We start from the raw sequence: 56,984 nt of genomic DNA, 5'->3' as shown, positions 1-56,984 counted from the left end.
CCGCCAGGCGGGCGGTCTGCTCCGCCTCCCGCCGTGCGGCCCGCGCCGCGTCCCGGTGGTGGCGCACCAGGGCACCGGTGGCGGCCGGGCCGAACACGGCCAGGCCCACCCCCAGGCCGAGCATCAGCGAGTAGGCGTCCCGCCAGGTGAGGACGCCCCAGGCGATCGCCGCCAGGGTGAGGCCCCCGGTGACCACCGGCAGGCGGCGGGCCAGCCGGGCGCTGCCGTAGACGGCCGCCGCGTACAGCAGGTCGGTGAAGAGCAGCAGCGTCACCAGACTGCCGGTGGTGAACTGGTCGGCCACCAGGGCCACCGTGCCGGCCGCCAGGGCCGCGCGCGGACGGACCCGGCGCAGCGGTTCCAGCGCCGACATCACCGCCAGCGGGACCAGCACCCACCAGGACGGCGTCTGACGGGCCGGGTACGTCTCGAGGCCGACCGCCCACAGCAGCAGGCCCAGCGCCAGGCCGGCGAGGGCCGTCGCGACGTCGAACGGGCGCGGGCGCCGCGCGGAGCCGTCGGGGGTCATGGCCCCATCCAACACGCCTGCGCCGCCCGGCACATCGGACCGGCGCACACCCACCGCGAGGTGCGACTGCGACGAAGGATGCAGGCCGATCTCGTCGCCGCGGTCGATGCGGCCCCACGGGGGCGGGGGAGAGGGTGGAGGGGAGGACGGAACGGAGGGACCGACGTGATCCTGGCCCTGATCATCGCCTGCGAGGTCGGCTTCTGGGTGCTGCTCGCCGCAGGGCTGGCCGTGCGGTACCTGCTGCGCCGGCGAAGGCTGAGCACCGCCCTGCTGCTGTGCGAACCACTGCTGGAGGTGGTCCTGTTCGTGGTGACCGTCGTCGACCTGCGCGGCGGGGCCGAACCCGACTGGCAGCACGGCCTGGCCGCCCTCTACGTCGGCTTCACCGTCGCCTACGGGCACTACACGATCACCTGGCTCGACGGCCACGCCGCGCACCGCCTGGCCGGCGCCCCGCGCCCGCCGGGGCCCCCGCGGTACGGCATGGCGCGCGCCGCGCACGAGGGCCGGCTCTGGCTGCGCACGGTGCTCGCCGCCGCCGTGGCCGCCGCCCTGCTCCAGGGCGGCATCCGGTACGTCGGCGACAGCGGCGACGCGTCCTCGCTGCGGTCCTTCCAGGAAGTGGCGCTGCGGGCGGTCCTCATCCACGGACTGATCGCCCTCAGCTACACCCTCTTCCCCAAGCGCCCCAAGGGCGCGCCCGAGACGTCAGCGCTCCCCGCCGGGGACCCACAGCACGTCACCGGTGGACAGGTTCGCGACCCGCGCCAGGATGAACAGCAGGTCCGATAGCCGGTTCAGGTACGTGGCGGTCAGCGGGTTCATCGTCTCCCCGTGCGCCTCCATCGCCGCCCAGGTCTGCCGCTCGGCCCGGCGCACCACCGTGCACGCCTGGTGGAGCAGCGCCGCGCCGGGCGTGCCGCCGGGGAGGATGAACGAACGGAGCTTCTCCAGGCGGTCGTTGAAGCGGTCGCAGTCCTCCTCCAGCCGGTCGACGTAGAACTGCTCGACCCGCAGCGGCGGGTACTCGGGGTTCTCCACGACCGGAGTCGACAGGTCGGCGCCCACGTCGAAGAGGTCGTTCTGGACGCGGGTGAGGACCGCGACGACGTCCTCCTCCAGCCCGCCCAGGGCGATGGCCGTGCCGATGACGGCGTTGGCCTCGTTGGCGTCGGCGTAGGCGGAGATGCGGAGGTCCGTCTTGGGGACCCGGCTCATGTCGCCGAGGTTGGTGGTGCCCTTGTCCCCGGTACGGGTGTAGATGCGCGTCAGATTGACCATGCGCACAGCCTAGGCAACGCGGGGCCCGGCAACGCCACGGGTGTGATGTCCGTCAAAGGTGACGTGACGCGCATTACTTAGCGGTCACGAGTGTCCCGTCGGGCGCTAATGTCCGATCCGAAGACACGAGAACAGGGAGTGGCAGTGGCAGGAAAGCTCGCCGTCATCGGGGCCGGCCTCATGGGTTCCGGCATTGCCCAGGTCTCCGCGCAGGCGGGTTGGGACGTCGTCCTGCGCGACGTCACCGACCAGGCGCTGGAGCGGGGTCTGGACGGCATCAAGGCCTCGTACGACAAGTTCGTGAGCAAGGGCAAGCTCGACGCCGCCGACGCCGAGGCCGCGCTGGCCCGGATCACGCCCACCACCGACCTGGACGCCGTCGCCGACGCGGACATCGTGGTCGAGGCGGTCTTCGAGAAGATCGAAATCAAGCACGAGATCTTCCGGGCGCTGGACAAGATCGTCCGTGAGGACGCGGTGCTCGCCTCCAACACCTCCGCCATCCCGATCACCAAGATCGCCGCGGTGACGGAGCGCCCCGAGCGGGTGGTGGGCGCGCACTTCTTCTCGCCGGTGCCGATGATGCAGCTGTGCGAGCTGGTCCGCGGCTACAAGACCAGCGACGAGACCCTCGCCCGCACGCGGGAGTTCGCCGAGTCGGTGGGCAAGACCTGCATCGTGGTCAACCGCGACGTGGCGGGCTTCGTCACCACCCGGCTGATCTCGGCGCTGGTCGTCGAGGCCGCCAAGCTCTACGAGTCGGGCGTCGCCAGCGCCGAGGACATCGACATCGCCTGCAAGCTGGGCTTCGGTCACGCGATGGGCCCGCTGGCCACCGCCGACCTCACCGGCGTCGACATCCTGCTGCACGCCACCGGCAACATCTACACCGAGTCGCAGGACGAGAAGTTCGCCCCGCCGGAGCTGATGCGCCGAATGGTGGACGCCGGTGACATCGGCCGCAAGAGCGGGCAGGGCTTCTACAAGCACTGATCGCGTGACGATCACGGGCCCGGCCCGTACACCGGTGCCGAGATCACCCTCCGCTTCACTCGCGAGGGTGATTTCGGTATCGGTTCGCTTACAGACGGCAACTTCTGTCCCCAACAAGGCGTCAGAAGTGGCATCACCGTATGCACACGGTGGTACAAGACGCATTCCCGGGGAGCACTTATGTTCATCAGGGGCGACCACGCCGAGCTGGTCGTCGGGGGCCGCCTCGACGTCCGCAGCGCGGCGGACGCCCGTACGGTCCTGCACTCCGCCGTCGACGACGGCGTGGGCGACCTGGTCCTGGACCTCTCGGAGCTCCACTCCTGGGACGCGACGGGACTGGGCGTGATCATGGGCGTGCACCGGCGGGCCGGCCGGGCCGGACGCCGTCTGGTGCTGCGCGGCGTGCCGGCGCAGATGCAGCGGCTGCTGGTCGCCACCCGGCTGCACCGCATCCTCGCCATCGAGGGCGGCCTCGCCGCCGACAGCCTGCCGCGGGTCTGACGGCCCGGCAGCCCCTCGCACCGCCGGACCGCTCGCGGGCCCCACCCGTGGCGCGGCGGTCTGTCGCCCACCGCGAATCCACATCAGACTGTGACGTCGCGGACGGCGCCGCACCCCGGCTGTTCGGCAATACTGGCCGAGGTTTAAGGTTCGGTCGCCCACCGACCCGACATCAGACATTCCCTACGGCGGCCCGGACCAGAGGCGAGCGCGCGGTGTGCGGCACGGCCGGGAGGGGCTCGGCACACGACGCTTTGGGGGCTTAGGACCATGGACCCGAACAGCCGGCGGCCACAGGAGCGCGGCCACGGGGGGAGCGGCCGTCCGTCGCGCCCGCGTCCGCCCCGCGACGCGCTGACGCCCGACTTCGGCCAGCACGCGCCGTCGGTGCGCCGCACCACCGAGATCTTCGTCGACGACCTCCTGCTGACCGTCAACCCCGTCGACGGCAGCGAGATCGAGCTCTGCCCGCCCGAGCGGACCCCCGGGCGGCCGTCGAGGATCACCGCCGAGCAGCGCGCCGAGACCGACCGGGCCGCGGCCCGCGCCGCCGCGGCCCTCGCCGACGTGAGCGCCGCCGCGGGCGCCGGCCTGCCCGCGCTGCCGCTGCTCGAACGGCAGGAGGAGCGCGAGGAGATCGTGCGGCTGCTCGCCCGCGGCCGCTCCGCCCGCCTGGTCGGCCCGTCCGGCTCCGGCCGCAGCCGGTTCCTCGACGTCGTCGCCGACGACTGCGCCGACCTCGCCCCCGACGGCGTGATCCGCCTCAGCGGACTCGGCCGCGACGCCGGTGAACTCCTCGACGACCTCTTCCGCGCCGCCTACGACGCCCCGCGCCGCCGCCCCGCCGAGGACGAACTGCGCGCACTGCTCGCCGAGGTGGGCGCCGTGGTCGTCATCGACGACATCACCTTCGGCGGCGCCGACCTCGCCCGGCTGCTCGACGCCACCCCCGAGTGCGCCTTCCTGATATCGGCGACCCCCGAGGTCCCCGAACCCCCCGCCGAGGCGCTGATGGAGACGGTCACCCTGACCGGCCTCAGCCGCTCCGCCGGACTCCAGCTGCTCGGCCACGCCGCCGGGCGCACCCTCACCGACGAGGAGACCACCTGGGCGGGCGACCTCTGGTTCGAGTCGGAGGGCCTGCCGCTGCGGTTCGTCCAGGCCGGCGCGCTGCTGCGGCAGCGGGACCGGCTGCGCGCCGCCACCGACGCCGTCGACGAGGTGGGCGTCTTCGAGGACGCGGTACCCGTCCCCGACGCCGAACTCCCCTTCGACACCCGCGAGGAGGCCGCCCCGCTGCCCTCGCTGGCCGAGGGCGCCGCGCCCGCCCCGCTGCTCGCCTCCCGACTGTCCCCCTCCGCGCGCGACGCGCTGCGGTTCGCGGTGGCGCTCGGCGGCGAACTCCCGCACTCCGCGCACTGGCCCGCCCTGGTGGGCGACACCCACGCCGACGGAGCGCTCGCCGAACTCCTCGGCTGCGCCCTGGTCTCGGCGGCCGGCGACCGCCACCGGCTCGCCGCCGGAGTGCTGGCCCAGCTGGCGGCCGCCGGATACCAGGAGGGCGCCGAGGAGCGGATCCGCACCGCCGCCGAGCACTACGCCTGGTGGACCGGACACCAGTCGGTCACCGCCGACCGGGTGCGCTCCGAGGCCCACGCGGTGCTCGCGGCGCTGACCGCGCTCCCGCCGTCCGCCCACGAACTGGTACTGCGGCTGGCCCGCAACGCCGCCCCCGCCTTCGCCGCCGGGCTCGCCTGGACGGCCTGGGAGCAGACCCTGCGCAGTGGCTCCGAGGCGGCCCGACTGGCCGGCGAGCCCGCCGACCAGGGCTACTTCCACCACGAACTGGGCGTGCTGGCACTCTGTCAGGGCCGCTACGACCAGGCGCGCACCGAACTCGACGCGGCCGTCGCGCTGCGGACCACCGCCTCCGACAAGCGCGGTCAGCTCGCCGGGCGCCGCGCGCTGACCCTGGTCGCCGACCGCACCGGCGACCTGCCCGGCGTGGACGCCGTCGCCGGCGGCCCCGGCGCGGGCGCACCGGTCCCGGCCACGGCCCAGGGCAGCGCCGCACTCGCCGCCCTCACGGCGTTCGAGGCGTTCGGCCCCGGCCCGGGGGACGGCCCCCAGGAGACGGCCCTCCAGGACAAGGACGACGCCGCGCGCCGCGGCTCGACCGTGTTCGCCGGCGACGCCCCCGTCACCCGCCGCCTCGAGCCCGTGGCCAAGGGGCGCGGCCTGGTGGGCGGCGCGCGCAGGAACCTGGTCGCGGCCGGCGCCGGCGCGCTGCTGGTCGCCGTACTGGGCACCGTGGTGACGCTGGGCGCGACCGGCGGGGACCAGGACCCGCCGACCGAGGGCACCGGACCCAACCCGACCGCCAGCCAGGGCTACGGCGACGAGCTCGACGCCGACGAGGCCGCCGGCACCAGTGACAGCGGCGACACGGGCGACGCCACCAGCCGCCCCACCGACCCCGGTCCCGACGGCGTGCCCGGCACGCCCGACGACCCGGCGACCCCCACCGCGGGCCCCGGCGCAACGGCGGACGAGGACGAGCCGGACGAGGAGGAGCCGACCCGGGGCAGCACCGCCAAGCCGACGAAGAAGCCCACCAGCAAGCCGCCGGCCACGCCCGACGACCCGACGGAGGGGCCCACCGGGGACCCGACCGAGGATCCGACGGAGGAGCCGACGGAGGAGCCCACCGAGGAGCCGCCGCCGGTGGACCCGCCGGCCGACCCCGACGAGAGCGTCTCCGCCGGCGCCCCGCAGCCCGGTGAGCCCACCGTCACCATGTCCGCGCCCGGCGAGCCCGAGGTGACCCCGAGCGTGGCCTGACGGCTGACGGCTGACGCTGACGGCCCGGCGGCCCGCCCGGTCGCACGGCACCGGGCCCGCGACGCGAACCGCCCCCAGGGACAGGGTCCTTGGGGGCGGTTCGGCCGTACGGGCGGTGCGGCGCGGGTCCGGGCCGAGCGGCCTCGTGGCGTGTGCCGGGGCGGCGCTGCGGCGTGGCCGCGGCGGTGGACGAACGCGGCGCTCAGAACAGGCGGAGCTTGTCGTCCTCGATGCCGCGCAGACCGTCGTAGTCGAGGACCTGGCAGGCGATGCCCCGGTCCGTCGCCAGCACCCGGGCCTGCGGCTTGATCTCCTGCGCGGCGAACACGCCCCGCACCGGCGCGAGCAACGGGTCGCGGTTCAGCAGCTCCAGATAGCGCGTCAGCTGCTCGACGCCGTCGATCTCCCCGCGCCGCTTGATCTCCACGGCCACCGTCCGCCCCTCGGCGTCCCGGCAGAGGATGTCGACCGGGCCGATCGCCGTCATGTACTCGCGGCGGATCAGCGTGTACCCCTCGCCCAGGGTCTCGATGCGGTCGGCGAGCAGCTCCTGCAGGTGAGCCTCCACACCGTCCTTGATCAGGCCCGGGTCCACGCCCAGTTCGTGCGAGGAGTCGTGGAGGATCTCCTCCATCGTGATGATCAGCTTCTCGCCGCCCTTGTTGATCACCGTCCAGACGCCGGCCTCGTCCCCCGTGCCCTCCTTGAGGGTGCACGGCGGCGACATCCAGTTCAGCGGCTTGTAGGCGCGGTCGTCCGCGTGGATCGAGACGCTTCCGTCCGCCTTGACCAGGATCAGGCGGGGAGCGGACGGCAGATGAGCGGTGAGGCGCCCCGCGTAGTCGACGGAGCAGCGGGCGATGACAAGACGCATGGTCGGCAACGCTACTCGACCCACGGTGGTCCACGCGATTCGCCCTCACGGCGCCGTGTTCGGTTCTGGCTGATTGTGTGCGGAACGCGACGATGCGAATCCGGTCAAGTACGCCGTCTCCTGGTGCGCGGCGCGTCGGCGTGCCTACCGTAGTGAACGGGCGGTCGTGACGCGGGTACGGAGCGTGTCCGCGGTCCGCGACGTCCCTTCCCGTCCGGCAACCCCCTTCGCCGAGGGGGTGCGAGAGGAGTACTCATGTCGCTCGACGTCTCACCGGCCCTGCTCGAACAGGCCGAGCGAGGCGAGGTCGACGAAGCGGCTTTCGTCGACTGCGTCCGGACCTCCCTGCCCTACGCGTGGGAGATGATCAGCTCCCTGGTGGCCCAGCTCAAGGTGGACGGCGGACCGTTCGCCGACAACCAGACGCCGCCGCCGGACGAGCAGGCACGGGGTCAGCTCCTGCGCGCGCTCGCCAGCGACGCGATACGGGGGGCCCTGCAGCGCCACTTCGGTGTGCGCCTCGCGTTCCAGAACTGCCACCGCGTCGCCGTGTTCCCGCTGGACGGGAGCGACGAGCGGCTGGCCCGCTTCACGTCCGTGCGCGCCCAGTTGCTCAACCAGTCCCCCGACCTGCGGGACTGCTGACACCGTGCGGCACGGTCCGCCGTTCCGGCGAGGACAGGCACGCCCTCGCCGGGGCGCCGGACCGGCCCCTCACACCAGGTGCGGCAGCACCTCGCCGCCGAGCCGCCGCAGGTTCTCCTCGGTGGCCGCGAGGTCGCCCGACCCCTCCGTGAGCAGCGCGAAGCGCCGGATCCCGGTGACCTCCGCCGTGGCGGCGAGGCGGTCGGCGCACCACCGGGGCGTGCCCACCGGGTGCAGCCCGCAGAGCATCTCGGTGTACGCGTACGGATCGCGCATCGCCCGCACCCGGCCGTCCACCGTCACGTGGGCGGCAAGGCCCTGTTTCAGCCAACCCGGCATGGCCTTGAGCAGCGTCTCCCTGGCCTCCTGCGGACGGTCGGCGATCTGGCAGACGCCGGCCGAGACGTGGGCGGCGGAGCGGATCTCCTCCTCCGGCCGCCCCGCGGCCCGCGCGTGCTCCTGCCAGGCGCGCACCATCGCGGCCTTCTCCTCGTCCCCGACGTGCATCCCCAGCAGCATCGGCAGCCCGCGCCGGCCGGCCATGCGCACCGTCGACGGGGAGGTGCACGCGACCACGACCTCCGGGCCGGCGCCGCCCTCCAGCGCCTCGGACGCCCTGGGCACCACGGGCACCTCGCGGAAGCGGAAACGGCCGGAGTCACCCGCCACCGTGGGCTCCCGCAGCCAGCGCAGCAGCAGGTCGAGGGAGTCGGGGAGCCCCTCCTCGTACGCTTCCAGGCCCGCGCCGAAGACCTCCAGGTCCACCCAGGGGCCGCCCCGGCCCACGCCCAGCGAGAAGCGCCCGCCGGAGGTGATGTGCAGCATCGCGGCCTGCTCGCCGAGGGCGACCGGATGCGCGGTGGGCAGCACGCTCACCGCCGTCCCGACCCGCAGCCGCCGGGTGCGGCCGAGCAGGGTCGCGGCCAGGGTCACCGCCGAGGGACACACCCCGTACGGCACGAAATGGTGCTCGGCCAGCCACACCTGGGCGAGCCCCGCCTCCTCGGCGACCTCCGCGGAACGGACCGCGCGGTGCAGCGCCTCGGCGTGACCCTGGCCCGGGAACTGGGCGGCGACGACAAAACTTCCGACGTGCATGGACACTTCCTGCTTTCCTGGCTCCCGATCCGGAGCTCCCCCACGCGGCATAACCGCCTGACACGTGCCTAGGTCACGGCCGGGCCCAGGAATCTGCGGATTGTCTGCAGAATGCGTCGCCCATGGGCGACGAGTGGCGGGGAGACGCCGGTGTCCGGTCGGGCCGCGCACCTTCCGGCGGCCTGCCCGGAGCCCTCCGCCGGGCCGCGTAGGCTTGTGCCGATCCCCGCCCGCCCGTCCTCGTGAGGTGAACCGTGTCCCCGCGCCGCAACCGACCCAAGGGCCCCGCCGGAGGGAACGGACGCGGCGGCCCCTTCGCCGGTGACGACGACGAGGGCTCGGGGCGCTACGGCGGCTGGCAGTCCTCGGAGAGCTGGCGGGGCGAGGACTGGAGCGTGCGGCACGTCGCCGGCGCGAGCGCGGCCGGGAAGACCTACCGCTGCCCGGGCTGCGACCAGCTGATCCCCTCCGGCATGCCGCACGTGGTGGCCTGGCCCGCGCACACCGGCGTCGACGACCGCCGCCACTGGCACAAGGCCTGCTGGAACGCCAGGGACCGCCGGTCGACGAGCAACCGGCGGTCCCGTAACGCGCCGCGGTACTGAGGGGCGGCCCCCGCTACCGCGCCGTCCGTCCGAGGATCCTCCGGGCGCAAAGCCGGGCGAACGCCCGACGGGCGTTCGGCCTCCGGTGGCGGCCGGGCGGGCCTCGTCCCGTGGTGAACGGCGAGATCAGGCCAGGGGAGGGTCTATTCGGTACGCCGGCCGGATCCCCGGCGGTACGGTCTGGTCCGGCGGCGGCCAGGGGGTCGCCTGCTGGCATGTACGCAACATAAAGCTCGGCGAGTCCTCACGAGGGGAAACCTGGTGCGTTTCACGCGAACTGCACGACTTCTGGCGTCCGCGGCGGCCCTGGCCGCATCGGCCCTGTGCCTCACCACGCCGCAGGCCGTCGCCGCTCCGGCCGGATCCGCCGCCGTCTCCGCCACGGCGAACTGCATGGACACCTGCGTCCTGGGCGTCCGCGCCGCCACCCACTCCGACCACGACCGGCTGGTGATCGACCTCGGTGCGGGGCCGATCCCGCAGTGGTCGGCCGGTGTGCAGGTCGGGGGCAACCTGACCATGGGCGAGGGCGCGGTCATGCCCATCCAGGGCGACGAGTACCTGAAGCTCTACCTGCACCGGGCCACCACGTTCGACTTCACCACCAGCACGCCGGTGTACACCAGCCCGCTGTACCAGACCTACGCCTTCCCCAGCCTCAAGGGGCAGGGGCAGTTCCAGTACGTGGACTCGTCGGTCCGTGAGTTCCACATGGGGCTCGCGTTGGGCGACTACTCGTCCTACAAGGTGTTCGCGCTGACGGCGCCCAACCGCATCGTGGTCGACGTCTACCACTGAGCCGTCGGGCCGGGCGACCGGGGCGCCGTGCTCGTCGTCGCCGGGCTACACGTCCCGGTTGGCCTGCGCGGCGAAGGCGCCGGCGCAGGCGACCACCGTCAGCCCGGCGAGCAGCGCGGTCTGGGCGCCCCCGTGACCGGTCGACGGGCTGCCCTCGAAGATCAGCGACAGGGCGCTGATGGCGTTGTAGTCGCTCACGAACTGCGCGACGTCCACCAGACTCTCGTTGAAGAGCAGGAACGGCGGCAGGATGGCCGGCACCAGCACCACGCCCAGCATGGTGGTGATGGCGCCCGCCGAGTGCCGCATCATCGAGCCGACCGCGAGCGCCAGCACGCCCATCAGCGACACGTACAGCGCGCCCTTGAAGACGGTCGGCAGCCAGGCCGGATTGCTCGGCGCGTCCACCGTCAGCTGTGTGTAGAGGCCGACCACGGCGATGGCCACGGCCGCGGTCACGAACGCCACCAGGAAGAACACGATGATCTTCGCGGCCAGCACCCGGTGCCGCTGCGGGGAGGCGGTGAAGGTGGTGCGGATCATGCCCGTGCCGTACTCCGAGGACACCACCAGCACGCCCAGCGACACCAGGCACATCTGGCCCAGCAGCAGGCCGAAGAAGGCGGGCATGGTGTACGGGGCGTTGAGGTAGGTGTCGGCGCCGATCAGCCCGGCGACCATGCAGCCGAGCACGACCACCAGCGCCAGGAAGATGCCCAGCGTCCACATCGTGGAGCGCACCGAGCGGATCTTGGTCCACTCCGAGGCGAGCGCGTGGCCCAGGTTGGCCTGCCGGATCGGGATGGGGGAGACGTAGGAGGGGGTCCGGGGCGCCTGGCCCGGGATCTGCTGGGTGCGCTCGGTGGTCATCGCGGGTCCTTGCTGAACGTCGGGCCGTCGGCGGCGTGGACGGGCTGGAACGGGGCGCCGGGACCGGGATCGGGGTCCCAGCCGTCCGACCGGCCGGGCACCGGCGCGGGCCGCATCCCGATCTGCGGGTCGGCGCTGGAGCGGTAGTCGACCATGCCCTGGGTCAGCCGCATGTAGGCCTCCTCCAGCGAGGCGTGGTGCGGGGACAGCTCCCACAGCCGGACCTCCGCCTCGTGGGCGACGTCGCTGATCCGCGGCAGCGGCAGCCCGGTCACCCGCAGCGCCCCGTCCTGCTCGGGCAGCACCTGCGCGCCCGCCCGGGTCAGCGCCGCGGTGAGCGCCTCGCGCTGCTGCGGGCCGGTGTCCGGCACCCGGACGCGGGCGAAACCGGCCGAGTTGGCGGCGATGAACTCGCGCACGCTCATGTCGGCGAGCAGCCGGCCCCGGGCGATCACCACCAGGTGGTCGGCGGTCAGCGCCATCTCGCTCATCAGGTGCGAGGAGACGAAGACGGTGCGGCCCTCGGCGGCCAGCGACTTCATCAGGTTGCGCACCCAGAGGATGCCCTCCGGGTCGAGGCCGTTGACCGGCTCGTCGAAGAGCAGCACCTGCGGGTCGCCGAGTAGCGCGGCGGCGATGCCCAGGCGCTGCCCCATGCCCAGCGAGAAGCCCTTGGTGCGCCGGCCGGCCACCTCCGACAGGCCGACCAGCTCCAGGACGTCGTCCACCCGGTGGGCGGGGATGCCGGAGAGCTGGGCGATGCTCAGCAGGTGGCGGTAGGCGTCCCGGCCGCCGTGCACGGCCTTGGCGTCGAGCAGCGCGCCCACGTGACGGGGCGCGTTGGGCAGGCTGCGGTAGGGCGAGCCGTTGACCGTGACGTGGCCCGCGGTGGGCGTGTCCAGACCGAGGATCATCCGCATCGTCGTCGACTTGCCGGAGCCGTTGGGGCCGAGGAAGCCGGTGACCATGCCGGGCCGCACCTGGAAGGAAAGGTCGTCCACGGCTGTCTTGTCGCCGTAGCGCTTCGTCAGGCCCACTGCCTCGATCATGCTTCACCCATCGTTCGGCCACCGCGTCGGAACGGACGGGGACGCTGTGGCCCCCATTGGGTTTAGGAGAACATCAGCGGGGCCCGTGGTTCCAGAGTGACGGCGGAAAATACCGGCGCGTCCGGTTACGCGTCGCGCCGCTTCAGCAGCAGGTAGCCGCCGGCGAGGGCCGCGGCGCACCACAACGCCATGATCCCCAGACCGCCCCAGGGCCCGTACGGCACGTCGTCGCCGACCGTCACCACCTGCATGATGCGCGAACCGGCCTGGTCCGGGAGGTACCGGCCGACCTTCTTGGTCGCCGAGACCGCGCCGAGGATGGGGGAGAGCAGGAAGAAGAACGGCATCAGCACGCCGAGCGCGAGCATCGGCGAGCGCAGCATCGCGGCCACGCCCATCGAGAAGACGGCGATCAGCGTCATGTAGAGCGCGCCGCCCACCACCGCCCGCAGCACGCCCTCGTCGCCGAGCGCCGCCCGGTGCGGGCCCAGCACCGCCTGGCCGAGGAGGAACGACGCGAAGGCGGTGACCAGCGAGACCACGAACGCCGGAACCGTCGCCACGGCGATCTTGGAGGCGTAGAACACCCCGCGCTGGGGCACCGCGGCCAGGGAGGTGCGGATCATGCCGGTGCTGTACTCGGTGGACACCACCAGGACGCCGAAGACGATCATCGCGAGCTGGCCGAGGCTCATGCCCGCGAAACTGATGAAGGTCGGGTCGAAGGTGAGCCGGTCCCGGGCGGGCATCTCGCCCCACTCCCGGCGGGTCAGCCAGGAGATCAGCACCCCGAGGGCGACCGTCACCACGAGCGCGACGGAGAGCGTCCAGACGGTGGAGGACACCGACCGGATCTTGGTCCACTCGGAGCGGAGGACCTGCGCGACGGCCATGCTCAACCCTTCTTCCAGTCGGCGCCCCACGGCGCCCTCTCGCCGGCCGGGGGAGTGTCGCTGTGCGCGTGGTACTCGACCGACTCCGCGGTCAGCCGCATGAACGCCTCCTCCAGCGAGGCCTGCTGCGGGCTCAGCTCGTGCAGCACCAGGCCGTGCCGGGCGGCGAGTTCGCCGACCTGCTCGGCGGCCACGCCGTCGAGCTCCAGCGTGCCGCCGGTCTCCATCGCGGTGAGGCCGGCCGAGCGCAGCACGTCCAGGAACCGTTCCCGCTCCGGGGTGCGCACGCGGACGTAGGCACGGGAGTTGCGCTGGATGAAGTCCGCCATCGACAGGTCGGCGAGGAGGCGGCCCTGCCCGATCACCACCAGGTGCTCGGCGGTCAGCGCCATCTCGCTCATCAGGTGCGAGGAGACGAAGACGGTACGGCCCTCGGCGGCCAGACGCTGCATCAGGGTGCGGATCCAGTGGATGCCCTCGGGGTCCAGCCCGTTGACCGGCTCGTCGAACATCAGGATCCGCGGGTCGCCGAGCAGCGCGGCGGCGATGCCCAGGCGCTGCCCCATGCCCATCGAGAACCCCTTGGCCTTCTTCCTGGCCACGGCGCTCAGCCCGACCACGTCCAGCACCTCGCGCACCCGCCGCTCGGGCAGGCCGTTGCTCTGGGCGAGGCACAGGAGGTGGTGGTAGGCGCTGCGGCCGCCGTGGTTGGCGTTCGCGTCGAGCAGGGCGCCTATCGTCCGCAGGGGATCGCGCAGTTCGGCGTAGCGGCGGCCCTCGATGCGGACCGCGCCGGAGGTGGGGTGGTCCAGGCCGAGGATCATCCGCATGGTGGTGGACTTGCCCGCGCCGTTGGGTCCGAGGAAGCCGGTGACGATGCCCGGCCGCACCTCGAAGGTCAGGTTGTTCACGGCGACCTTCTCGCCGTACCGCTTGGTCAGCCCCTCCAGCGCAATCATGGCCACCACCGTAGGGGGGCGCGGGATGCGGTGCCAGCGGAACGCGCGGCCCCGCGCCGGGCACGCACGAGGCCCGCACCGCGGGGGACGGTACGGGCCTCGCGGGCAGCGCCGTGGGGGCGGGACCCGGGGGTCAGCGGCTCTGCTGCGCCGGGACCGTGCGGACCGGCTCCTCGTCGGCGGGGGAACCCGCCGCCGCGACCGCCGCACCCGTGAGGGTCGCCAGCATCTCGCGCACGTTGGTCAGCTGCGCGTTGATCGAGTCGCGGCGGTTGGTCAGCGCCGCCAGCTCGCGCTCGGATTCCGAACGGATCCGGTCGGCCTTGGCGTTCGCGTCCGCGACGATGTCCTCGGCCTGGCGCTGCGCGGTCTCCACCGTCTGGCGGGCGCGGCGCTCGGCGTCGGTGCGCAGCTTCTCGGCCTCCAGGCGCAGCTGCTCGGCGCGGTGCTCGATCTCGGCGAGGCGCTTCTCGGCCTTGGCCTGGCGCGAAGCCAGGTCACGCTCCGACTGCTCCCGGCGCTTGGCCAGGTTGGTCTCGAAGTCGGCGGCCGCCTGCGCGGCCTTGGCGCGGGTGTCCTCGAAGAGGGCGTCCGCCTCCTCACGCTTGGCCTGGGCGTCCTTCTGCGCGTCCGAGCGCAGCTGGGACGCGTCCGACTTGGCCTTCTCGACGATCCGCAGACCCTCGTCGTCCGCCTTCGCCCTGCGGTCCACGGCGTACGACTCGGCGTCGTTGCGGACCTGCTGGGCGGCGGCCTCGGCGAGCTCCCGGTGCTGCTCGGCGGCGCGGCGGGCCTCCTCGCGCAGGTCCTTCGCCTCCTCCTCGGCGAGACGGAGGATCTTCTCGACGCGGGCGCCCAGGCCGGCGTACGACGGCTCCGACGCGTCGGGCTGCGCCTGGACGTTCTGCGTCTCGAGGTGGAGCTCCTCGATGCGCTTCTCCAGCGCGGTGATGCGGGCGAGCGCGCTGTCACGGTCGGAGACGAGCTTCGAGATACGTTCGTCCACCTGAGCGCGGTCGTACCCACGCCGGACCAGCTCGAAGCCGTAGGGGGAAGTGTCGCTCATGGGGTTCCTGTCGAAAGAGACCGGTGAGGTGATAGAGGGAATCCTAGGCTGCTGAGCGGCGTGTCATCGAGCGGAAAGCCCGATTCATCGGGAGAATGCCGCCCCGTTCGAGTGGAAATCGCCGGTCATGACCTGGGTTACAACGGTCGGACCGTACCAAGGACACCGAAATTCACCCACCGGTCAGTTGTCGGACGACTTGCCACCCGATCGGGTGTTCCCCGCCGAGGCACCCGCCTTGACGCCCGTCTCCTTGCCGGCGCCGGGCACCTCGAAGGACTCCAACGCCTCCAGCACGTCCTGGACACGGGAGATCTCGGCGTTGATGTCCTCGCGGCGGCGCACCAGCACCTCGAGCTCGCGCTTGCCCTCCGCGACCGTCCGCTCGGCCTCGGCGACGGCGTCCGCCTTGATCTTCTCCGCCTCCGCGACCAGCGACGCCTTCTTCTGCTCGGCCCCCTTGAGCAGCTCCTCCGCCTTCTTCACGGCGGCGATGCGGACCTTGCCGGCCTCGGAGTTCGCCTCCGCCATCAGGTCCTTGGCCTTGGCCTCCGCCTTGGCCAGCTGCTCCTCGGCCGCCTTGATCAGCGCGTCGCAGCGCTCGCCGGTGGACTTCATCGTCTCGGCGGCCTCGTGGCGGGCCCGCTCGTGCAGCTCCTCCACCTCGGCCGTGATCCGGTCGCGCAGCTCCTCGGCGCGCTCGCGGATCGCCGTGGCGTCCCGGCGGGCGCCGACCAGCAGCTCGTCGGCGTCCTTGCGGGCCTTCTCCACCAGGGAGTTGCCCTCGACCGTCGCCTCGGAGACCAGCCGCTCCGCCTCCTGACGGGCCACGCCGACCATGGTGTCGGCCTGCGCCTCCGCGTCCGCGGTGGTCCGCAGGGCCTGCTCCTGCGCGTCGGCGAGCAGCTTGTCGGCCTCGGCGGCCGTCTCGGAGATGAGGGTGTCGACCTGCTCGGCCGCCTCGGAGCGCCGCTTGTTGGCGTCCTGACGGGCCTCGTCCAGGGTGCGCTCGGCCTCCTCGCGGGCCGCCGCGGTGAGCCGGTCGGCCTCGGCCTCCGCCTTCTCCCGCATCCGGCGGGTCTCCTCGCGGGTGCGCTCGGCGCGCTCCTGCGCCGTGGCCACCGTCTGCGCCGCCTCGGCGCGCAGCCGCTCGCTCTCCGCGGCGGCCTCGGAGGCGAGCCGTTCCGCCTCGCTGCGGGCTTCGCCGATCAGCCGCTCGCTCTCCGCGGTGGTCTCCGAGGTGAGTCGCTGCGCCTCGCTGCGGGCCTCGCCGATCAGGGTGTCCGCCTGGGTCGCGGCCTCGCTGCGGATCCGGTTGGCGTCGTCGCGGGCCTCGGCGCGCGTGCGGGACGCCGTCCGCTCGGCCTCGGCCGTCGTTTCGGCGGCCTCCTCGCGGGCCCGGCGGGCCTTCTCCTCGGCCTCGGTGCGCAGCCGCTCCGCCTCGGCCGCCGCCTGAGTGACGGTGCGCTCGGCGAGCGCCTTCGCGGCGTCCGACTCCTCGCGGGCGGCGCCCAGGATGCGGCTCGCGTCCTCCGCGGCCCGCTCGCGCTCGGCGTACGCGTCGGAGCGGACCCGGTCCGCCTCCTCCTCGGCCTCCTTGCGGGCCCGGTCGGCCGCCACCTCGGCGGCGGTGCGCAGACCCTGGATCTCCTCCTGGGCCTGCTCGTGCAGCCCGGCCACCGACTCACGCACCTGCTGGGCGTGCTGCTCGGCCGCCGACACCATCTCGCCGGACCGGCGCTCGGCCTCCTCGACCAGACGCAGCGCCTCGGCCTGCGCCTCCTCGACCCGCTTGCGGGCGGAGGCGAGCAGTTCCTCGCTCTGCTCGCGGGCCCGCTCGCGCTCCTGGCCGGCCTCCTCGCGGGCGGCGCCCAGGAGTTCCTCGGCCTCACGGCGACGGCGGGCGGCCTCCTCCTGCGCGGCGGCCAGGGTCTCGGCGGCCTCGGTCCCGATGCGCTCGGCGGCCGTCCTGGCCTCGGCGCGGAGCCGGTCGGCGGTCTCCTGGGCGTCCGTCTTCAGCCGCTCGGCCTCGGTGGCGGCCTCGGTGCGCAGCCGGACGGCGACCGACTCGCCCTCGGCCCGCGAGGCGGCCGCGTCACCGGCGGCCTCGGTGCGCAGCCGCTCCGCCTCCTCCTCGGCCTGGGCGCGCAGCGAGGCGATCCGCTCGGCGGCCTCGGTGCGCAGCCGCTCGGTCTCCTCGGCGGTCTCCCGGCGCAGGCGCTCGGCCTCGGCGCGGGCCTCGGTCAGCGCCTCCTCGGCGGCCGTGTGCCGCTCCTCGGTCTCGGTGCGCAGCCGGTCCAGCTCCTCGGCCGCCTCCGCCTTGCGGGCCGCGACCGCGGCCTCGGCCTCCTCGCGCAGCGCGCGGGCGGCCTCCTCGGCCTCGGTGCGCACCTCCTCGGCGCGCTCGGCGGCCTCCGCCTTCAGCCGGTCCGCCTCGGCGCGGGCGCGCTCCAGCGCCTCGTCGGCCTGGCGGCGCAGCGTGGTGGCGCGGGAGAGGGCCTCGGTGCGCACCTTCTCGCTGTCGGCGGTCGCGGTCTGCCGCATGTCGTCGGCGTCGGCCTTGGCCTTGGCCAGCAGCTCCTCGGCCGACCTGGCGGCCTCCTCGATCTGCTGGACGGCCTCCCTGCGGGCCTCCTGCCGGATCCGCTCGCCCTCGGCGACCGCGTCCGAACGCAGCTGCTCGGCCTCGCCGCGCAGGCGGCGCGCCTCCTCCTGCAGCTCGACCGTGCGGGCCCGGTACTCCTCGGTGTCGTCCTTGGCGCTGCCCTTGAGCTGCTCGGCGATCTCGTGCGCCTCGGCGCGCAGCCGGTCGGCCTCCGCCTCGGCCTCGGTGCGGATCCGCTCGGCCTCGTCGGCGGCCGCCCTGGTGGTCCTCTTCGCGTCCTCGGAGGCCTTGGTGAGGACCTCCTCGGCGGTGCGGGCGGCCTGGGCGAGCTGGGTGGCGCTCTCCTCGGCGGTGGCCGCGCGGGCCTTCTCGGCGGCCTCGGCGACGATCTTCTCCGCCTCGGCGCGGGCGGCCGCGACGATCTGCTCGGCCTCGGCCCTGGTGGTCTCGGCCTCCTCGTTGGCCTCGCCGACCAGCCGGGCGACCTGCTCCCTGGCCGTGCGGATGCGCTGCTCCTGCGCGGCCTCGGCGCCGGCGAGGGCCTTCGCGGCGGCCTCCTTGGCCTCCGCGACGACCTTGTCGGCCTCGGCCCGGGCGGTGCGCAGGGCCTCCTCGGCCTCGGCCATCCGCTGCTCGGCGGCGCGGCTGAGCTCGGTGGCCTGACGGCGGGCCGTGTCGGACTCGGCGACGGTGGTGGTGCGCAGCCGCTCCGCGTGCTCGGTGGCCTCCTGGGCCTGCGCGGAGGCGGCGTTCAGCAGGCGCTCGGCGTCGGCGCGGGCGCGGCGCAGGAGCTGGTCGGCCTCCGCGCGGGCGGCCTCCGCCTCGCCGGACAGCCGCTGGCGGGCCTCGGCGACCAGCCGCTCGGCCTCGGCCCGGGCGGCGGCCATGGCCTGCTCGGCCTCGGCGCGGGACTCCTCGAGGAGCCGGCGGGCCTGCTGCTCGGTGCGCGAGCGCAGCTGCTCGGCCCAGGCGACGTTCTCGTTGACGTGCGACTCGACGGTGGCGCGGCGCTCGGCGAGCTCCTGGTCGAGCTGCTGACGGCGGGTGACGGCCTCGGTGTGCAGCTCGCTCTGCAGACGGGCCGCCTGCTCGGCGTGCTCCTGGAGGATCCGCTGGGTCTGCGCGCGGACCTGGCTCAGCTCGCGCTCGGCGTCCTGACGCAGCTGGTCGGCCTGCATCTGGGCGTTCCGCAGCAGCTGTTCGGCGTGATAGCCGATGTCGCCGCCCTCGAAAGGGGGCCGGAACATGAGGGTGCGGCGCGCCTCGTGGAGCTTGGCGCGCAGCACCTCGACCTGGTAGCCGAGATCCTCGGCGTGCTGGATCGCCTTCTCCCGCTCGGTCTTCAGCCGCTTCATCTCGGCCTCGAACCGAGTCAGGTGGTCGACGTCATCCGCCGGTTCCCGCTCCTGGCTTTCGTAGCCCCGCACAGCGCGGTCCCATCCGTCCCCTGGTCGCAAGCGTGTCAACGAGCTCCGTCCAGTCGGTCGGACGGGGCCCCCGGGGAGTGGTGTCGGACTCGCTGGGCAAGGGCTGCTGCCTGCCCGCGCGCCCCCCGATACCCGGACCCCGGCCCGCGGCCGTCACTCCGCCGGAGACCCGGGAAGAGACGACCGCCCCCACCCTACCGGCCCCTTTCGGGGGAGGTCAGTGGTCCGCGGACTCGGAAGGGGCCGAAGTGACCAGTTCTGTCAGGACTCCGTGACAGTCCTTGGGGTGCAGGAAGGTGATCCGCGAGCCCATCGAACCCCGTCGCGGCTCCTCGTAGAGGACCCGGACGCCCTTGTCCTTGATGTCCGCCGCGTCCGCGTCGACGTCGGCGGTGCCGAAGGCGATGTGGTGCACGCCCTCGCCGTTCTTGGCCAGCCACTTCGCGACGGTGGAGTCCTCGCGGGTGGGTTCGAGGAGCTGGAGGTAGGAGGCGCCGCCGTCCGACGTATCGTTGATCTTGAGCATGGCCTCGCGGACCCCCTGTTCCTCGTTGATCTCGGAATGGAAGACCTCGAAGCCGTACGTGGCCCGGTAGAACTCCACGGTCCGATCCAGGTCGAAGCAGGCGATCCCGATGTGGTCGATTCGCGTCAGCATGCGGTCCAGTGCAGCGTGCACGGAGCGGTTACGCAACGTGCGCGCGATCACACCCGTGGCACGGTGACGCCCCGACTACCGCTCAGTACATTCGGAGAAACCCTCACGTCAATTCCACGGCCGGCAGGCCGGAAGGGACGCCATTCCATGTCCGGAACCAACAGCTCGGTGATCGTCGCGGGTGCGCGCACGCCCATGGGGCGACTGCTGGGCTCGCTGAAGAACTTCTCCGGTGCCGACCTCGGCGGCTTCGCCATCAAGGCCGCCCTCGACCGTGCGGGGATCGGGGGCGACCAGGTCCAGTACGTGATCATGGGCCAGGTGCTGCAGGCCGGCGCCGGCCAGATCCCGGCGCGCCAGGCCGCCGTCAAGGCGGGCATCCCGATGAACGTGCCCGCGCTCACCATCAACAAGGTCTGCCTCTCCGGCCTCGACGCGATCGCGCTGGCCGACCAGCTGATCCGGGCCGGCGAGTTCGACATCGTCGTGGCCGGCGGCCAGGAGTCGATGACCAACGCCCCGCACCTGCTGCCGAAGTCCCGCGAGGGCTTCAAGTACGGCGCGGTCCAGATGCTCGACGCGATGGCCTACGACGGCCTCACCGACGCCTTCGAGAACATCGCGATGGGCGAGTCGACCGAGAAGCACAACACCCGCCTGGGCATCGGCCGCGCCGAGCAGGACGAGATCGCCGCCCTCTCGCACCAGCGGGCCGCCGCCGCGCAGAAGAACGGCGTCTTCGAGGCCGAGATCACCCCGGTCGAGATCCCGCAGCGCAAGGGCGAGCCGGTCGTCTTCAGCAAGGACGAGGGCATCCGCCCGGAGACCACCGCCGAGTCCCTCGGCAAGCTGCGCCCCGCCTTCTCCAAGGAGGGCACCATCACGGCCGGCTCCTCCTCGCAGATCTCCGACGGCGCCGCCGCCGTCGTGGTGATGAGCAAGGCCAAGGCCGAGGAGCTGGGCCTGGAGTGGATCGCCGAGATCGGCGCCCACGGCAACGTGGCCGGCCCGGACAACTCGCTGCAGTCGCAGCCGTCCAACGCCATCGCGCACGCGCTGAAGAAGGACGGCCTGGAGGTCTCCGACCTCGACCTGATCGAGATCAACGAGGCCTTCGCGGCGGTCGCCGTGCAGTCAATGAAGGACCTCGGCGTTTCCTCGGAAAAGGTGAACGTCAACGGCGGTGCGATCGCGCTGGGTCACCCGATCGGCATGTCCGGCGCGCGGCTGGTGCTGCACCTGGCGCTGGAGCTCAAGCGGCGCGGCGGCGGCGTCGGCGCGGCCGCGCTGTGCGGCGGCGGCGGTCAGGGCGACGCGCTGATCCTGCGCGTGCCCAAGGCCTGACCCTCCCCCCGGGTTCCGGCCCGGTTCCGCCCGTCTACGATCCCGTTGGTCCCCTCTGAACGGAGCTGTTGGATGCAGGACGTCGCCTCGCTGGTCGCCCAGGCGCGGGAGGGCCGGCCGCGGGCCGTGGCCCGGCTGATCTCCCTGGTGGAGGGGGCGTCGCCGCAGCTGCGGGAGGTGATGGCCGCGCTCGCGCCGCTGACCGGCGGCGCGTACGTGGTCGGACTGACGGGATCGCCGGGCGTGGGCAAGTCGACGTCCACCTCGGCGCTGGTGACGGCGTACCGGAAGCAGGGGAAGCGGGTCGGCGTGCTCGCGGTCGACCCGTCCTCCCCCTTCTCCGGCGGCGCGCTGCTGGGCGACCGGGTGCGGATGTCGGAGCACGCCTCCGACCCCGGCGTGTACATCCGGTCGATGGCCACCCGCGGACACCTGGGCGGTCTCGCCTGGGCGGCGCCGCAGGCCATCCGGGTGCTCGACGCCGCCGGGTGCGACGTGGTCCTGGTCGAGACGGTGGGCGTGGGGCAGTCCGAGGTCGAGATCGCCTCGCAGGCCGACACCTCGATGGTGCTGCTCGCGCCGGGCATGGGCGACGGAATCCAGGCGGCCAAGGCCGGAATCCTGGAGATCGGCGACGTCTACGTCGTCAACAAGGCGGACCGGGACGGGGCGGACGCCACGGCCCGGGAGCTCAACCACATGCTCGGCCTCGGCGAGGCGCGCGAGGCGGGGGACTGGCGGCCGCCGATCGTCAAGACCGTCGCCGCGCGCGGCGAGGGCGTCGACGAGGTCGTCGAGGCGCTGGAGAAGCACCGGGCGTGGATGGAGGAGCGCGGGGTGCTGCAGCAGCGGCGGCTCGCGCGGGCCGAGCGGGAGGTGGAGACCATCGCGGTCACCGCGCTCCGGGAGCGGATCGGGGACCTGCACGGGGACCGCCGCCTCGGCGCCCTCGCCGAGCGCATCGTCGCCGGCGACCTCGACCCGTACCGCGCCGCCGACGAACTGGTGGCGGGCCTCACCGCGTCCTGACCGCGGGCTTCGTCGTGACCGCGGGCTTCACCGCGTCGTGACCGTGGACCTCACCGCGTTCTGAGCGCGGGCCTCATCGTGTCCTGACCCGCCCGCCGGCTCGCCGCCGGTCCGGCGGGGCCGCGGGGCCTCCCCGGCTCCCCGCCCCGCGGGCGGGTGCCAGGGCGGCGCTCACGGCCGCGAGCGGTGGGAGCGCAGGTGGGCGGCGATGGGGGTGAGGGCCGCGGAGAGGGAGTCGAGGGCCTCGGCGGGAAGCAGGTCGAGGAAGTGGCGGCGCACCGAGGCGACGTGGTGCGGGGCGACCTTCCGCATCGTCTCCAGGCCCAGCTCGGTCAGTACGGCGAACAGCCCCCGCCGGTCCGACTCGCAATTCTCCCGCCGGACCAGCCCCGCGTTCTCCATCCGCGTGATCTGGTGCGACAGGCGGCTCTTGGACTGCAGCGTCGCGGCGGCCAGGTCGCTCATCCGCAGCCGTCGCCCCTCCGCCTCGGAGAGGTTGACCAGGATCTCGTAGTCGTTCATCGTCAGGCCGAACGGCTGCAGGTCACGCTCCAGTTGGTGCGCGAGCAGCCTGTTGACCTCCAGATGGGTGCGCCAGGCGCACTGTTCCTCGGCCGTCAGCCACCTCGTGTCCGTCTCGCTCTCCATGAGCCCCAGTCTACCTAAGATGTTGAAATCCGGACTACTGGGGGGCCTGCCGGAGGCGAACGCGAGCCGGATCACACCCCGTCCCTCAGAGGCCGAACCGCCGCTGAAGGTCGCCCAGCTGCCCGGGCATCCGCGGCATGCCCGACCCGAGCGGGCCCTGCCCCCCGGTACCCCCGTGCCCCGCACCGCCGCCCGGTACACCCGGTTCGTGCGGAACCGCCCCGGTCGCCTGCTCCGGCATCAGCGTCTCGCTGGACTGCAGCAGCACCGTCCCGGCCCCGACGAACTCGAACTGGTGCTCCTCGCCGCTGGCCCCGCCGATCCCGGTCATCGCGCGCAGGCCGCCCGCCCCCAAGCTCTCGACTCCGCTCGACCAGGGGGTGCCCCCAGCCCTGCGCACGTACCCGTGGTCGTAGTGGTGGCACGGCGACGGGCAGTCGGCCCAGCCGACCAGGGCCTGCGGGTCCACCCGCATCGGCGGCTCCATGAAGACCACCGGCCCGTTGGACGCCGCGACGAACTTGCCCGTGCCGATCAGCGTGAGGAAGCCGGGCACGATGGACTGCTTGAGCGCCAGGCTCGGCTGGTACGCGAGCAGGTTGCCGGCCCGGATGGTGAGGTTGCCGTCGTCGAGGTCGAAGGAGTTCACGTCGAAGGCCCGGTCGGCGAGCAGCATCTTGCCCGAGCCCTGCGCCACCACCCAGTCGCCGGCGTGCAGCGGGGAGTGGAAGCTGGTGCGCACCAGGCGCTCCAGCGCCCCGTGACCGATGCCGTTGAACTCGATCTGCCCGTAGTAGGCGATCATCTTGCCCTTCTGCAGGAACCACTGGGAGCCCTGGAGCTCCACGCAGAAGGTGTACGGGTTGACGTTGCCGTCCGCCGGGAGCGTGGCGGGGTCGAAGACCGGGACGGTCACAGCTTCTCCTCCGAGGCCTGGACGTACACCGTGCCGCTGCCGCTGAGCTCCAGCTGGAAGGCCTCGCCGGAGCCGCGGCCGACCATGTCCCGCCAGCCGAGCGCCGTGGACAGCTTGTTGCGCAGGTCGCCGCGGTGGGCGACATAGGCCTGCGGGTCGACGTGGACGGGGCGCTGTGGGGTCACCTGGAGCTCGAAGACACCGCCGTGGGCCATCACGGCGACCGCGCCGTGGCCCTGGAGGGTGGTGGTGAACAGGCCCTGTCCGGTGACCTGGCCGCGGACCATGCCCATCACGCCGCCCTGCGAGCCCATGAACATGGTGCCCTGGCGGAGCGTCCCGTCGAAGGCGAGCAGCCGGTCGGCCTCGACGTACAGGGTCTCGCCGGCGAGCTGCACGACGTGCACGTGGTGGCCGCCGTGGCCGAAGAGGACCGTGCCGTCGCCCTCGACCGTCATCAGCGGCGTCGCCTCGTTCGCCACCCGGCGGCCGATCATGGAGGCCAGGCCGCCCTGGCCGCCCTGCAGGTTCGGCGTGAAGGAGACCTCGCCGCGGTAGCCCAGCATCGCGCCGCGCTGGCTGTACATGGTCTGCCCGGGCCGGACCGTCGCCTCGACCATCTTGGAGTTGACCTCGCGGAACGGCATCAGACGTCCCCCGCGACCGTGTTGCGCTCGCTCGGCTGCACGTACACCAGACCGTCCCCCTCGAAGCGCATCTGGAAGGCCTCGCCGCCGCCCTCGCCGAAGAACGTCCGGAAGGTCACCCCGGACTGCAGCGACTGCCGCAGCTCGCCCTGGTGGGCGACGTACGCCCCCGGGTCCACGGACAGCGGGTACTGCGGCGTGACCCGCAGCACCACGGCCGGTCCGTCGGAGATCAGGGCCGCCTGGCCGTGCCCCTCGACGGTGGTGGTGAACAGGCCGTTGCCCTGGGAGGCGCCGCGCAGGCCCGTGAAGGTGGTGCCGGTGCGCAGGCCCGCGTCGGTGGCCAGCAGGTTGCTGGACTCCACGTGGAGCTTGTCGCCCCGCAGGCTCACCAGGTTGATCTCGGACGCCCGGTCCGCGAACCAGCAGGTGCCCCGCCCCTTCACCTCCATCAGCGTCATCTGCTCGCCGGTCAGCCGGCGGGTCACCATGCCGCGCAGGCCCTCGCCCCCGCCGCTGAGCTTCTTGAAGGCCATCTCCCCGTCGTAGGCGACCATCGACCCGTTCTTCGCGTGCACGGAGTCCCCGGTCATCTCGACGGCGAGTACCTTGCTCCCCTGAAGTCGGAACATCGCCACCAGGCGACCGTATCCGCAGGCGGGGCCCGGTGGACAGGCCGGGGGCGGTCCGTGGCCCTGAAAATCCCCTGAGAGATGTCCCGAAGGGGCGGTTCGGGAACCCGCCGAACCCCTCACCCGTTGAGCCGACCAGGGGATGCCACAATGGGTGAGGCCCGCTTGTGCGCGCATTCACAAGGTGTGACGTTCTTCCGACCGAAGGTGATCCGTGGACCTCAAGACCGCTGCCGCCCTCCGCCGCCTCCGCCTGGTATCGGCGCCCGAGGCGGTGTCCTTCCTGCTGCTGCTGGTGTGCTCGGTCCTCAAGCGCACCACCGAGTTCAACGCCGTGCCCGTGCTGGGCGCGATCCACGCCGTGCTGTGGATCCTGTACGTCCTGTTCTGGGCGGACGCCTGGTACCGGGCCAAGTGGTCGCTGTGGACCGCCGCCCTGTACTTCGTGCTCGGCGTGGTGCCGTTCGGCGGGTTCTACGCCGAGCGCCGGCTGCGGCGTGAGACGGAGGACGCGGTCATCGCGGCGCGGGCCCGCAAGGAGATGAAGGGAACGGCCGCAGCATGATCGTCGCTTTTTCCGTGACCCCGCTGGGCGTGGGCGAGGACGTCGGGGAGTACGTCGCCGACGCCGTCCGGGTGGTCCGCGAGTCCGGTCTGCCGAACCGCACCGATGCCATGTTCACCTCGATCGAGGGCGAGTGGGACGAGGTCATGGACGTCGTCAAGCGCGCCGTGGCGGCCGTCGAGGCGCGGGCGCCGCGGGTGTCCGTGGTGCTCAAGGCCGACATCCGCCCCGGTGTGCGGGACGGGCTGACCTCCAAGGTCGAGACGGTGGAGCGGCACCTCGCGGCGGACTGACCCGCGACGCCTTCCGTCCGTGCGGGAAGCCCCGGCCCACCAGGGCCGGGGCTTCCCGCGTCATGGGCGCGACCGCGGGCCGTGCATCCACCGCTCCCGCTGTATTGAGCGAGTGCTCAAACGCGTGTACGTTTCTGCTCTCGGCACTTGAGCGGTCGCTCAAACGCAGGGCGGGAATGGGGGTTCACGGGTGGGGATCTACGTGGAGGCCAAGGTCGGCGCGGACTTCGACGAGCTGTGGCGACTCACCCAGGACCCGCGCTGCCACCAGCGCTGGGACCTGCGCTTCACGGAGATCCAGCCGCTGCCCGGCCCCGAGGACGCCCCGGTGCGCTTCCGTTACGCCACCCGGGTGCTGCCGGGGCTCACCGTGGCCGGCACCGGCGTCTCGGCGGGGGAGCGGGAGCGCCGCGACGGCACGCGCACCTCCGCGCTGCGGTTCTCCTGCCCGCACCCGCTCTCGCCGCTCGCCGAGGGCAGCGGCTACTGGCGCTACGTCCCGGACGGCGACGGGGTGCGCTTCCTCACCGGTTACGACTACCGCCCCCGCTGGGGACGGGCCGGTGCCCTGCTCGACCGGCTGGTGTTCCGCCGGCTGATGGGCTGGGCCACCGCCTGGTCGTTCGACCGGCTCCGGCTCTGGCTGGAGCACGGGATCAGCCCGGAGCGCGCCCTGCTGAACTGGATCGCCGAGATGGCCGTGCGCGCCCTGGTGATCGCCGCCTGCTGCGCCGTGCTGCTGGCCGGACCTCTGCAGATCGCCGCGCTGACCGGGCCGCTCGGCCCCGGTACCGTCTTCGCGCTCCCGCTGGCGGCCGCCGTCGCCCTCACGCTCGCCCTGATCAAGAACCCGCTGTCCGGCACCCCGGCCGCCCGCCGCTGCCTGCGCACCCCGCCCCTGCGGGTACACGCTCCCCGCCTGCTCCTGCGCCTGGAAGGCCCCACGTCATGAGTCGCGGCTCGATCTTCCGCCGGGTGATGGGCGCGGACTTCGGACGGCTCCACCCCGAGCTGCGCCGCAGGTTCTCCGTCGGCCTGGACGGCGGCGAGGCCTGTGTCGGTACCGGGACGATGGACCGGATCTGGCACGGGCGCGGCTTCGTCCGGCCGTTCCTGGCGCTCGGCGCCACCCGGAACATCCTGGTCCCGAGACAGGGGCGGAACGTGCCCTTCGTGATCGAGAACGTCCCCTACGTGGACTCTTTCGGCCGGGAGACGGTCAGCTTCGTGCGCACCTTCCAGCTGCCCGCCGGGCCCCGCCGCTTCGACGCGCAGATGGTCATGGGGCCGCGGGGCGACCGCGTGCTGGACTACCTCGGCACCCACCAGCACCTGGCCAGCGACCTGCACCTCGCCGCGGGGGACGAGGGCGAGCTGATCATCCGGTCCGGCGAGCACCGGTTCCGTGAGGGGCCGCTGGACGTCCGCGTCCCCGGACTCGTCGGCGGGGAGGCGGAGGTGCGGGAGGCGTTCGACGACGCCACCGGGCGCTTCTCGGTCCGGGTCCGTGTGGTCAACCGGTACGTCGGCCCGCTCTTCGGCTACGAGGGCTCCTTCACCGCCGAGTACACGGACGCCGCACGGCACGGCGTGCGCCCCGGGCTGCGGCCGGTGCGAGAGGAGGCCCGGGCGTGATCGCCGCGAACCGGGACGCCGCCCCCGGACCGGGCCGCGGCGGGGAGCAGGGGGACGCGGGCGGTGCGGCAGCCACAGGGGCCGCGGGCGGTACGGGCGACTCGGACGGCTCGGGAGCCGCAGGGGCCGCGGGCGGTACGGGCGACGCGGGCGGTACGGGAGCCGCAAGGGCCGCGGGCGGTACGGGCGACGCGGGTGCCGCGGGTGCCGCGGGGGCCGCGGGTGCCGCGGCCGGCGCGGGCGGTGCGCAGGCGCCGGGGGCCGTGCCCGACACCCGGACCCGGCTGCTGGAGGGAACCCTGCACACCCTCGCCGAGCACGGCATCGCGAAGGTGTCGGCCCGGTCCGTGGCGGCCGCTGCCGGGGTCAACCAGGCGCTGGTCTTCTACCACTTCGGGTCGATGGACGAGCTGCTCGCCGCCGCCTGCCGGCACGGCGCGGAGGAGCGGGTCGCCCGGTACCGGGAGCGGCTCGCCGAGGTGACCTCGCTGTCCGGGCTGCTGGCCCTGGGCCGGGAGATCCACGACACCGAGCGGGCCGCCGGCCACGTGGCGCTGATCGGGCAGATGCTGGCCGGCGCCCAGACCCACGCCCGGCTCGGCCCGGCCACCGCAGCCGGGCTCGACATGTGGATCACCGAGATCGAGCGGGTGCTGCGCCGGGTGCTGGCGGCCACCCCGTTCGGCGAGTTCGCCGACCCCGAGGGGCTGGCCCGCGCGATCGCCGCCTCCTTCGTCGGCCTGGAGCTCTACGAGGGCGCCGACCCCGAGGGGGCGACCCGTGCCCTGGACGCGCTCGAGCGGCTGGCGGACCTGGTCTCCGCCGTCGACGCCCTGGGCCCCGTCGCGCAGCGCGCGGTCCGCGCCCACCTGCGCCGCAGCGTGGCTCGCCCGGAGCGGTCGTCCCCTTCGGCCGAATGAGCGGTTTCCAGCCGTAGCCCGACCGACACGCCGACCCGCCGGGAACCTCGCCGGTCACCGGGATCACCGGGCCGGCACCGGCCCGCCGCACCCCCGGATCCCCCTCCGGCGGCCCCCCGCGCCCGGACGCGCCCAAGTCGACAGCTCCCGGAATATCCACTTTTGTGTGGATAGCATCTTGTCCGTTCCTGATCGCAGATCTTCGATCTCCGGACCCCGGATTTCGAACCTCCGATCACGGAAGCGCGGATTCGATCATTGGAGGGTGCTGTGCTGCCGGAGGGGTACGACTACGACACCCACAGCCGACTGGCGGGCCCGCTCACCGGGCCACCCGCCGACGAGCCCTACCGAGTGCGGTACACCTCGCTGCTCTCGCGCGAGCCCCACCGGTGGCGAGCGGTCGCGATGATGGCGCTCGCTCCGTTGCTCACCGGCCTGCTGCTGGTCTACCTGGTGTGGCCCACGCACTGGGTGGAGCGTGACGCGTCGCAGACCTGGCTGTCCGTCCTCGACGTGGCCATGCTGGTGGGGATCGGGCTGATCGAGTTCTTCATGGTCGTGAACGTCTTCTCCGTCGCCCACGCCACGATGGTCGCCCGCGACCCGGTGCCCGTGACCCCCGAACCCGGCACAAGGGTCGCCTTCATCACCACCTACGTCCCCGGCAAGGAGCCGCTGTCGATGCTCCGCGCCACCCTGGAGGGCGCGACCCGCATCACCCACGCCGGCCACCTGGACGTCTGGCTCCTCGACGAGGGCGACGACCACGAGGCCAAGGCCCTGTGCCGGGAACTGGGCGTGCGCCACTTCTCCCGCAAGGGCGTCGACCGCTGGAACCGTCCCACCGGCCACCACAAGGCGAAGACCAAGCACGGCAACTACAACGCCTGGCTCGACGCGCACGGCGACGAGTACGACTTCTTCGCCTCCGTCGACACCGACCACGTGCCGCTGCCCAACTTCCTGGAGCGGATGCTCGGCTACTTCCGCGACCCGGACGTGGCCTTCGTGGTCGGGCCGCAGGTCTACGGCAACTACACCAACCCCGTGACCAAGGCCGCGGAGTCGCAGCAGTACCTGTTCCACGCGCTGATCCAGCGGGCCGGCAACCGCTACCGGGCGCCCATGTTCGTCGGCACCAACAACGTCGTGCGGATCTCCGCCGTCAAGCAGATCGGCGGCCTGTACGACTCCATCACCGAGGACATGGCCACCGGGTTCGAGCTCCACCGCACCCGCAACCCCGGCACCCGGCGGCGCTGGCGCTCGGTCTACACCCCGGACGTCCTGGCCGTCGGCGAGGGCCCGACCTCGTGGACCGACTTCTTCACCCAGCAGATGCGGTGGTCGCGCGGCACCTACGAGACGCTCTTCAAGCAGTTCTGGAAGGCGCCGTTCACCATGCCCTACGGCCGGCTGTTCCAGTACTCGCTGATGGTCTGCTACTACCCGATGACCGCGGTCAACTGGTTCCTGGGCGTCTTCAGCTGCGCCCTGTTCATGTGGTTCGGCGCGTCCGGCACCTCGGTCTCCACGTCGGTGTGGCTGATGCTCTACAGCGACGCCGCCGCCCTGCAGATCGGCCTCTACCTCTGGAACCGGCGGCACAACGTCTCGCCGCACGAGCCCAAGGGGTCCGGCGGCCTCGCCGGGATGGCCATGTCGGCGATCTCCGCGCCTATCTACCTGAAGTCCTTCACGGCCGCCCTGATGCGCCGCCCGTGCCGCTTCGTGGTCACCCCCAAGGGCGGCGACAGCAGCGCGGACCGGCTGCTCACCTTCCGGGTGCACCTGTTCTGGGCGGCGGTGCTGGCCGTCTCGCTGGTGGCCTCCGAGCTGCTCGGCCACACGCACGCGGCGATGCGCACCTGGGCGGTGCTCGCCCTGGTGATCGCCCTCTCCCCGGTGGCGATCTGGTGGTACACGGCGCTGGCCGAGGCCCGCCGCCGCAGGACCGCAGCCCCGGTCACCGTGCCGGTCGCGCTGCCGGACGCCGCGCCCGTCACCGCGGCCGACGTCACGGCCGTGCCGGCCGCGGCGGAGGGCGCGGACGCCGCTCCCGCGCCGGAGCCGGTCCCGGCGGGCGCCGCGGAGCGCGAGCCGGCCGCCGTGCCGGAGCCGCCGCGCCGTCCCGTCCCGGTGTCCGAACCGGCCGTGGTCCCCGTCGGGGCGGCGCCCGAGCGGGAGACGCCCTTCCCGGCGGCTCCCGCGCCGGAGCCCGCCCTGCTCGCCGACGTCCGCCCGGCGCAGCCCGTCGTCGAGCCGCTGCAGCCCGTGCTGCCGGCCATGTACCCGGTGCCCGCCCTGCAGACCGCGTCCCTGCCGGTGCACGGCGTGCACGGTGAGCGGGCGGCCGGTTCCGGTCACGAGCCCGGCCGGTGGCCGCTGCCGGCCCTCGCGAGCGGCGGCCGCGCCACCGCGCTGCCCGCGCCACCCGCCGGCTCCGGCCTGTCCGGCGGTCCGGCGCTGTCCGCCGGGTCCGCGGAGGCGCCCGCCGGCTCCGCCGTGGCGACCGCCACCTCGGTGGTGGCGGCCGCCGCCACCCCCGACCGGACCCCGCTCACCGGCGGCGCACAGGACGGGAAGCCGACGATGATCTGACTCGGTGGATCTCGTAGGGCCCCACGAGAAGTGCCCCCGCGGCCCGATGGGCGGCGGGGGCACTTCGTCCGTGCCTCGTGAGGCGCTGGCGCGGTCGGCTAGTCGACGTACTGGCGCAGACCCGGGATGGTCAGGTTGCCGCCGAACTGGCCGGCCTGGACCACCTTCACCTTGGTGAAGTAGATGATCGGGATGTCCAGCGGCGGCGGGTTCTCCGGCGAGAAGGTCACCGGGATCAGCCCCAGCAGGTTGCCGGAGATGGACTCCGTGTACATCACCGTGTCGCCGCCGCGGATGGTGGACGTGGTGCCCTTGCCCGCAACCGCGTGGTGCGTCTTCCTGTTCTGCGTGTCGTGGACGACCTGGTGCAGGTCGCCGATGTCGGTGCCGTCGGAGACGACGTACTTCAGCACCTTCTTGACGGTGCCGTCGGCCGTCTTCACCTTGACGACGCCCTCGTACTTGGCGCCCTTGAGCAGCAGCGAACTGGCCTGCAGCTCCCACGCCCGGTCGGGCAGCGCCACGATGTTCTCGAGGCCGCCCTCCTCGTCGGTGGCGACGGGGCAGTCCTCGGGGTCGATCGCGGGCTCCTCGGCCGTCTCCTCGACCGCCTCGCCCTCCTCGGCGGCCTTCTCGGCCTCCTCGGCCTTCTCCAGCGCCTTGGCGGTCTCCTCGACGGCCTCCTCGGGAGCCTCGGTGGCCTTCCCGGCGTCCGCCTCCTTCTCGGTGTCGGCGTCGGCCTCGGCTCCGGCCTTCGGGGAGTCGGCGGGGTCCGTCTCCTCCGCGGCCCCGGTGGGCCCGGTGGCCGGCTCCTCGGCCGCGGCGGCCTCGTCCTGCTGAGCCCCGGGTCCGTCGAGCAGGTCGCCGAGGGCGCTGCCGATCTCCTCGAGCACGTTCGGCCTGTCGGCCTCCGGCTCGGCGGGAGCCGGCTCCTCGGGAGCGGGATCGGCCGGTGCGGGCTCCTCGGGGGCCGGCTCGGTGGGCTCGGGCTTCTCCGGCTCCGGCTCCGCGGGGGCCGGGGGCTTGTCGCCGCCCGTGTCCTCGTCCTCGTCGCCGGGCGCGGGCTTCTCGTCGCCACCGGTGTCGGGGGTCTTGTCGTCCTCGGGGGCGTCGCCCTTCTCGCCCTTCTCGGCCTCCTCGAGCACCTCGACGCAGGCCTGGAACTCCTCCGCGGTCAGGGAACCCTTGGGGAGGTCGGGCCGGTCGTCGGCCTGGGCGAGCGTCGGCGTGAAGCCCATGCCCATGAGGACGGCGGTCGGCATGGCGGCGATGGCCATCACCTTGCCGCCGGGAATGCGGACCCGGGCACGCAACGGCTTCCTGGGCGCGGCGTGGCGCGGCCCCGTTCTCGCGTCCGACTCGTCCACGGCCTGGCCGTGGACCTCCTCGTCAGCCGGCACTGTGCCTCCCGTTCACCTCGTTGGCCGGGTTGGTGCTGGACAGTTCGTTCCACTCGTCGGCGGGCAGGCCGCCGCGGCGCGCCTCCGGGAGCCGTGCGTTGACGGTGCCCGAGTCGTGCTCGTCCCGCGCGCCGTCGTCCTTCGCGAAGGACACGGTCGCGGCGGCGTGCTCCGGCCCGGCGGCGAGCGGTTCGGCGCTGTCGGCCTGCGCGGTCCGCGCGGCCTCGTCCGGACGGCCCGGCGCCCAGGCGATCGCCATGGCACCGCCGATCAGCGCGAGCAGGAAGCCGATGAAGAAGCCGCCGAGGTTGGACACCGGGATGGAGACCAGGCCCAGCAGGATCGCCGCGACACCGCAGAAGATCTGGATGTGCCGCTGGAACCACAGGCACAGACCCAGCACCCCGAGCAGCACGCCGATGATCAGCGAGCCGGCTCCGGCGGTGGTGGCCATGGTCATGGTCAGGTTGCCGATGTGCAGGTCGGCGTAGGGGAAGTACCCGATGGGCAGACCGGCGAGCATGACGAACAGGCCGGCCCAGAACGGCCGCGTGCCCCGCCACGTGCGGAAGTTCCGCCGGATGACCCGAAGGCGTTCGCTACCGGGCGCGGCAGGAGTCTCGGCGCTCATGGAAAACAGCTCCCTGGAACGGCGTTGCCGTGATGAGTGTGGTGGTGCGTGGGGCTGGGACGAGCGGGGGAGCCGCGAGGCTCCCTCGCCCGTCAGCGAGTGCTCAGTAGCACTCGTGGACACCCGGCTTCAGCGACAGCTTCAGGTTGCTGAGGTTGAAGGTGCCGGCGGTGGTGGCCCACGCGGTCTGCTTCACGCCGGTGAGGGTGGCCTCGCTGGCGTGCTGGGCGAAACCGTTGGCGTTGGTGCCCGCCGCGAGCTCGGGACCCTTGGTGGCCTGACCGGCCGCCACACCGATGTCGATGTTGCGGAACTCGGCCGAGGTGGTCTCGAGGCTCTCCACGTCGAGGTACAGGTTCTCGGCGTGGACCGGCTTGTCACCGGTGCCCGCGGTCAGCCGGAGGCTGACGTTGCCGAAGACCGGCACGTGCGGCGTCACGACGGACTGGCACATGTTGGTGATGTCGGCGCTCTTGAAGGCGGAGACGGCGACCGGGTGGAGCGCCTTGTTGCCCTCCAGGTCGACACCCTGGGCCAGGGAGCCGTACTGGTTGAAGCCCTTGCCTTCGAGCCGGTCGGTCGTCACCTTGAACGACTGGCCGGAGACGCTGAACGACGCGGCGAGCGCGCCCTGCGCCAGGCCGACACCGATCGCGGCCGTGGCGGCGATGCTGGGCACCATGACGACGGCGAACCGCTTCCATCTGGTACCGCCGCGCAGCTGGGACTGCATATGTCCTCCTTCTCGGACGTACATCTCCTGGTCCCGGCTGCCACCGAAGGCGGCCCGGGCCGGGCAGGGATGGGAGAAGTGCTACGTCCTCGGGAAGGAGAGCGCCCGTTCTCGTACGGCGCGGTACGCGCCCGAATCACCGGCGATCACCCCCGAGCGACAACCACTGGCCGCACCGGACAGGTGGTCCCGTGCGACCTTTTCGGACAGGCTCCGCCGCAGGCGAAGACCCCCCTGTCCTGGGCGCGGAGTCTCGGTGACGCCGCCCCCGCCCGGTGGGGACCCTGTGTCCCGTGCTCCCGATTGGTTGTCGGGGACACGGAAGAGGACCGAGCGTCGCCGATCGTGGTGCATTCTGCGCGCCCCCGCAAGGGGTCTCGTTACCCGTGGGTAACGGCGAGATGGCCGTGGATCACCCCTCTCGCCCCGGTCCACGACGGAGGGTGGCGGTCCGTTCCGGGGCAAAGCCGGGCAAAGGGAGGCGCAGCCGGGCAGGGTGGTCGGCAAGCTTTACTGCCAGTAACAGCTGGGCGGTTTCTCAAGATTTGGCAAAGCGTGGCCGCAACGCGTCGCTCGGACGGCTCTTTTCCGCACCGGCTCCATGTTTTTCCCGCGCCCCGGACGCCGAAACGGCCGGGGCGGGACGCAAGTCGTCGACTTCCGTCCCGCCCCGGCCCGTCCTGCCCGGCGACGCCCGCACGGCGCCGCCCGTCGGCGGCTTCCGTCCGGCGTCCTCGTCCGCGTCCTAGTGGAGAGCGCGCGCCAGCGCGCGCCGCGCGGCGACCACCCGCGGGTCCTCGCCGCCGACGACCTCGAACATCTGCAGCAGCCGCACGCGCACGGCCTCCCGGTCGTCCCCGGCCGTCCGCCGCACGGTGTCGATGAGGCGGCCGAAGGCGTCCTCGACGTGACCGCCCACCAGGTCCAGGTCGGCCGCGGCGATCTGCGCCGCGGCGTCCGCCGGCTTCTCGGCGGCGTCCCGCCGCACGGCCTGCGGGTCCAGCCCCTGCACGCGCTCCAGGAGTTCGGCCTGGGCGAGGCCCAGCTTGGCCTCCTCGTTGCCCGGGTCGTCCAGGAGGACGTTGCGGTAGGCGCGGATCGCGCCGCCCAGGTCCCCGGCGTCCAGCGCCAGGGCCGCCGCCTCGAGCACGGCGTCGTGCGGTCCCTCGGGTGCCGCCGCGGCCGCGCCGGCACCGCCGCCCGGCTCGGCCTCCGGGTCGACGGTCAGGCCGGTCAGGCCGAAGCGCTGCTCACCGACCGCGATCAGCTGGTCGAGGGTCTCGCGGATCTGCGTCTCCGGCGCGGCTCCCTGGAAGAGCGGCAGCGCCTGGCCGGCGACCACCGCGAAGACCGCCGGGATCCCCTGGATCCCGAACTGCTGCATCAGCATCTGGTTGGCGTCGACGTCCACCTTGGCCAGGACGAAACGGCCGTTGTACTCGACGGCCAGCCGCTCCAGCACCGGGCTCAGCTGCTTGCAGGGCTGGCACCACTCGGCCCAGAAGTCGAGGACGACGGGCACCTCGGTGGACTTCTGCAGGACGTCGCGCTCGAAGCCGGCCTCGTCGACGTCGTACACCAGGTCGGCGGGGGAGACGGCGCCGGTGCCGCCCCGGCGGGCGGCCTCCGCCCGCGCCTGCTCCGCCTTCGCCTTGGCCTCCTGGGCCGCCTTCACGGCGGCGAGGTCGACCACTCCGCTCATGGACATGTTCCGTGGCTGCATGCGCCTATCCTCCCCCGTCGGCGCACCCCGGCGGAAACCGCCGGGGAACCTCTGCGGGAAGGGGCCGGAAACGGCCCCCGAAAGTGGCGTCGGGTCCCCACCTGACGCCGGATCGTGGTTGTCGCCCGGCCGGGTGGATCCCGGCTTTCGCTACGAGTCGTAGCGTAACCATCCGGAGGCCCGCGGCCCCACCGTCCCCGGCGTGATCTGCCTCACGGCCGTATCGTCGTATGTCATGCCCCGCAGTACGCCCGCACCCCGGACCGGCCGCCCCCGCAGCGCCGCCGCCGACGCCGCGATCCTCGCCGCCACCCGCGAGGCGCTGGTCGAACTCGGCTGGTCCCGGCTCACCCTGGGCGACGTGGCGCTGCGGGCCGGCGTCGCCAAGACGACCCTCTACCGCCGCTGGCCCGGCAAGAACGAACTGGTCGTGGACGCGGTGGCGGAACTCTTCGACGAGCTCGAACTCCCCGACCGCGGCAGCCTGGCCGCCGACATCGAGGGCGTGGTGCTGCGGTTCGCGGCCATCCTGGCCCGCCCCGAGGCGCGCAGCGGCCTGATGGCCGTGGTGGCCGAGTCGACGCTCGACGCCACGCTGCGCGAGCGCATCCGCACCTCGATCGTGGAGCGCCAGAAACGGCTGGTCCGCGAGGGCAAGGCCCGGGCGCAGCGCCGCGGCGAGCTCCCGCCGGACCCCGACCCGGAGGCGGCCGACCGCTCCGTCGACCTGATCTTCGACGTGGTCGCCGGAGCGGTGGTGCACCGCAGCCTGGTCAGCGCCGGTCCGGTCGACGAGGTCTGGGTGCGCGACCTCACCGCCCTGCTGCTCGCCGGCCTCGGCTCCGGCCCCGCCGGCCGCTGACCCGGCGGGTATCGTCGGCGTCGTGCCGAAGCCGCTCAGTCTTGCCTTCGACCCCATCGCGCGCGCCGACGAACTGTGGAAGCAGCGGTGGGGCGGCGTTCCCTCCATGTCCGCGATCACCTCGATCATGCGCGCGCACCAGATCCTGCTCGCCGAGGTGGACGCCGTCGTCAAGCCCTACGGCCTGACCTTCGCCCGCTACGAGGCGCTGGTGCTGCTCACCTTCTCCAAGAGCGGGGAGCTGCCGATGTCCAAGATCGGCGAGCGCCTGATGGTCCACCCGACCTCGGTGACCAACACGGTGGACCGCCTGGTGCGCTCCGGGCTCGTCGCCAAGCGGCCCAACCCGGACGACGGGCGCGGCACGCTGGCGGGCATCACCGACAAGGGTCGCGAGGTGGTCGACGCGGCGACCCGCGACCTGATGGCCATGGACTTCGGCCTCGGTGTCTACGACGCCGAGGAGTGCGGGGAGATCTTCGCCCTGCTGCGGCCCCTGCGGGTGGCGGCGGGGGACTTCGAGGAGGCCTGAGCGGACCGGTCCGAAGGGCGGGGCCCGGTCAAGATCGCGCAAAGTCCACGGTTACCCTCGTAGGCATGAAGCGAGCCGTGCTGACCCGTTACCGCGCGATGGCCTACATCACGGGTGTGCTGTTGATCCTGCTCTGCGTGGGCGTGATCGCCAAGTACCTGCTGAAGATCGACGGCGCCGACGGCTTCACCCAGGTGGTGGGCATCGCGCACGGCTGGCTGTACGTGCTCTACCTGGTCTTCGCCTTCGACCTCGGTTCCAAGGCCAAGTGGCCGGTCTCCAAGCAGGTCTGGGTGCTCCTGGCCGGCACCGTCCCCACCGCCGCGTTCTTCGTCGAGCGGAAGATCGCCAAGGAGGTGGAGCCCCGGATCGCCGGCGGCGCCGCTCCCGCGGCCGCCAAGGTCTGACCGCCCGGTCCCCTCGCTCCTCCGAGGCCGGGCCGCACCGGCGCGGCCTCTTGCGTCGACATTTACTAGGACGTCCTAGTAACTTGGAGGTATGGACGCTGAAGCCATCGAGGAGGGCCGCCGCCGCTGGCAGGCCCGGTACGACTCCGCGCGCAAGCGGGACGCCGACTTCACCACGCTCTCCGGAGACCCCGTCGAGCCGGTCTACGGCCCGCGCCCCGGTGACGTCTACCAGGGGTTCGAGCGGATCGGCTGGCCCGGTGAGTACCCCTTCACCCGGGGCCTGTACCCGACCGGCTACCGGGGCCGCACCTGGACCATCCGCCAGTTCGCCGGCTTCGGCAACGCCGAGCAGACCAACGAGCGCTACAAGATGATCCTCGCCAACGGCGGCGGGGGCCTCTCGGTGGCGTTCGACATGCCGACGCTGATGGGCCGCGACTCCGACGACCCGCGCTCGCTGGGCGAGGTCGGCCACTGCGGCGTCGCCATCGACTCCGCCGCCGACATGGAGGTCCTCTTCCGGGACATCCCGCTGGGCGACGTCACCACCTCGATGACCATCAGCGGCCCGGCCGTCCCGGTCTTCTGCATGTACCTGGTGGCCGCCGAGCGCCAGGGGGTCTCCCCGTCGGTGCTCAACGGCACGCTGCAGACGGACATCTTCAAGGAGTACATCGCGCAGAAGGAGTGGCTCTTCGAGCCGGAGCCCCACCTGCGCCTGATCGGCGACCTGATGGAGTACTGCGCCGAGCGCATCCCGGCCTACAAGCCGCTCTCGGTCTCCGGGTACCACATCCGCGAGGCAGGCTCCACGGCCGCGCAGGAGCTGGCCTACACGCTGGCCGACGGCTTCGGCTACGTCGAGCTGGGCCTCAGCCGGGGCCTGGACGTGGACGTCTTCGCGCCCGGCCTCAGCTTCTTCTTCGACGCGCACGTGGACTTCTTCGAGGAGATCGCGAAGTTCCGCGCCGCCCGGCGCATCTGGGCCCGCTGGATGCGCGACGTGTACGGGGCGAAGACCGACAAGGCCCAGTGGCTGCGCTTCCACACCCAGACCGCCGGCGTCTCGCTCACCGCCCAGCAGCCGTACAACAACGTGGTCCGCACGGCCGTGGAGGCGCTGGCCGCGGTGCTCGGCGGCACCAACTCGCTGCACACCAACGCCCTCGACGAGACGCTCGCGCTGCCCAGCGAGCAGGCCGCGGAGATCGCGCTGCGCACCCAGCAGGTGCTGATGGAGGAGACCGGCGTCGCCAACGTGGCCGACCCGCTGGGCGGCTCCTGGTACGTCGAGCAGCTCACCGACCGCATCGAGGCGGACGCGGAGAAGATCTTCGAGCAGATAAGGGAACGCGGCCTGCGGGCCCACCCGGACGGCAAGCACCCGATCGGCCCGATCACCTCCGGCATCCTGCGCGGCATCGAGGACGGCTGGTTCACCGGGGAGATCGCCGAGGCGGCCTTCCAGTACCAGCGGTCCCTGGAGAAGGGCGACAAGCGGGTCGTCGGCGTCAACGCCCACACCGGCTCGGTCACCGGCGACCTGGAGATCCTGCGGGTCAGCCACGAGGTGGAGCGCGAGCAGGTGCGGACGCTGACCGCGCGGCGCGCCGCCCGCGACGAGGCCGCCGTGCGGGGCGCGCTGGACGCGATGCTCGCCGCGGCGCGCTCCGGGGCCAACATGATCGAGCCGATGGTCGAGGCGGTCCGTGCCGAGGCCACCCTGGGCGAGATCTGCGACGTGCTCCGCGAGGAGTGGGGCGTCTACACCGAGCCCGCCGGCTTCTGACCCCGGACACCGCCGGGTGACCGCCCGGCACACGGCAGCGCCCCACCGCGTCGAGGCGGTGGGGCGCTGCCGTGTCCGCGCGGGGGGACCGCCGGCGTCAGCTCGCGCCGTCGGCGCCCAGGTGCAGGACGCGCACCATGTTGGTGGTGCCGGGGACGCCGGGGGGCGAACCGGCGGTGATCACCACGACGGAGCCGGGCTCGAAGCGGTTCAGCCGCGTCAGCTCCTGGTCGACCAGCTCGACCATCTCGTCGGTGCTGTTGACGAAGGGCACCACGTGCGGCTCCACGCCCCAGCTCAGGCAGAGCTGGTTGCGGGCGGACTCCTCGGTGGTGAAGGCGAGGATCGGCTGCGAGGCCCGGTAGCGGGACAGGCGGCGGGCGGTGTCGCCGGACTTGGTGAAGGCCACCAGGCCCTTGCCGCCGAGGAAGTCGGCGATCTCGGCGGCCGCGCGGGCCACCGACCCGCCCTGGGTGCGCGGCTTCTTGCCCGGCACCAGCGGCTGCAGGCCCTTGGAGAGGAGCTCCTCCTCGGCGGCCTGGACGATGCGCGACATGGTCCGGACCGTCTCGATCGGGTACGCGCCCACGCTGGACTCGGCGGAGAGCATCACCGCGTCCGCGCCGTCCAGGATCGCGTTGGCCACGTCGGAGGCCTCGGCGCGGGTCGGACGGGAGTTGGTGATCATCGACTCCATCATCTGGGTCGCCACGATCACCGGCTTGGCGTTGCGTCGGCAGAGCTCCACCAGGCGCTTCTGCACCATCGGGACCTTCTCCAGCGGATACTCCACGGCCAGGTCGCCACGGGCCACCATGACGCCGTCGAAGGCCGCCACCACGGCCTCCATGTTCTCCACCGCCTGCGGCTTCTCCACCTTGGCGATGACGGGGACCCGGCGGCCCACCTCGTCCATCACCTTGTGGACGTCACGCACGTCGTCGGCGTCGCGGACGAAGGAGAGGGCGACCAGGTCGGCGCCCATCCGCAGCGCGAAGCGCAGGTCGTCGACGTCCTTCTCGGACAGCGCGGGGACGTTCACCGCGGCCCCGGGCAGGTTGATGCCCTTGTGGTCGGAGATCACCCCGCCCTCGATCACGATGGTCCGCACCCGCGGGCCCTCGACGTCCAGGACCTTGAGCTCGACGTTGCCGTCGTTGATCAGGATCTGGTCGCCGCGGTTCACGTCGCCGGGCAGGCCCTTGTAGGTGGTGCCGCAGATCGACTTGTCGCCGGGCACGTCTTCGGTGGTGATGGTGAACTCGTCGCCCCGCACCAGCTCCACGGGACCCTCGGCGAAGGTCTCCAGGCGGATCTTCGGACCCTGGAGGTCGGCGAGGACGCCCACCGGGCGGCCGGTCTCCTGGGAGGCGGCGCGCACCCGGTCGTAGCGGCCCTGATGTTCCTCGTGGGAGCCATGGCTGAAGTTGAAGCGGGCGACATTCATCCCCGCCTCGATCAGCGCGACCAGTTGCTCATGGGAGTCGACCGCGGGGCCGAGAGTACAGACGATCTTCGAACGGCGCATGGAAGGGATCCTATCCGTTTGTTTCGCAGCGGAATAAATACCCGGCGGTAGCTTGCCGGCGGCCCCCGCCCTCACCGTCTCCGCCGGGCGCCCGTGACCAGCTCGTAGGTCTCCGCGGCGATCTCCAGTTCCTCGTCGGTGGGCACCACCGCGACCGCCACGGACAGGTGCGGGGGCGAGATCAGCCGGGGCCCGTCGGCGGGCCTGGCGTTGAGGTGTTCGTCCACGGCGAGGCCCAGCCCCTCCAGACCCTCCAGGGCCGCGGCCCGCACCGGGGCGGAGTTCTCGCCCACCCCCGCGGTGAAGGCGACCACGTCCACCCGGCCGAGCACCGCGTAGTACGCCCCGATGTACTTGCGCAGCCGGTGCACGTAGACGTCGAACGCCAGCTTCGCCGCCTCGTCGCCCTCGTCCACCCGGCGGCGGATCTCCCGCATGTCGTTGTCCCCGCACAGCCCCACGAGCCCGGACCGCTTGTTCAGCAGGACGTCGATCTCGTCGGCCGTCATGCCGCCCACCCGCATCAGGTGGAAGACCACCGCGGGATCGAGGTCCCCGGACCGGGTGCCCATCACCAGGCCCTCCAGCGGGGTGAGCCCCATCGAGGTCTCCACGCACCGCCCGCCGCGCACCGCGGAGGCCGAGGCGCCGTTGCCCAGGTGCAGCACGATGACGTTCGCCTCGGCGGGGTCCTTGCCCACCAGCTTCGCCGCGGCGCGCGAGACGTAGGAGTGCGAGGTCCCGTGGAAGCCGTACCGGCGCACCCGGTGACGGTCCGCGGTCTCCACGTCGATCGCGTACCGGGCCGCCGCCTCCGGGATCGTCGAGTGGAACGCGGTGTCGAAGACGGCCACGTGGGGCAGGTCGGGGCGCAGCTTCTGGGCGGTGCGGATGCCGATCAGGTTGGCCGGGTTGTGCAGCGGGGCGACGGGGGAGAGCCGCTCGATCTCGTTGACCACGGTGGTGTCGATCAGCGTGGGCTCGGTGAACCGCTTGCCGCCGTGCACCACCCGGTGGCCGACCGCGGCCAGCTCCGGGGAGTCCAGGCCCAGGCCGTCGCGGGCCAGTTCCTCGGCGACGGCCTCCAGGGCCGCCCGGTGGTCCGGGACCGGGCCGGTGGTCTCCCGGATGCGCTCCCTGCCCTGCGGTCCGGAGATCAGCGTGTGCCTGATCCGGCCGGACTCCTCCCCGATCCGCTCGACCAGGCCCACCGCCAGCCGGCTGCGGTCCGTCATGTCGAGGAGCTGGTACTTCACCGAGGACGAGCCGGTGTTGAGGACGAGGACACGGGTGGCGGTCATGACCGGCTCCCCTTCTGCGCGCGGTCGGTCCCATCGGGGGAGGGGGCGGAGCCGGAGGCGGGCGTCGCGGCGGTGGCGGGAGCGGGCTGCTGGGCCTGGACGGCCGTGATGGCCACCGTGTTGACGATGTCCTGCACCAGGGCCCCGCGGGACAGGTCGTTGACCGGCTTGCGCAGGCCCTGCAGCACCGGGCCGACGGCGATGGCGCCGGCCGAACGCTGCACCGCCTTGTACGTGTTGTTGCCGGTGTTGAGGTCCGGGAAGATCAGCACGGTGGCCTGCCCCGCCACCCGGGACCCGGGCAGCTTGGTCGCCGCCACGGTGGGCTCCACGGCGGCGTCGTACTGGATCGGCCCCTCCACCGGCAGGTCGGGGCGCCGCTCGCGCACGATCTCGGTGGCCCGCCGGACCTTCTCCACGTCGGCGCCGGCCCCGGAGGCCCCGGTCGAGTAGGACAGCATCGCGATCCGCGGCTCCACCCCGAACTGGGCGGCGGTCTCCGCCGACTGCAGGGCGATGTCGGCGAGCTGCGCGGCGTCCGGGTCGGGGTTGACCGCGCAGTCGCCGTAGACCAGCACCCGGTCGGCCAGGCACATGAAGAACACCGAGGAGACCAGCTCCGCGTCCGGCCGGGTCCGGATCACCTCGAAGGCGGGGCGGATGGTGGCGGCGGTGGAGTGCACCGAGCCGGAGACCATGCCGTCGGCGAAGCCGTCCAGCACCATCAGGGTGCCGAAGTAGTTGACGTCCGAGACCACGTCGTGGGCCAGGTCGAAGCCGACGCCCTTGTGGGCGCGCAGCCCGGCGTAGCGGCGGGCGAAGGACTCGCGCAGCTCCGAGGTCTGCGGGTCGATCAGCTCGGCGTCGGCGATGTCCAGGCCCAGGTCGGCGGCCTTCTTGCGGATCTGCTCGGCCGGGCCGAGCAGCGTCAGCTCGCACACCCCGCGGCGCAGCAGCACCTCGGCGGCCCGCAGCACCCGCTCCTCGGTGCCCTCCGGGAGCACCACCCGGCGCTTGTCGGCGCGGGCCCGCTCGATCAGGCCGTGCTCGAACATCATCGGGGTGACGCGGCCGCTGCTGGGCGCGGAGACCAGGGTGCGCAGGCGGGCCACGTCGACGTACCGCTCGAAGAGGCCCAGCGCGGTCTCCGCCTTGCGCGGGGTGGCGGCGTTGAGCTTCCCCTCCATGGTGAACAGCCGCTCCGCGGTGGGGAAGCTGTTCTCCCGCACGGACAGCACCGGGGTGCCGGGGGCCAGCCGCTCGGCCAGCGCCATCAGGCCGGGGTCGGGGACGATGCCGAGGGTGAGCACCACGCCGGCGATCGGCGGCGAGCCGGCGCTGTGCGCGGCGAGGGCGCCCAGCACCAGGTCGGTCCGGTCGCCGGGGGCGATGATCAGGCAGCCGGGGGTGAGCGCCTTGAGCAGGTTGGGCAGGGTGGCGCCGCCGAAGACGAAGCCGAGCGCGTCGCGGGCCAGGCCCGCCGCGTCGCCCAGCAGCACCTGGGCGTCCAGGGCGTGGGCGATCTGCCCCATGGTGGGCGCGGACAGGGCGGGTTCGTCGGGCAGCACGTAGCCCGGCAGGCCGTGCCGCTTGTCGAGCCGCCGGTCGAGCAGTTCGGCCACCGCGTCGCGGTCCTCCGGGGCGACCCGGTTGGCGATCATCGCGAGGACGTCGCAGCCGAGGTCCTGGTAGGCGCGGCAGGCGTTGCGCGCCTCGTCGGCCACCGCCTCGGCGCTCTGCCCCCGGCCGCCGACCACGCCGATCACCGACGCCCCGAACTCGTTGGCCAGCCGGGCGTTGAGCCCCAGCTCGTCGGGCAGGTTCGCGCCGGCGAAGTCGGTGCCGAGGACCAGGACGACCTCGTAGGCGTCGGCGACCGCGTGGAACCGGTCGACCAGGGCGGTGACGAGCTCGTCCAGGCCGCGCTCGGCCTGCAGGGCGGTGGCCTGCTCGTAGGACATGCCGTACGCGGTGGCCGGGTCCTGGCCGAGCCGGTAGCGGGCCCGCAGGAGCTCGAAGAGGCGGTCGGGACCGTCGTGCACGAGAGGGCGGAAGACGCCGACGCGGTCGACCTGACGGGTGAGGAGTTCCATCACCCCCAGGTCCACGACCTGGCGGCCGTCGCCGCGGTCGATACCGGTCACGTACACGCTGCGCGTCACGCGGGGGTCTCCGTTCCTGTGCCGTCGGTGCGCCGGCGCCTCGCCGGCGCACGGGTGGTGCTCCGGTTCCGGTGCCTCTGGGCCAGCCTGTCAAACATCGCCCCCGGCCGGGTACCGGGGGGCCGCGCGGCTACGCCGGGCGGGTTGCCCGCCGCGGCGTCCGCACCGGCGGTGCCGCGGTTCGCGGTCCAGGCGGTGCCGCTGCACGCGGCCCGGCGGTGCCGCTCCGTGGCACGGACCCGGCCGGTGCCGCTCCCCGCGGGCCCTCGCTCCCCGGCCGGCGCGCGGGTTCCCGCGGGGCGTGGAACAATCGGGGCCCGACGGAAGAGGCGAGACGCGGGAGCGGCATGCGCATCGGGATTCTTACCGCCGGCGGCGACTGCCCCGGCCTCAACGCGGTGATCCGTTCCGTGGTGCACCGCGCCATCTCCCAGTACGACGACGAGGTCATCGGTTTCGAGGACGGCTACGAGGGTCTCCTCGACGGGCGGTACCGCACCCTCGACCTGGACGCCGTCAGCGGCATCCTGGCCCGCGGCGGCACGATACTGGGCTCCTCCCGGCTGCCCCGGGCCCGCCTGCAGGAGGCCTGCCGCGAGGTCCGCGAGACCGCCAACCGGTTCGGCATCGACGTGCTGATCCCGATCGGCGGCGAGGGCACCCTGACGGCCGCCAGCATGCTCGCCGAGGCCGGCATGCCGATCGTCGGCGTGCCGAAGACCATCGACAACGACATCTCCTCCACCGACCGCACCTTCGGCTTCGACACGGCCGTGACGGTCGCGACGGAGGCGATGGACCGGCTGAAGACCACCGCCGAGTCCCACCAGCGGGTGATGGTCGTCGAGGTGATGGGCCGTCACGCGGGCTGGATCGCGCTGGAGTCCGGCATGGCCGCCGGCGCGCACGGCATCTGCCTCCCGGAGCGGCCGTTCGACCCGGCCGACCTGGTCGAGATGGTGCAGGCGCGGTTCGCCCGCGGCAAGAAGTTCGCGGTGATCTGCGTGGCCGAGGGCGCGCACCCGGCCGAGGGCAGCATGGACTACCGCAAGGGCGAGATCGACCAGTACGGCCACGAGCGCTTCCAGGGCATCGGCACCGCCCTCGCCCGCGAGCTCGAGCGGCGGCTGGGCAAGGAGGCCCGACCGGTCATCCTGGGCCACGTCCAGCGCGGCGGCACCCCCACGGCCTACGACCGGGTCCTGGCGACCCGCTTCGGCTGGCACGCGGTGGAGGCGGCGCACCGCGGGGTCTCCGGCATGATGACCTCGCTGCGCGGCACCGAGATCGTGATGGTCCCGCTGGCCGAGGCCACGGCCGAGCTGAAGCACGTGCCCAAGAGCCGTATGGAGGAGGCCGAGTCGGTCTTCTGACCCGCTCGGATTCCGGGTGCGGGGTTCCGGGTGCGGGGTTCCGGGTGCCTGAGCGGCCCGGGCCCGGTCCGTCGCGCCGTCGTGCGCGAGCGGTCAGGGGTTCGCCCTGACCGCCTCCCAGAAGTGGTCCACGGCGTGGGAGGCGAACACCTCCGGGTCGGGGGCCGCGGTGTGCCCGGCGCGCAGCCGGCGCAGGGCGATGTCGACCACGCGGCGGTCCAGACAGGCGGTGCGGGCCACCGCGCGCGCCGGTCCGGCGCCCCGCGAGGTGAATGTCTCGCGCAGGAGCAGTGAGAGTTTCGCGTGTCGCCCGCTGACCGCGACCAGGTCGGCCCGGTCCAGCCGGAACAGCCGGCGCAGCTGCTGGGTCGGCCGGTCGCCGCCGCGCCAGACGTTCTCCTGCTCCATGCGGAGGTAGGCGAGGACGTCCAGGCCGATCGCCGCGGCCACCTCCTCCGGTGTGAACCCGCGGGCCAGGCGGTGTTCGCGCAAGGTGCGCGGCCGGCCCGCGAGGTCGGCGGGCGAGCACCAGAGCATCCCGGCCAGTGCGGCCAACTCTTCCTTGCCGGGCGGGAGTTGCTTCTTCTCCCAGGCGGTGACCAGTTCCGGCGTCACATGGCCCAGGCCGAAGGCGGTGCGCATGCCGTGGGCGACCTCCTCGGGGCCGAGCCCGAGGGCGGTGCGGATGCGGTGCGCGGCGGCGGCGTCGAAGGCCGGGGAGGGGGATCTGTGCACGATGCAGACGCTAGGGCGGCGGGTTCCCGCTCACCACCGCTTGCTCACATCTGATTACTTCACGTGAAAATCTGACGACTCCGGTGCCGTCGGAAAGCCGTCCGGCAGCTGAATGCCATGTGCAAGCATCGTCGGACGCTTTTTCCGACACGGCTGCCAAGGAGGCCATCCATGACCGGTGCGACCATCCCGGGTCAAGCGGGACCCGACGCCGGACCTCGGCGGGACCGCACGCATTTCCTCTATCTCGCGGTCGTGGTGGCCGTGGTCCTCGGCATCGTCCTGGGCCTGACAGCTCCCGGCGTCGCCAAGGAACTCAAGCCGATAGGCACCGCGTTCGTCGGACTCATCAAGATGATGATCTCGCCGATCATCTTCTGCACCATCGTGCTCGGCATCGGTTCGGTGCGGAAGGCGGCCAAGGTCGGCAAGGTGGGCGGCCTCGCCATCGGCTACTTCGTGACGATGTCCTTCGTCGCGCTGGCCATCGGTCTGGTCGTCGGCAACGTCGTCCATCCGGGCGGCGCGGTGGAGCTCACCGAGGCCGCCAAGGGCGTCGGCCAGGAGCAGGCCGCGGCCGGCAGCGAGACCACGACGACCGACTTCCTGCTGTCCATCATCCCGACCACGCTGGTCTCCGCCTTCACCGAGGGCGTCGTCCTGCAGACCCTGCTGGTCGCCCTGCTGGCCGGCTTCGCGCTGCAGACCATGGGCCGTTCCGGCGAGCCGATCCTGCGCGGCGTCGAGCACATCCAGCGGCTGGTCTTCCGCATCCTCGCCATGATCATGTGGGCGGCCCCGGTGGGCGCCTTCGGCGCCATCGCGGCCGTGGTCGGGGAGACCGGCGTCGACGCCCTGAAGGCGCTGGCGGCCATCATGATCGGCTTCTACCTCACCTGCGCCCTGTTCGTGCTGGTGGTGCTCGGGGCCCTGGTCCGGATCGTCGCCAAGGTGAACCTGTTCAGCCTGCTGAAGTACCTGGGCCGCGAATTCCTGCTCATCTTCTCGACCTCCTCCTCGGAGTCGGCGCTGCCGCGGCTGATCGCCAAGATGGAGCACCTGGGCGTCAGCCGCCCGGTCGTCGGCATCACCGTGCCGACGGGCTACTCCTTCAACCTCGACGGCACGATGATCTACCTGACCATGGCCTCGCTGTTCATCGCCGAGGCGATGGGCGACCCGATGACGGTCGGCCAGCAGATCACCCTGCTGCTCTTCATGATGGTGGCCTCCAAGGGCGCCGCGGGCGTCACCGGCGCCGGCCTGGCCACGCTGGCCGGCGCGCTCCAGTCGCACAAGCCCGACCTGGTCGACGGCGTCGGCATGATCGTCGGCATCGACCGGTTCATGAGCGAGGCCCGCGCCCTGACGAACTTCGCGGGCAACGCGGTCGCCACGCTGCTGATCGGCACCTGGACCAAGGAGGTCGACAAGGACCGGGTCCGGCGCGTCCTCGCCGGCGAGCTGCCCTTCGACGAGCGCACGCTGCTCGACGGGCACGAGGGCCACGGCGACGGCCACGACGCCTCCGGCGGGCCGGCCGGACCGCCCGCCGCCTCCGCCGGTGACGACAAGACGCTCGCCAGGTCCTGACGTCACGCCCTGACGTCCGGACCCGACACCGCGGCGCACACAGGCGCACGGAAAAACCCCCGGGGAATTGTCTCCGGGGGTTTTCGTCGTCTATCTTTGTTCATTCGCGACTTGTTTCAGAAAGTCACGATAAAGCGTACTGAGCAGAGTATATCCGGGCGGGAGCGGCATTGTCAAACACGGCACATTCACACGACGGCGGGAACGACGGCGGGAACGACGAATTCCACGACCTCGAATTGCGGCGTGAGCAGGAATTCGTCGACGGACTGCACGAGCACGTCGAGACCCTGCGCGCGGACGCGGACCGTGCCGTCAAGGAGGCGCTGGCCCAGGGGGACACCACGCGGCAGGGCCGGCTGGAGCGCGACATCCTGGTCGCCGAGCGCTCCGGGCTGCTCGCCGCCCTGGACGCGGTCGACAGCGCGCTCTGCTTCGGCCGGATCGACCTCACCGGCGGCGCGACCCACCACATCGGCCGGATCGGCATCCGGGCCGACGACGAGGAGCGCACACCGCTGCTGATCGACTGGCGCGCCGAGGTGGCGCGACCGTTCTACCTGGCCACCGGGTACTCCCCGATGGGGCTGCGGCGGCGCCGGCACATCTCGAGCGAGGGCCGCACGGTCACCGCCCTGCACGACGAGATCCTCGACCTGGGCGACACCACCCGCACCGGCCACGAGGACCCCACCGGCGACGCCGTGCTGCTGGCCGCGCTCAACCAGGCCCGCACCGGCCGGATGGGCGACATCGTGCGCACCATCCAGGCCGACCAGGACCGCATCATCCGCGCCCCGCACCAGGGGGTGATGGTGGTCGAGGGCGGGCCCGGCACCGGCAAGACCGCGGTCGCCCTGCACCGTGCCGCCTTCCTGCTCTACGAGCACCGCGAGCTGCTGGCGCGGCGCGCGGTGCTGATCGTCGGCCCGAACCCGGCCTTCCTCGGTTACATCGGCGAGGTGCTGCCTTCGCTGGGTGAGACCGGCGTGCTGCTGGCCACCGTGGGCGAGCTGTTCCCCGGCGTCACGGCGACCGCCGCCGACACCCCGGCCACGGCGGCGGTGAAGGGGCGCGCGGGGATGGCCGAGGTGCTGGAGCGCCTGGTGCGCGACCACGAGCGGCTGCCCGACCCGGTGCTCGCCGTCGAGCACGACCGGCAGGTGGTGATGCTCGACGAGGGCCTGGTGCGGGTCGCCCGGGACCGCGCCCGGTCCACGGGGCTGCCGCACAACCTGGCGCGGGAGTACTTCGAGGGGTACCTGCTGAACACGCTCACCGAGCTGGTCGCCGAGCAGATCGGCACCGACCCCTACGACGGGTCCAACCTGCTGGACGACAGCGACGTCTCGGCGATCCGCGACGAGCTGGCCGACAACCCGGCCGTCTGGGACGCGATCGACGAGCTCTGGCCGGTGCTCACCCCGCGGCAGGTGGTGGCCCGGCTGCTGGCGGAACCGGACGGCTACCTGCCGCCCGAGGACGCGGAGGCGGTGCGGCGGCCGGTGACCACGGAGTGGACGGTCGCCGACGTGCCGCTGCTCGACGAGGCGGCCGAGCTGCTCGGCGAGGACGACCGGGCGGCGCGCGACCGGGCGGCACGCGAGCAGCGGGCCCGCATCGCCTACGCGCAGGGCGTGCTGGACGTCGCCTACGCCTCGCGCACCTACGAGTTCGAGGACAAGGACGACGAGGACGCGGAGGTGCTCGGCGCGCAGGACATCATCGACGCGGAGCGGTTCGCCGAACGGCACGAGGAGGCCGACCACCGCAGCGCGGCGGAGCGGGCGGCGGCGGACCGCACCTGGGCGTTCGGGCACATCATCGTGGACGAGGCGCAGGAGCTGTCGCCGATGGCGTGGCGGCTGCTGATGCGCAGGTCCCCGACGCGGGCGATGACGCTGGTGGGCGACCCCGCGCAGACCGCCGAGGCGGTGGGAGTGGGGTCCTGGAAGGGGATCCTCGCCCCCTACGTCGAGGACCGGTGGGAGCACAGGCGGCTGTCCGTCAACTACCGCACCCCGGCGGAGATCATGGAGGTCGCGGCGGCGGTCGTGCGGGCACGGGCGCCGGAGTTCGAGCCGCCGCGGTCGGTGCGGGAGACCGGGATCCGGCCGTTCGCCGTCGCGGCGGGCGGCCCCGGCGAGCTGCCGGGCGCCGTCGCGTCGGTGGTGGGCGACCTCACCCCCGAGGAGGGGCGCCTCGCGGTCGTCGCGCCGCGGGAGCTGCACGGGGAACTGGGGGATGCGCTCGGCGTTCCGGTCACCGGCGTGCCGGACCTGACCCGGCGGGTCGTGCTGGTGGACCCGCGGGGGGTGAAGGGGCTGGAGTTCGACTCCGTGATCGTGGTCGAGCCGGCCGCCTTCGGCCCGAGCGACCTGTACGTGGCGCTGACCCGCGCGACCCAGCGGCTCGCGGTGGTGCACGCCGCGCCGCTGCCGGACGCGCTGGCGCGGTCGGAGGCGCTCGACCGGGCGTGACGACCACGCCGTGACCGGGGGAGGGGGCGGGGCGGCGCGGCCTGGCGCCGCGCTCCCCGCCCCCGTCCACCACCACGGGGCAGGCCGGTGGGGGCGCTGACGGCCGGCCGGACCTCCCGCCTGGCCGCCCACCGCGCCGAACTGGCCGCCGCCGCGCGGCCGGCGAGGACCCCGGCGGGCACCTCGGCGGGCTGACGGAACACCCACCGGGCCCGGACGGCGCAGTGGCCGCCCCGGGAACGGCGCGGGGTCCCGTACCGTCACCGTGCGGTACGGGACCCCGCCCGCGCTCAGTGGGTCCGGGCCGTGCTCACGCCGGGGTCAGCCACACCGTGGACAGCGGCGGCAGCGTGAGGCGGAGGCTCGCGGCCATGCCGTGCCAGGGCTGGGGCTCCGGCTTCAGCGGGCCGGACCCGCACGCCCCGGACCCCCCGTACCGCTCCGCGTCCGTGTTGAGGACCTCCGCCCAGGCGGGGACGTCGTCCGGGACGCCCACCCGGAAGTCCTCCCGCACCACGGGGGAGAAGTTGCACACCGCCAGCAGCGGCGATCCCTCGGCGTCGTACCGCAGGAACGCCAGCACGTTGTCCCCGGCCCCGTCCGCCAGCACCCACCGGAACCCGTCCGGCGAGACGTCCCGCTGCCACAGCGCCGGCGTCCGCCGGTACACCGCGTTGAGGTCGGCCACCAGGTCCCGCACCCCCCGGTGGTCGGCCGCGGCCCCGTACGACGGGTCGAGCAGCCACCAGTCCGGGCCGTGCGCCTCCGACCACTCCGCGCCCTGCGCGAACTCCTGCCCCATGAACAGCAGCTGCTTCCCGGGGTGGGCCCACATGAAGCCCAGGTACGCCCGCAGATCGGCCCGCTGCCGCCACCAGTCGCCCGGCATCTTCGACACCAGCGAGCGCTTGCCGTGCACCACCTCGTCGTGCGAGATCGGCAGCACGTAGTTCTCGCTGTACGCGTACACCATGGAGAAGGTGATCCGGTCGTGGTGGTACGCCCGGTGCACCGGGTCGTGCGCCATGTACTCCAGCGAGTCGTGCATCCAGCCCATGTTCCACTTCAGGCCGAAGCCGAGGCCGCCGAAGCCGGACGGGCCGACGTGGTGGGTGGCGCGGGTGACGCCGTCCCAGGCGGTGGACTCCTCGGCTATGGTCACCATCCCCGGGACCCGGCGGTAGACGGTGGCGTTCATCTCCTGCAGGAAGGCCACCGCGTCCAGGTTCTCCCGGCCGCCGTGCTCGTTGGGCGTCCACTGCCCGTCCTCGCGGCTGTAGTCCAGGTAGAGCATGGAGGCGACGGCGTCCACCCGCAGGCCGTCCATGTGGAACTCCTCGCACCAGTACACGGCGTTGGCGATTAGGAAGTTGCGCACCTCGCGCCGCCCGAGGTCGAACTCCAGCGTCCCCCAGTCGGGGTGGGCGGCCCGCTGCGGGTCCGGGTGCTCGTACAGGGGGCGGCCGTCGAACTCCGCCAGCGCCCAGGCGTCGCGCGGGAAGTGCGCGGGCACCCAGTCCATGATCACGCCGATGCCGGCCCGGTGCAGGCTGTCGACCAGGTACTTGAAGTCGTCCGGGGTGCCCATCCGGGCCGTCGGCGCGTAGAAGCCGGTGACCTGGTACCCCCAGGAGCCGCCGAACGGGTGCTCGGCGACCGGCATCAGCTCGACGTGCGTGAACCCCAGCTCCGCGACGTACGCCGGCAGCTGCTCGGCGAGCTGCCGGTAGCCCAGTCCCGGCCGCCAGGAGGGCAGGTGCACCTCGTAGACGGAGAACGGCGCCTCGTGGGCGGGGACCTCGCCGCGCCGCGCGAGCCACTCCTGGTCGCCCCACTCGTAGTCGGAGGAGGTGATCACGGAGGCGGTCGCGGGCGGGCACTCGGTGCGGCGGGCCATCGGGTCGGCGCGCAGCGTGCGGCTGCCGTCGGGGCGGGTGATCTCGAACTTGTAGAGCTCGCCCTCGCCGACCGCGGGCACGAACAGCTCCCAGACACCCGTGGCGCCCAACGAGCGCAACGGGAAGCCGGCGCCGTCCCAGAAGTTGAAGGTGCCGGTCACCCGCACCCCGCGGGCGTTGGGCGCCCACACGGTGAAACGGGTGCCGGTGACGCCCTGGTGGGTCATGGGGTGGGCGCCTAGCGCCTTCCACAGCTCCTCGTGGCGGCCCTCACCGATCAGGTGGAGGTCCAGGTCGCCGAGTGCGGGCAGGAAGCGGTAGGCGTCCTCGGTCTCGTGCGTGCCCCCCTCGTAGCCGACCAGCAGCCGGTAGGCGGGCACGCCCTGCTCGGCGGAGAGCGGGAGGCGGCCGGAGAAGAACCCGTCGCCGTCGTCGTGGAGTTCGGCCCGCAGCCCCTCGGCGACCACGGTGACCGAGCGGGCGTGCGGGCGCAGGGCGCGGATCACCGTGCCGCCGTCGGCCGGGTGGGCGCCGAGCACGCCGTGCGGGTCGTGGTGGCTCCCGGCCAGCAGCCGCTCGCGGTCCTCCGGCGGACACGGCGCGGGGACCACCTCGGGCGGCGCGGACCGCGGCGCGGCGGTGGGCGGCGGACCGTCGGCCCGGTCGTGGGGGGTCCGCTGCTGCGGTGGCCTGGCGGCCGGTGTCCTGCGAAGGGCGGCCGCCCGCTCCCGGCCGGAGGTCGGACGGGTGGACGGTTGGCTGGGCTGCACCACAGGGGGCCTCCTCGGGGGGAACACACGTCGGTCCGGCGTGTGGGGCGGTACGGGATCAGGGCGGCGCGGGGGCGGCGGGCCGGGGCCGCGGCCGGGGGCTCACGGGACCGGTCCCGCGGCCCCGGCGGCCAGGCGCTGTATCGCGGCCAGCGGCACCCGCAGCCAGTCCGGCCGGTGCCGGGCCTCGTAGACCACCTCGTAGACGGCCTTCTCGGTCTCGCAGGCCCGCAGCATCACCGGGTCGGTGCGCGGGTCGCTGCCGGACACCTCCGCGTACCCGGTGCAGAACGCGGACCGGCAGGCGTCCGCCCACCCCGGCGGCCAGGGACGCCCGGAGTGCGCCGCGTAGTCGAAGGAGCGGAGCATCCCGGCGACGTCCCGGACCGCCGGCTGCTCCAGGCGCCGCTCGGCCAGCGGGCGGGACGGCTCGCCCTCGAAGTCGATCAGCGACCACTCGCCGTCCGGGGTGCGCAGGCACTGGCCGAGGTGCAGGTCGCCGTGGACCCGCTGGGCGGTCCAGGTGCGCCCCTCCGAGGCCAGGTCCGCCAGCGCCGTGTACGCGGAACGCAGACCGTCCGCGTACGGGAGCAGGGCGGGCACCGCGTGGACCGCGGCGTCCAGCCGTTCGCACATCCCCTCGACCATCTGCGCGAGCTGGGCCCGGCCCAGGGTGACGGTGGGCAGGGCGCGGGCCAGCGAGAGGTGCACCTCGGCGGTGGCGCGTCCCAGGGCGCGGGCCTCGCCGGTGAAGTCCCGGTCCTCGGCCAGCCGGGCCAGCGCCAGCTGCCAGCCGTCGTCGGCGCCGCGCAGGAACGGCTGCAGGACCGCCAGCACGTACGGTTCCGGCTCGCCCGGCAACCGGGCGGTCAGCCAGCCGGCCGGCGCGGGCACCCGGGCGCAGCCCTCGCGGGCGAGTGCCAGCGGCAGCTCCAGGTCGGGATTGACGCCGGGGGTGACCCGGCGCAGCAGCTTGAGGATCAACGATTCGCCGTAGACCACCGAGGAGTTGGACTGCTCCGAGGTGACCAGCCGCGGCGCCGCGTCCAGAGGTAACGGTTTGTCACCCTCGCGTTCGAAGCGCAACCCGCCGACCCGGGCACGGCTGCGCAGCGCCTCCAGCAGCAGGCCGGTGGCGCGCGGGTCGTGCAGCGCGTCGTAGACCGTGACACCGGCGAACGGCCCGTGGTGCAGGCGCCCGATCAGGGCGGGGGCCAGGTGGGGCGGCAGGGTGCGGCGGACACCGAGGAGCAACTGGTAGCAGTCGCCGGGATGTCGTCCCGCGCGGACCAGCAGGTGCAGCAGCCCGGGCTGGTTGCCCGCGGCGGGCAGCGGCACCAGCTCGGTCTCGGCCACCACGGTCAGGTGGGAGAGCGCGTTGCCCTTCCCGGCGAACCAGCGGCGGCGGGGCAGCCACTCGAGCAGCAGCGGCTCCAGGAAGGCCGAGAGGTCCTGCGCGGGCAGGGTGGAGCGGGCGGGGGCGTACGGCGAGGCTTCCGACATGGCGGCGCGTCCTTTCCCCTTCGGGACGGGGGAGCGGGTGTTTTCGCGTGCCCGTCGCGAGGCGGCCGAAACCGCCTCGCGACGGAACTGGCCGGTTACGCCGGGCCCTTGTCGGCCGGGTCCTCGCGGAGCCGGAACCAGTAGAAGCCGTGGCCCGCCAGGGTCAGCAGGTACGGCAGCTCGCCGACGGCCGGGAAGCGGACCCCGCCGATGAGCTCCACGGGGTGCCGGCCGGTGAACTCCCGCAGGTCCAGCTCGGTGGGCTGGGCGAAGCGGGAGAAGTTGTGCACGCACAGCACCGTGTCGTCCTCGTACTCGCGCAGGAACGCGAGCACCGCCGGGTTGGAGGACGGGAGTTCGGTGTACGCGCCCAGCCCGAACGCCGGGTTCTGCTTGCGGATCTCGATCATCCGGCGGGTCCAGTGCAGCAGCGACGACGGCGACGCCATCGAGGCTTCCACGTTGGTGACCTGGTAGCCGAAGACCGGGTCCATGATGGTCGGCAGGTACAGCCGGCCGGGGTCGCAGGAGGAGAAGCCCGCGTTGCGGTCGGGGGTCCACTGCATGGGGGTGCGCACGCCGTCGCGGTCGCCGAGCCAGATGTTGTCGCCCATGCCGATCTCGTCGCCGTAGTACAGGACCGGCGACCCCGGCAGGGAGAGCAGCAGGGCGGTGAAGAGCTCGATCTGGTTGCGGTCGTTGTCGAGGAGCGGCGCGAGACGGCGGCGGATGCCGATGTTGGCCCGCATCCGCGGGTCCTTGGCGTACTCCGCGTACATGTAGTCGCGTTCCTCGTCGGTGACCATCTCCAGGGTCAGCTCGTCGTGGTTGCGCAGGAAGATCCCCCACTGGCAGTTCTGCGGGATCGCCGGCGTCTTCGCGAGGACCTCGGACACGGGGTACCGGGACTCACGCCGCACGGCCATGAAGATGCGCGGCATGACGGGGAAGTGGAAGGCCATGTGGCACTCGTCGCCGCCGGAGGCGAAGTCGCCGAAGTAGTCGACCACGTCCTCCGGCCACTGGTTGGCCTCCGCCAGCAGCACGGTGTCCGGGTAGTGCGCGTCGATCTCCTTGCGCACCCGCTTCAGGAACTGGTGCGTGGCCGGCAGGTTCTCGCAGTTGGTGCCCTCCTGCTGGTACAGGTAGGGCACCGCGTCGAGCCGGAACCCGTCGATGCCCAGGTCCAGCCAGAACCGCAGCGCGGAGACGATCTCCTCCTGCACGGCCGGGTTCTCGTAGTTGAGGTCCGGCTGGTGGGAGAAGAACCGGTGCCAGTAGTACTGCTTGCGCACCGGGTCGAAGGTCCAGTTGGACGTCTCGGTGTCGACGAAGATGATCCGGGCGTCCTGGTACTGCTTGTCGTCGTCGGCCCAGACGTAGTAGTCGCCGTAGGGGCCGTCGGGGTCCTTGCGGGACTCCTGGAACCACGGGTGCTGGTCGCTGGTGTGGTTCATGACGAAGTCGATGATCACGCGCATGCCGCGCTGGTGCGCGGCGTCGACGAACTCCACGAAGTCGGCCAGGTCACCGAACTCGGGCAGCACCGAGGTGTAGTCGGAGACGTCGTACCCGCCGTCGCGCAGCGGCGACTTGAAGAACGGCGGGAGCCACAGGCAGTCCACGCCGAGCCACTGCAGGTAGTCGAGTTTGGCGGTGATGCCCTTGAGGTCGCCGACGCCGTCGCCGTTGGAGTCCTGGAAGGAGCGGACCAGGACCTCGTAGAAGACGGCGCGCTTGAACCAGTCGGGATCCCGGTCACGGGCGGGGGTGTCCTCGAACTTGTCCGGGACGGGCTCGTTGACGATCATGTGGTGGGTGACCCTCCGATCTGCGGTGAGGACGGTCGCAGGACCCCGTCGCCACCGGCGCCGACGGTCAGCACATGTGCTCCCCCGGGTCCGAGGCGTACATAGGCGGCCCTGCCCCAGTGATAGGTCTCGCCGGTGAGCTCGTCGCGCACCGGTACCGACTCGTGCCAGTCCAGGCCGAGTTGCGGCATGTCCAACGACACCGTGGCCTCCTGGGTGTGGTGCGGGTCCAGGTTGGCCACCACCAGAACCGTGTTCGAGCCGTGCCGCTTGGAGTAGACGATCACTTCGTCCTTGTCGGCGTGGTGGAAACGCAGGTTGCGCAGGTGGCGCAGGGCGGGGCTGGCGCGGCGGATCTCGTTCAGCCGGGTCAGCAGGGGCGCGATGGTGCGGCCCTCCCGTTCGGCGGCCTCCCAGTCGCGGGGCCGCAGCTGGTACTTCTCCGAGTCCAGGTACTCCTCGCTGCCCTCGCGCACCGGGGTGTTCTCGCAGAGCTCGTAGCCCGCGTAGACGCCCCAGGCGGGGGAGAGGGTGGCCGCCAGGACCGCGCGGACCTCGAAGGCCGGCCGCCCGCCCCGCTGCAGGTAGGCGTGCAGGATGTCGGGGGTGTTCACGAACAGGTTCGGGCGCAGGTACGGCGCCGTCTCCCCGCTCAGCTCCGTGAGGTAGTCGGTGAGCTCCTCCTTGGTGTTGCGCCAGGTGAAGTAGGTGTAGGACTGCTGGAACCCGGTCTGGGCGAGGACGCGCATCATGGCGGGGCGGGTGAAGGCCTCGGCCAGGAAGACGACGTCGGGGTCGGTGCCGTTGATCTCGCCGATG

48 protein-coding genes and 1 pseudogene (2 of these 49 cut by a window edge) are annotated in these 56,984 nt (G+C 72.9%); 22 read left to right on the top strand and 27 right to left on the bottom strand.

Annotated features, from left to right (window positions below; translation table 11 throughout):
- Nucleotides 1-529, bottom strand: the 5' portion of a protein-coding gene (locus Sfr03f_RS14720) for a sensor histidine kinase (RefSeq protein ID WP_108954351.1). 674 nt of this gene lie to the left of the window's left edge; the window shows 529 of its 1,203 coding nt (coding positions 1-529); the start codon lies at nt 527-529; the stop codon falls past the left edge of the window.
- Between the two features lie 165 nt (nt 530-694).
- Between Sfr03f_RS14720 and Sfr03f_RS14715 the strand changes: the two genes are divergently transcribed.
- The gene (locus Sfr03f_RS14715) at nt 695-1,324 is read left to right on the top strand and encodes a hypothetical protein (RefSeq protein ID WP_108954350.1); all 630 of its coding nucleotides are present in this window, start codon (nt 695-697) and stop codon (nt 1,322-1,324) included.
- Here Sfr03f_RS14715 and Sfr03f_RS14710 read toward each other — a convergent pair.
- Nucleotides 1,241-1,813, bottom strand: coding sequence for a cob(I)yrinic acid a,c-diamide adenosyltransferase (locus Sfr03f_RS14710; protein ID WP_108954349.1), 573 nt, complete (start codon nt 1,811-1,813; stop codon nt 1,241-1,243). The two genes, Sfr03f_RS14715 and Sfr03f_RS14710, sit on opposite strands and share 84 nt — an antisense overlap.
- Nucleotides 1,814-1,957: 144 nt before the next feature.
- Here Sfr03f_RS14710 and Sfr03f_RS14705 point away from each other — a divergent pair, with 144 nt between their 5' ends.
- The 3 genes from Sfr03f_RS14705 (at nt 1,958) to Sfr03f_RS14695 (ending at nt 6,151) form a co-directional block, all read left to right on the top strand.
- The gene (locus tag Sfr03f_RS14705; protein ID WP_108954348.1) at nt 1,958-2,806 is read left to right on the top strand and encodes a 3-hydroxyacyl-CoA dehydrogenase family protein; all 849 of its coding nucleotides are present in this window, start codon (nt 1,958-1,960) and stop codon (nt 2,804-2,806) included.
- 180 nt (nt 2,807-2,986) lie between these two features.
- Complete coding sequence (locus tag Sfr03f_RS14700) at nt 2,987-3,310, top strand: STAS domain-containing protein (protein ID WP_108954347.1); 324 nt, start codon at nt 2,987-2,989, stop codon at nt 3,308-3,310.
- Between the two features lie 270 nt (nt 3,311-3,580).
- Nucleotides 3,581-6,151: an AAA family ATPase gene (locus Sfr03f_RS14695; RefSeq protein ID WP_108954346.1), complete on the top strand. Its 2,571-nt coding sequence runs from the start codon at nt 3,581-3,583 to the stop codon at nt 6,149-6,151.
- 202 nt (nt 6,152-6,353) lie between these two features.
- Here Sfr03f_RS14695 and nucS read toward each other — a convergent pair whose 3' ends face one another.
- A complete protein-coding gene (gene nucS / locus Sfr03f_RS14690; protein ID WP_170145087.1) occupies nt 6,354-7,025 on the bottom strand; it encodes an endonuclease NucS in 672 nt (223 codons plus the stop codon).
- Between the two features lie 255 nt (nt 7,026-7,280).
- On the opposite strand from nucS, the gene Sfr03f_RS14685 reads away from it, so the two are divergent.
- On the top strand, nt 7,281-7,670 hold the full coding sequence (locus Sfr03f_RS14685; protein ID WP_108954344.1) for an SCO5389 family protein: 390 nt from the start codon (nt 7,281-7,283) through the stop codon (nt 7,668-7,670).
- Between the two features lie 69 nt (nt 7,671-7,739).
- On the opposite strand, the gene Sfr03f_RS14680 is transcribed toward Sfr03f_RS14685, so the two are convergent.
- A complete protein-coding gene (locus Sfr03f_RS14680; RefSeq protein ID WP_108954985.1) occupies nt 7,740-8,768 on the bottom strand; it encodes an LLM class flavin-dependent oxidoreductase in 1,029 nt (342 codons plus the stop codon).
- A gap of 254 nt (nt 8,769-9,022) precedes the next feature.
- Here Sfr03f_RS14680 and Sfr03f_RS14675 point away from each other — a divergent pair, with 254 nt between their 5' ends.
- Both Sfr03f_RS14675 and Sfr03f_RS14670 read left to right on the top strand, forming a co-directional pair.
- Nucleotides 9,023-9,373, top strand: a complete 351-nt coding sequence (locus Sfr03f_RS14675; protein ID WP_108954343.1) for an Rv1322 family protein — start codon at nt 9,023-9,025, stop codon at nt 9,371-9,373.
- Between the two features lie 261 nt (nt 9,374-9,634).
- Complete coding sequence (locus Sfr03f_RS14670; RefSeq protein WP_108954342.1) at nt 9,635-10,171, top strand: AMIN-like domain-containing (lipo)protein; 537 nt, start codon at nt 9,635-9,637, stop codon at nt 10,169-10,171.
- 45 nt (nt 10,172-10,216) lie between these two features.
- Here Sfr03f_RS14670 and Sfr03f_RS14665 read toward each other — a convergent pair whose 3' ends face one another.
- From Sfr03f_RS14665 to mce, 7 genes are all read right to left on the bottom strand, one after another.
- On the bottom strand, nt 10,217-11,041 hold the full coding sequence (locus Sfr03f_RS14665) for an ABC transporter permease (RefSeq protein WP_108954341.1): 825 nt from the start codon (nt 11,039-11,041) through the stop codon (nt 10,217-10,219).
- Nucleotides 11,038-12,090, bottom strand: a complete 1,053-nt coding sequence (locus tag Sfr03f_RS14660; RefSeq protein ID WP_108954340.1) for an ABC transporter ATP-binding protein — start codon at nt 12,088-12,090, stop codon at nt 11,038-11,040. Before Sfr03f_RS14660 ends, Sfr03f_RS14665 begins: the two co-directional genes overlap by 4 nt.
- A 125-nt stretch (nt 12,091-12,215) precedes the next feature.
- On the bottom strand, nt 12,216-12,983 hold the full coding sequence (locus Sfr03f_RS14655; protein WP_108954339.1) for an ABC transporter permease: 768 nt from the start codon (nt 12,981-12,983) through the stop codon (nt 12,216-12,218).
- 2 nt (nt 12,984-12,985) lie between these two features.
- A complete protein-coding gene (locus tag Sfr03f_RS14650; RefSeq protein WP_108954338.1) occupies nt 12,986-13,942 on the bottom strand; it encodes an ATP-binding cassette domain-containing protein in 957 nt (318 codons plus the stop codon).
- A 133-nt stretch (nt 13,943-14,075) separates the two neighbouring features.
- Nucleotides 14,076-15,008 carry a coiled-coil domain-containing protein gene (locus tag Sfr03f_RS14645; RefSeq protein WP_108954337.1) on the bottom strand — a complete coding sequence of 311 codons (933 nt, stop codon included), beginning with the start codon at nt 15,006-15,008 and terminating at the stop codon, nt 14,076-14,078.
- Nucleotides 15,009-15,191: 183 nt separating this feature from the next.
- Entirely contained in the window at nt 15,192-19,040 is a 3,849-nt protein-coding gene (gene scy / locus Sfr03f_RS14640) for a polarized growth protein Scy (RefSeq protein ID WP_108954336.1), read from the bottom strand.
- 217 nt (nt 19,041-19,257) lie between these two features.
- A complete protein-coding gene (gene mce, locus Sfr03f_RS14635; RefSeq protein WP_108954335.1) occupies nt 19,258-19,698 on the bottom strand; it encodes a methylmalonyl-CoA epimerase in 441 nt (146 codons plus the stop codon).
- A 147-nt stretch (nt 19,699-19,845) separates the two neighbouring features.
- Between mce and Sfr03f_RS14630 the strand changes: the two genes are divergently transcribed.
- Nucleotides 19,846-21,042 (top strand): acetyl-CoA C-acetyltransferase, encoded by a 1,197-nt coding sequence (locus tag Sfr03f_RS14630; RefSeq protein WP_108954334.1) that lies wholly within the window; start codon nt 19,846-19,848, stop codon nt 21,040-21,042.
- A gap of 72 nt (nt 21,043-21,114) precedes the next feature.
- Nucleotides 21,115-22,071, top strand: coding sequence for a methylmalonyl Co-A mutase-associated GTPase MeaB (meaB, locus tag Sfr03f_RS14625; RefSeq protein ID WP_108954333.1), 957 nt, complete (start codon nt 21,115-21,117; stop codon nt 22,069-22,071).
- Nucleotides 22,072-22,242: 171 nt separating this feature from the next.
- Here the strand turns inward: meaB and Sfr03f_RS14620 are convergent, their stop codons facing one another.
- From Sfr03f_RS14620 to Sfr03f_RS14605, 4 genes are all read right to left on the bottom strand, one after another.
- Nucleotides 22,243-22,719, bottom strand: a complete 477-nt coding sequence (locus Sfr03f_RS14620) for a MarR family winged helix-turn-helix transcriptional regulator (RefSeq protein WP_108954332.1) — start codon at nt 22,717-22,719, stop codon at nt 22,243-22,245.
- Nucleotides 22,720-22,804: 85 nt separating this feature from the next.
- Nucleotides 22,805-23,635: an AIM24 family protein gene (locus Sfr03f_RS14615; protein WP_108954331.1), complete on the bottom strand. Its 831-nt coding sequence runs from the start codon at nt 23,633-23,635 to the stop codon at nt 22,805-22,807.
- Nucleotides 23,632-24,282 (bottom strand): AIM24 family protein, encoded by a 651-nt coding sequence (locus Sfr03f_RS14610; RefSeq protein WP_108954330.1) that lies wholly within the window; start codon nt 24,280-24,282, stop codon nt 23,632-23,634. The genes Sfr03f_RS14615 and Sfr03f_RS14610 overlap by 4 nt, the downstream gene beginning before the upstream one ends.
- Nucleotides 24,282-24,914, bottom strand: coding sequence for an AIM24 family protein (locus Sfr03f_RS14605; protein ID WP_108954984.1), 633 nt, complete (start codon nt 24,912-24,914; stop codon nt 24,282-24,284). The genes Sfr03f_RS14610 and Sfr03f_RS14605 overlap by 1 nt, the downstream gene beginning before the upstream one ends.
- A gap of 214 nt (nt 24,915-25,128) precedes the next feature.
- Between Sfr03f_RS14605 and Sfr03f_RS14600 the strand changes: the two genes are divergently transcribed.
- From Sfr03f_RS14600 to Sfr03f_RS14575, 6 genes and pseudogenes are all read left to right on the top strand, one after another.
- A complete protein-coding gene (locus tag Sfr03f_RS14600) occupies nt 25,129-25,479 on the top strand; it encodes a DUF3817 domain-containing protein (RefSeq protein ID WP_108954329.1) in 351 nt (116 codons plus the stop codon).
- A complete protein-coding gene (locus Sfr03f_RS14595) occupies nt 25,476-25,772 on the top strand; it encodes an MTH1187 family thiamine-binding protein (protein ID WP_108954328.1) in 297 nt (98 codons plus the stop codon). The genes Sfr03f_RS14600 and Sfr03f_RS14595 overlap by 4 nt, the downstream gene beginning before the upstream one ends.
- Nucleotides 25,773-25,962: 190 nt before the next feature.
- The gene (locus tag Sfr03f_RS14590) at nt 25,963-26,724 is read left to right on the top strand and encodes a hypothetical protein (protein ID WP_108954327.1); all 762 of its coding nucleotides are present in this window, start codon (nt 25,963-25,965) and stop codon (nt 26,722-26,724) included.
- Nucleotides 26,721-27,407, top strand: a complete 687-nt coding sequence (locus Sfr03f_RS14585; protein ID WP_245967567.1) for a DUF4166 domain-containing protein — start codon at nt 26,721-26,723, stop codon at nt 27,405-27,407. The genes Sfr03f_RS14590 and Sfr03f_RS14585 overlap by 4 nt, the downstream gene beginning before the upstream one ends.
- Before the next feature lie 263 nt (nt 27,408-27,670).
- Nucleotides 27,671-28,327, top strand: coding sequence for a TetR/AcrR family transcriptional regulator (locus Sfr03f_RS14580; protein WP_108954982.1), 657 nt, complete (start codon nt 27,671-27,673; stop codon nt 28,325-28,327).
- Between the two features lie 270 nt (nt 28,328-28,597).
- Nucleotides 28,598-30,367: pseudogene (locus Sfr03f_RS14575) on the top strand (glycosyltransferase family 2 protein); the annotation flags it as partial.
- 662 nt (nt 30,368-31,029) lie between these two features.
- On the opposite strand, the gene Sfr03f_RS14570 reads toward Sfr03f_RS14575, so the two are convergent.
- The 4 genes from Sfr03f_RS14570 to Sfr03f_RS14550 all read right to left on the bottom strand — a co-directional run bounded on the left by Sfr03f_RS14570 (nt 31,030) and on the right by Sfr03f_RS14550 (nt 35,418).
- Nucleotides 31,030-32,331: a hypothetical protein gene (locus Sfr03f_RS14570; protein WP_108954326.1), complete on the bottom strand. Its 1,302-nt coding sequence runs from the start codon at nt 32,329-32,331 to the stop codon at nt 31,030-31,032.
- On the bottom strand, nt 32,321-32,962 hold the full coding sequence (locus Sfr03f_RS14565; protein ID WP_108954325.1) for a DUF6114 domain-containing protein: 642 nt from the start codon (nt 32,960-32,962) through the stop codon (nt 32,321-32,323). Before Sfr03f_RS14565 ends, Sfr03f_RS14570 begins: the two co-directional genes overlap by 11 nt.
- Nucleotides 32,963-33,065: 103 nt before the next feature.
- Nucleotides 33,066-33,695 (bottom strand): DUF6230 family protein, encoded by a 630-nt coding sequence (locus Sfr03f_RS14560; protein WP_108954324.1) that lies wholly within the window; start codon nt 33,693-33,695, stop codon nt 33,066-33,068.
- Between the two features lie 745 nt (nt 33,696-34,440).
- Nucleotides 34,441-35,418 (bottom strand): tetratricopeptide repeat protein, encoded by a 978-nt coding sequence (locus Sfr03f_RS14550; RefSeq protein WP_108954323.1) that lies wholly within the window; start codon nt 35,416-35,418, stop codon nt 34,441-34,443.
- Between the two features lie 235 nt (nt 35,419-35,653).
- Here Sfr03f_RS14550 and Sfr03f_RS14545 point away from each other — a divergent pair, with 235 nt between their 5' ends.
- From Sfr03f_RS14545 to icmA, 4 genes are all read left to right on the top strand, one after another.
- On the top strand, nt 35,654-36,280 hold the full coding sequence (locus tag Sfr03f_RS14545; RefSeq protein ID WP_108954322.1) for a TetR/AcrR family transcriptional regulator: 627 nt from the start codon (nt 35,654-35,656) through the stop codon (nt 36,278-36,280).
- Between the two features lie 22 nt (nt 36,281-36,302).
- Nucleotides 36,303-36,812: a MarR family winged helix-turn-helix transcriptional regulator gene (locus Sfr03f_RS14540; RefSeq protein ID WP_108954321.1), complete on the top strand. Its 510-nt coding sequence runs from the start codon at nt 36,303-36,305 to the stop codon at nt 36,810-36,812.
- Between the two features lie 65 nt (nt 36,813-36,877).
- On the top strand, nt 36,878-37,219 hold the full coding sequence (locus tag Sfr03f_RS14535; protein WP_108954320.1) for a DUF3817 domain-containing protein: 342 nt from the start codon (nt 36,878-36,880) through the stop codon (nt 37,217-37,219).
- 91 nt (nt 37,220-37,310) lie between these two features.
- Nucleotides 37,311-39,011 carry a coenzyme B12-dependent isobutyryl-CoA mutase large subunit gene (icmA, locus tag Sfr03f_RS14530; RefSeq protein ID WP_108954319.1) on the top strand — a complete coding sequence of 567 codons (1,701 nt, stop codon included), beginning with the start codon at nt 37,311-37,313 and terminating at the stop codon, nt 39,009-39,011.
- 97 nt (nt 39,012-39,108) lie between these two features.
- Here icmA and pyk read toward each other — a convergent pair whose 3' ends face one another.
- The 3 genes from pyk to pta all read right to left on the bottom strand — a co-directional run bounded on the left by pyk (nt 39,109) and on the right by pta (nt 44,002).
- Complete coding sequence (gene pyk / locus Sfr03f_RS14525) at nt 39,109-40,539, bottom strand: pyruvate kinase (RefSeq protein WP_108954318.1); 1,431 nt, start codon at nt 40,537-40,539, stop codon at nt 39,109-39,111.
- 71 nt (nt 40,540-40,610) lie between these two features.
- Nucleotides 40,611-41,840, bottom strand: a complete 1,230-nt coding sequence (locus tag Sfr03f_RS14520; RefSeq protein WP_108954317.1) for an acetate kinase — start codon at nt 41,838-41,840, stop codon at nt 40,611-40,613.
- A complete protein-coding gene (pta, locus tag Sfr03f_RS14515) occupies nt 41,837-44,002 on the bottom strand; it encodes a phosphate acetyltransferase (protein ID WP_108954316.1) in 2,166 nt (721 codons plus the stop codon). The genes Sfr03f_RS14520 and pta overlap by 4 nt, the downstream gene beginning before the upstream one ends.
- A 347-nt stretch (nt 44,003-44,349) precedes the next feature.
- On the opposite strand from pta, the gene Sfr03f_RS14510 reads away from it, so the two are divergent.
- Nucleotides 44,350-45,375 carry an ATP-dependent 6-phosphofructokinase gene (locus Sfr03f_RS14510; RefSeq protein WP_108954315.1) on the top strand — a complete coding sequence of 342 codons (1,026 nt, stop codon included), beginning with the start codon at nt 44,350-44,352 and terminating at the stop codon, nt 45,373-45,375.
- 93 nt (nt 45,376-45,468) lie between these two features.
- On the opposite strand, the gene Sfr03f_RS14505 is transcribed toward Sfr03f_RS14510, so the two are convergent.
- The gene (locus Sfr03f_RS14505; protein ID WP_245967566.1) at nt 45,469-46,110 is read right to left on the bottom strand and encodes a helix-turn-helix domain-containing protein; all 642 of its coding nucleotides are present in this window, start codon (nt 46,108-46,110) and stop codon (nt 45,469-45,471) included.
- A 171-nt stretch (nt 46,111-46,281) separates the two neighbouring features.
- Here Sfr03f_RS14505 and Sfr03f_RS14500 point away from each other — a divergent pair, with 171 nt between their 5' ends.
- On the top strand, nt 46,282-47,703 hold the full coding sequence (locus Sfr03f_RS14500) for a cation:dicarboxylate symporter family transporter (protein WP_108954313.1): 1,422 nt from the start codon (nt 46,282-46,284) through the stop codon (nt 47,701-47,703).
- Nucleotides 47,704-47,942: 239 nt separating this feature from the next.
- Nucleotides 47,943-50,183 carry a HelD family protein gene (locus Sfr03f_RS14495; protein ID WP_108954312.1) on the top strand — a complete coding sequence of 747 codons (2,241 nt, stop codon included), beginning with the start codon at nt 47,943-47,945 and terminating at the stop codon, nt 50,181-50,183.
- 310 nt (nt 50,184-50,493) lie between these two features.
- Here the strand turns inward: Sfr03f_RS14495 and glgB are convergent, their stop codons facing one another.
- The 4 genes from glgB to Sfr03f_RS14475 form a co-directional block, all read right to left on the bottom strand.
- Nucleotides 50,494-52,851 carry a 1,4-alpha-glucan branching enzyme gene (gene glgB, locus Sfr03f_RS14490; RefSeq protein WP_245967565.1) on the bottom strand — a complete coding sequence of 786 codons (2,358 nt, stop codon included), beginning with the start codon at nt 52,849-52,851 and terminating at the stop codon, nt 50,494-50,496.
- 102 nt (nt 52,852-52,953) lie between these two features.
- Nucleotides 52,954-54,354, bottom strand: coding sequence for a maltokinase N-terminal cap-like domain-containing protein (locus Sfr03f_RS14485; RefSeq protein WP_108954310.1), 1,401 nt, complete (start codon nt 54,352-54,354; stop codon nt 52,954-52,956).
- A gap of 95 nt (nt 54,355-54,449) precedes the next feature.
- Nucleotides 54,450-56,165, bottom strand: coding sequence for a maltose alpha-D-glucosyltransferase (gene treS / locus Sfr03f_RS14480; RefSeq protein ID WP_108954309.1), 1,716 nt, complete (start codon nt 56,163-56,165; stop codon nt 54,450-54,452).
- On the bottom strand, nt 56,162-56,984 hold the 3' end of the coding sequence (locus Sfr03f_RS14475; protein WP_439959678.1) for an alpha-1,4-glucan--maltose-1-phosphate maltosyltransferase. The gene runs 1,745 nt beyond the window's last position; only the last 823 of its 2,568 coding nucleotides appear in the window; the start codon falls outside the window, past its right edge — the gene reads right to left on this strand; the stop codon is at nt 56,162-56,164. The genes treS and Sfr03f_RS14475 overlap by 4 nt, the downstream gene beginning before the upstream one ends.

This window comes from Streptomyces fragilis, assembly GCF_003112515.1.
GTDB classification, from domain to species: domain Bacteria; phylum Actinomycetota; class Actinomycetes; order Streptomycetales; family Streptomycetaceae; genus Streptomyces; species Streptomyces fragilis.
Note: the sequence above shows the minus strand (reverse complement) of the source record. Positions and strands in the feature narration are given on the sequence as shown.

Bases quoted from the DNA above. Each gene is read 5' to 3' on its own strand.
- Sfr03f_RS14710 (WP_108954349.1), bottom strand. From the start codon at position 1,813: ATGGTCAATCTGACGCGCATCTACACCCGTACCGGGGACAAGGGCACC.
- Sfr03f_RS14700 (WP_108954347.1), top strand. From the start codon at position 2,987: ATGTTCATCAGGGGCGACCACGCCGAGCTGGTCGTCGGGGGCCGCCTC.
- Sfr03f_RS14695 (WP_108954346.1), top strand. From the start codon at position 3,581: ATGGACCCGAACAGCCGGCGGCCACAGGAGCGCGGCCACGGGGGGAGC.
- nucS (WP_170145087.1), bottom strand. From the start codon at position 7,025: ATGCGTCTTGTCATCGCCCGCTGCTCCGTCGACTACGCGGGGCGCCTC.
- Sfr03f_RS14685 (WP_108954344.1), top strand. From the start codon at position 7,281: ATGTCGCTCGACGTCTCACCGGCCCTGCTCGAACAGGCCGAGCGAGGC.
- Sfr03f_RS14680 (WP_108954985.1), bottom strand. From the start codon at position 8,768: ATGCACGTCGGAAGTTTTGTCGTCGCCGCCCAGTTCCCGGGCCAGGGT.
- Sfr03f_RS14665 (WP_108954341.1), bottom strand. From the start codon at position 11,041: ATGACCACCGAGCGCACCCAGCAGATCCCGGGCCAGGCGCCCCGGACC.
- Sfr03f_RS14660 (WP_108954340.1), bottom strand. From the start codon at position 12,090: ATGATCGAGGCAGTGGGCCTGACGAAGCGCTACGGCGACAAGACAGCC.
- Sfr03f_RS14655 (WP_108954339.1), bottom strand. From the start codon at position 12,983: ATGGCCGTCGCGCAGGTCCTCCGCTCCGAGTGGACCAAGATCCGGTCG.
- Sfr03f_RS14650 (WP_108954338.1), bottom strand. From the start codon at position 13,942: ATGATTGCGCTGGAGGGGCTGACCAAGCGGTACGGCGAGAAGGTCGCC.
- Sfr03f_RS14645 (WP_108954337.1), bottom strand. From the start codon at position 15,008: ATGAGCGACACTTCCCCCTACGGCTTCGAGCTGGTCCGGCGTGGGTAC.
- mce (WP_108954335.1), bottom strand. From the start codon at position 19,698: ATGCTGACGCGAATCGACCACATCGGGATCGCCTGCTTCGACCTGGAT.
- Sfr03f_RS14630 (WP_108954334.1), top strand. From the start codon at position 19,846: ATGTCCGGAACCAACAGCTCGGTGATCGTCGCGGGTGCGCGCACGCCC.
- meaB (WP_108954333.1), top strand. From the start codon at position 21,115: ATGCAGGACGTCGCCTCGCTGGTCGCCCAGGCGCGGGAGGGCCGGCCG.
- Sfr03f_RS14620 (WP_108954332.1), bottom strand. From the start codon at position 22,719: ATGGAGAGCGAGACGGACACGAGGTGGCTGACGGCCGAGGAACAGTGC.
- Sfr03f_RS14610 (WP_108954330.1), bottom strand. From the start codon at position 24,282: ATGCCGTTCCGCGAGGTCAACTCCAAGATGGTCGAGGCGACGGTCCGG.
- Sfr03f_RS14605 (WP_108954984.1), bottom strand. From the start codon at position 24,914: ATGTTCCGACTTCAGGGGAGCAAGGTACTCGCCGTCGAGATGACCGGG.
- Sfr03f_RS14595 (WP_108954328.1), top strand. From the start codon at position 25,476: ATGATCGTCGCTTTTTCCGTGACCCCGCTGGGCGTGGGCGAGGACGTC.
- Sfr03f_RS14585 (WP_245967567.1), top strand. From the start codon at position 26,721: ATGAGTCGCGGCTCGATCTTCCGCCGGGTGATGGGCGCGGACTTCGGA.
- Sfr03f_RS14565 (WP_108954325.1), bottom strand. From the start codon at position 32,962: ATGAGCGCCGAGACTCCTGCCGCGCCCGGTAGCGAACGCCTTCGGGTC.
- Sfr03f_RS14560 (WP_108954324.1), bottom strand. From the start codon at position 33,695: ATGCAGTCCCAGCTGCGCGGCGGTACCAGATGGAAGCGGTTCGCCGTC.
- Sfr03f_RS14550 (WP_108954323.1), bottom strand. From the start codon at position 35,418: ATGCAGCCACGGAACATGTCCATGAGCGGAGTGGTCGACCTCGCCGCC.
- Sfr03f_RS14545 (WP_108954322.1), top strand. From the start codon at position 35,654: ATGCCCCGCAGTACGCCCGCACCCCGGACCGGCCGCCCCCGCAGCGCC.
- Sfr03f_RS14535 (WP_108954320.1), top strand. From the start codon at position 36,878: ATGAAGCGAGCCGTGCTGACCCGTTACCGCGCGATGGCCTACATCACG.
- icmA (WP_108954319.1), top strand. From the start codon at position 37,311: ATGGACGCTGAAGCCATCGAGGAGGGCCGCCGCCGCTGGCAGGCCCGG.
- pyk (WP_108954318.1), bottom strand. From the start codon at position 40,539: ATGCGCCGTTCGAAGATCGTCTGTACTCTCGGCCCCGCGGTCGACTCC.
- Sfr03f_RS14520 (WP_108954317.1), bottom strand. From the start codon at position 41,840: ATGACCGCCACCCGTGTCCTCGTCCTCAACACCGGCTCGTCCTCGGTG.
- Sfr03f_RS14510 (WP_108954315.1), top strand. From the start codon at position 44,350: ATGCGCATCGGGATTCTTACCGCCGGCGGCGACTGCCCCGGCCTCAAC.
- Sfr03f_RS14500 (WP_108954313.1), top strand. From the start codon at position 46,282: ATGACCGGTGCGACCATCCCGGGTCAAGCGGGACCCGACGCCGGACCT.
- Sfr03f_RS14485 (WP_108954310.1), bottom strand. From the start codon at position 54,354: ATGTCGGAAGCCTCGCCGTACGCCCCCGCCCGCTCCACCCTGCCCGCG.
- treS (WP_108954309.1), bottom strand. From the start codon at position 56,165: ATGATCGTCAACGAGCCCGTCCCGGACAAGTTCGAGGACACCCCCGCC.